Below are 57,671 nucleotides of genomic sequence, written 5' to 3' on the forward strand. Positions count from 1 at the left end.
TATTTTCATATCCCCGGCCGATTCGTCGGCACGCCCTTAAAGGGGAAATATTAAACAACACTTTTTTCTACTTTCAATAATTTACTCTGCAAAATGGCTCTCGCCCTGCTTAGCTGAGACTTGGAGGTACCTTCTGAAATACCCAGCAGCTCGCCAATTTCCTGATGATTATAGCCCTCAATGGCATACAGGTTAAAAACCATTTTGTAGCCATCGGGTAATTGGTCAATCAGCCGCATTAAATCTTCAGCCTCCAGGTTTGTGCTAAACGCCGACGCGCTGGGTTCTTCTATGGCATACTCAAGGTCAACCGAAATCATTTTTTTGCTACGCACATACATCAGCGCCTCGTTAATCATGATTCTTCTCACCCAGCCTTCAAAACTTCCCTGAAACGTAAATTGGTCTATCTTATCAAAAATCTTCATAAACCCTTCAATCATTACGTCTTCAGCCTCCATTTTATCTCCCACATACCGATTACAAACTGCCAGCATCTTAGAAGCAAATTTCTCGTATAGCCGAGTCTGTGCTTTCGGATCCTGCCGCTGTACCGCCTTTGCGAGGTCGTATTCGTTAGTGAATAAAGATAAAATTCTGGTCATAAAATCATACGTTCATAAGCAAGATGCAAAAAACTATTGAAAGGGTTGCGTGCAGAACAAAAAAATATTGCAAAGCCTAAAATATTTTTTTTTGCTGTGTATTTGCAAAACAACAGACTTGGCAAAAGCATTCCAAACTGATTTATGGACGAATGAACCGCCTGCTGATTAGTAATGAATGCAGCCGGTTTGATTAAATAAAGTTTTTTTTCAGATTTCTTTGGGAGTTTAGTTCAATGCTTGTACTTTTGCACTCCCAAAAGGTCCTGTGGCCGAGTGGCTAGGCAGAGCTCTGCAAAAGCTTCTACAGCGGTTCGAATCCGCTCGGGACCTCAAAAATTCAAAAAAGCACCTCAAAAGGGTGCTTTTTTTGTGGCATAAAAAAAAGTGTTGCCAAAATCAGGCAACACTTTCCGACATATTTAAACGTATTACTAACCTTTTTTTCTCTTCGCTGGTTTTGTTCTCTCTTTCTCCTCTGTCACTCCGTTAACGGTTACTGTATATTTCAGGTCGCAGGTGCCGTCTCCGTAATCAACGGTTTTAGTATCACCCGAGAACGGCTTAATTTCGATGGTTCCACTAACCGGGAATCCCTTGGCATTATTGCACGAATGTTTCACAACCAGTGCTTTGGTTATGGTAGACGTAAACTGGGTACCATCGCTGGCTTTGGCTGTGGTTGAACCCGTTGTCTGAAACTCGTCATCTTCTTTGCTGGCGGTTCCTTTGTTATCAACCACACGTTTTTTAGTGCTTGTATAAGTAATTACCTTGCTTGTATTGGTATTGGTGATAGACACATTGGCCATTTTCTCGTCGGCAGTGGCTTTTCCACTGGCCAATGTAGTAGTTATGGTATGTGTGCCATTCAATACCAGTGTATCACGTTTCAGGTTTTCATAAGTTACGGTTCTGGTTAGGGTACCCGTAAAGCCGGAGTCTGGTTTTACCGGCATGGTAATTGTTAACTTACCTCCTACCTCTTTATCTTTGCATACGCCACCGGCCACAGCTGTGTAGTCAAACACAATGGTAATTTTATTGTCGGCCACGGTTTTGGTTACTTCAGCGCAATTATCAAATTTGCCTTTCCAGGGTTTATCCCAGCCCATGCCCAATATCGGGAAATGCCCTCCACCCGGCTTAGGGCCGTCGGGGCCTCCGGCTTCACGCAAATTACGCCCGCCAAATGGTAGAAAAGTGATGTCGTCAATCAGGTCATAAGCATCTTCCGACTCGTCCTGAATTGTCTGATTATCGGCTATCACCGCCGACTGGGCATCCGGTGTAAGTGAATTGGTGTCAGACTCTTTGGTACAACTAACTACCATGCCCATTGCCAAAGCAATTGCGCCCAATTTTAAAGAGTAATTTTTCATCGGTTTTTTGTGAAAATTAAATAGTGAACAAATGCAGATAAGTGTACACTTTTTACCATAAACAGTGATTCAGCCAGGTTAAAGATTTCGTCTCTGAAGCAATGACGAACACCCCGATTAAAATGGTTGCACGAGCCATATTAAAATTCGTGAGTGCCTGACCATCAACCATTTCGGGACTGATTGCAAAAAATTGCACTTTATTACTGAATGATATTTAGAAACAAAGTTTAGTTTGCAAATGCCCGAAACGATACTTTACTTTTGTAGAATGGAACAACAATCTGAATCTGAAAGTATCTTCTCTTTTCAATACTGGCTTTTGTGTATCAGTTCACTGGTCTTCTTTGCGAGCTTCAATATGCTTATTCCCGAGCTGCCCGATTACCTCTCAAAACTGGGTGGTGCAGAGTACAAAGGTCTTATCATTAGTCTTTTTACCTTAACTGCCGGGTTTTCAAGGCCTTTCAGCGGCCGGCTTACCGACCGCATCGGCCGGGTACCTGTTATGGCCTTTGGCTCGCTGGTTTGTTTCGTATGCGGATTCTTTTATCCGTTAGTTACATCTGTTATGCCTTTTTTGTTTTTACGATTAGCGCACGGGTTCTCTACCGGCTTTAAGCCAACAGGCACTGCTGCCTATATTGCAGATATTGTACCGGCATCAAGAAGAGGAGAAGCAATGGGAATGCACGGGTTGATGAGTAGTTTCGGGATGGCCTTTGGCCCAGCACTTGGCAGCTGGATTGCCGATACCTTCTCTATGAATGTTTTGTTTTATGTATCGTCTATGTTTGCGCTTATATCCATTGCTATTTTATACAACATGAAAGAAACCCTGCCTGTAAACCAGCAGGAAAAACTCAGTTTAAAAACATTGAAGATTACGCAGAGCGATATTTTTGATGAGATGGTGCTTCCGGCGGCTGTTGTTATATTTCTGACTTCTTTCAGCTTCGGAGCCATTGCCACGCTATCGCCCGACCTCAGTAAAAGTATCGGGCTGCACAATAAAGGGCTGTATTTTCTGGTATATACCCTGGCCTCTTTATTTATACGTTTTATGGCCGGTAGAATATCTGATAAAAACGGCCGTGTGCCAGTGCTGCGCTGGGGCTGTTTTGCGCTCATAATTGCCATGGGGTTCACGGCATTTGCCCATAATATTTATCTGTTTGTAATTGCGGCTGTTTTCTTTGGTATGGCACAGGGGGTGCTGTCTCCTATTTTGCAGGCATGGACAATCGACTTGTGCGATGAACACAACCGCGGACGCGCCCTTGCTACCATGTATATATGTATGGAAGCCGGCATTGGTCTGGGCGCTTTTCTTTCTGCCGAGATTTACCAGAATCAGCTTTATCGTATGCCCTATGCTTTTCTTATCATGGGCGGGCTCGCCATTCTGGCTTTCGTATATTTGTTTACAGGCAAGGTACGCCGTATTAAGGAGGCATTTTAAAACCAGGCTTGTTCAAGCTTACCAACGTATTTATCGGCAAGTTTGCCTGCCAAATGCGCTTGAAGGCTGATGCTGACGTTAGGATACAGATGCAGGGTGTCCAGGTCTGCAATATCAACCCACCTGATGTCAATGGCCGAGGTATGCTCGGGGTTCAATGCTGGTGTGCCTGCAGTAATTTTTCCCTCAAAAATAAAATGGATACATTGCTTCTGTTGCTCTGAGAAATGCACCTCTCCTACCATTAGCAGCTCGCCTATCTGTGCTTTAATGCCCAGCTCTTCTTCCAGCTCGCGCTCAAGTGCGGCGGTGAGCATTTCGCCATACTCAAGGTTACCACCCGGTAAATTAAATACGTCCTGTCCTCCATACTGGTAATGCATGGTTAATAACTTATCATCTTCTAGAATGACAACAGCCGGTCTGATTTTCATAGCTATTCAACTCAAAGTGGATTTTTCTACAATAATGAATTAGTGAAGGGTGAATTAGCGAATAACAGGTAATCAATTCACCATTCTTAATATCATCATTACGAATCTAATAGGTTACTATTTATTTCAATGCAGTGTCGTAAAACTTGTCTGCGTCTTTTTTTAGTTTTATTAACGATTCTTTATGGATATACATCATGTGTCCGGCCTCAAAATACGTAAAATTTACATTTTTCTTTTGTTCGGGGCGTAGCATCATGTGGTTAGATGTTTATATATGAGCAAAAGGGTTAAAAGTAAAGCCCCAAAGGGTAGGGGCTGGTAAAAAAATCTTACACTTAAAATATTTTATCAAGTTGTTAAAATGGGTTGCTTATTTTTCGGTTTCTAAGATTAAACTGCCTTTTCCTTATCCCTCGGTACTGACACGATAGTATGCAATAGCTTTTTTTCTATCTTTTTGTGATATATTTTGTATTCGTTTATTTTTAATTAATATCCTAAAATATGGGCATTTCCCATCTATTGATAAGTCTTTGTCATCGTTTCCTTTTCTGAATTTAATTAGCTCAAATTGGTCAGGATTAAATTTATGTAAAAATGTAATAGGTACCCCTATATGCCCATCATAGTCCAATGGTATGACTTCTGTTTTATCAACGTTTATACCTTCATAGTTGTCATATTTTGGATATTTATCTTCATTTCCAAAGTATTTTTTTGTTAGTTGAATGTCTTCGTGTCGCTTAAAGTTGTCCAAGTTGGTTAGCCATAAGCAATTATTTGGTGATACTATTCTGTTTCCAAGATTATCTATTCTTGCTTCTGTGCCATAAAGTTCGTAGTGGTCAGGCACAATAAAGCCTGAAATACCTCTGCCAAGATTTATCCCTAACCAAGCTTTATTATCTTTGATAAGCTTAAAAATTTCTTTGTATGTAATTGCGTTTATATTGCCAATTATTAAAAATTTCTTATCATACTTTACCAATTGTGCTACATATTCTCTGAATAACGAGAATGGGGGGTTTGTAACAACAATATCTGATTGCTTTAATAGTTTAATGCTTTCAGGACTGCGGAAATCGCCATCACCTTTAAAGTGAACAATATCATTAGAATTTGGCTTGTCCGTTTCTCCCTCTTTACCAGTATATTCAAAGAAAAAACCATTTTCAGTTTCTTCTGTATTAAATAAATCATTCTTTTTTTCTTGATAGCAAGCAGCAATCAATTTTTTTAGTCCTAATTCTTTGAAATTGGATGAAAAATATTTAAAAAAGTTACTGATACGAGCATCATCACAATTACAAAAAACTACCTTGTCTTTAAAATGGTTTTTATAATATTTTAATTCACTTTCTATATCGGAAAGCTGTGTATAGAATTCATCGCTTTTCGATTTCTTAGCTTTTTGCAATAATTTATTATTTGCGTTTCTTGCCATAATTGCTCTTTATTTACTTTTAGTAATCTGATTGAACAAATCACTTCCTAACACTTTAAGGGAGGTTTTTGCAATTTCAAACATAATTTCAAACATTTCTGTTCTGTCCCACCTTTCTCCTTTCCCTTGTGTGTAGATAGACGCTGCTTGAAGCATAATCGTCTTGTCTTTATGCTGAACAAATTTATTTTCACACAAATTGGTGTTAATGGGCATTCCAAAATTTGCTGAGGTCAGTCTATCTAATCTATTTAACATCCCTGAGTTATATTCAAGCGTTACAATCCTACCATCATGTCCTATAATCGAAATTGTTTCTGTCAAAAAGTTTGAACCTTCTAAAAATAGTACATAAGGAAAATGGGATTCAGAAAGCATATAGTTAGCAATTTCTGATATGTTTTTATGTGACCTTTCTATCGCATTTCCCGCAGCCATTAAGTCTTGATTATTAGCCGTACCGACTAAAATTCCCTTTCTAATGTTTTCTATGTCTTTTCCTTGATGTTTAGCTTCTGTCACCAAAACTATTCTCCATTCATCGTTATCATCTTTTACTTTGATTATTCCGCCATCAGGAATAATTCTTGAATTTGGAACAAAAAGCGTTTGACCTAATTCTGGGTCAATTTTCTTTAACGCTGCATTTATTTCTTCTTTTCGTATGTATTTTTTATATTGAAACGTCAACTGAGGATAATCCATTTCAAGTTTTTCAATAACAAGTTTTGATATTTGTCCAACAGTTAAATCGTGTGACTTTGCCCCATCCCCGAAGATGCTTACAACGCCTTGCGATTTTTTATGCTGGGTTGTCAACCTTGTTGATTGGTTCTTTTCAGCCATAAAATTATTTTCTATTTGGTTAAGATCTTGAAATTTCAATTTTGAACCGTGTTTTAGCTTCTTGTTTCAGGGTTACGGTGTGTGATGTATGACCACTTGTAAAACTTTTTAGCCTGCTTAACAAGTACACACTGTAACCAATGCTATTATCGCCCCAGACCTCAATTTTGGGGTCTGTTGTGCTATGGCTGCAACTTAGTTAGTAATATAAAACTGCAAAATACGGCAATTTTTTAAGATTTGCATTGCCAATAGATAATATGGTATTCAACCTTTAAATTAAAGTATATTCAGCAGCAAAATAGGGCGTGGCCAGATCATAATACCCGGCGGCTACCCATACCTTCAGGTAAGGATTCTTGGCCATAGCCTGGCGTAGCGTTTCACTTACGTTCAGATATTTGTTCTGCACGTTGTTGTAGTTCCAGGGTTGAACACGGCCCGTCAGAATCAGGTAGGGCAAATCGTTTTCGTATTTCAGTTCCTGCCGTAAATACTGATTTATGGTACCCGAATAAGGGCCAGAAATTGTTGCATCAAGGCTGGGGTCAAACTCATATCTTTCTCCGGCGTTATCATAATCAATTCCGGTAAAGCGGCCGTCCAGTCGCCCGGCTGTTTTACCTTCGTCACGCAGCAACTCTTTTACAAAACGAAAGATTTCAATCCTGTTATTGGCATTTTTTATAAATTCTTTAGATAACCCCGTAAACCTGCTCAGTTTTTCAGTTACCATATTTTTTTCGGCATCACTGGCTAAATCGCCCTTCATTAATACAGTTGCGTAATCGTTAAGCACAAACTTCTCAACCTCGCGTAAGGTCTTCTGTAAGTCGGCCTGATACTCCGGTGCTATCTTCTTATGATACCATGCCATGGCGGTGTAAGTTGGTAAGAAAAGCTCGAACGGCAAATCGTTTCCCTTATCAAAAAGTGCAGTCTGAAAATTGAGGATGGACGATATCAAAGCTACGCCGTTAATATACATATTGTATTTGTCTTGCAGATACCCCGATAGACCGGCTGCACGAGTAGTGCCGTAGCTCTCGCCGGCCAGAAACTTGGGCGATACCCAGCGGCCATATTTAGTAGCATGCAGCCGGATAAACTCCCCTACCGATTCTATGTCTTCTACATAACCCAGAAACTGGCGTTCGCTTTCGCCCTGAGCGGCGCGGCTATAGCCTGTGTTTACAGGGTCAATAAACACCAGGTCTGTTTTATCTAACCAGCTGTACTCATTATTAACATACGAATATGGCGGAGCCAGAGACTCTCCTTTGTCGCTCATGGGTATTCTTTTAGGGCCAATGCAGCCCATGTGCAACCAAACCGAAGCTGAACCGGGGCCTCCGTTAAAAGTATAAGTAACCGGGCGTTTAGACAAGTCCGTTACCCCATCTTTAGTATAAGCAACAAAGAACACATTAGCTTTTGGCTTTCCGTTTTCATCTTTTACAACCATGTAGCCGGTGCGCGTAGTATAATTAATGGTTTGCCCGCCAATAACTACCTGGCCTTTGGTTTCAACCGGTGGTGGCACAACCTGAGCAGTAGCCGGCTTTTCATCAGCTTTTTTCTCCGGTGTCTGGCCCAGGGCGGCCAGGCCAAGCCCTACTAATAGAATAGTATATCTTAGTTTGTTCATGTATGTCAGGGTAATTGTCTGAAAGCAAAAATATAAAAATTACTAAATCAGGCTAAAAAGTAGATACAAAAAAGAAAACAATTGCCATCTGGTAACAAATCAAAGCCACTTAAAGCCTGAAACCTCTCAGAAAGTCTTCTACGTTCATTCTTTTTTTACCTTCCATTTGTAGTTCTTTAATACGCAACAGTTTATCGGCACATTTAAAAGCCAGAAAAGTCTTGTTATCGGTCTGCATACCTCCGGCCTCCAAATCAGGCGCGTCGGTATCTGTCATTTCAGAAAGATATACCTTGCAGGTTTTGCCCGCGAGGGTTGTCCATGCCCCCGGATACGGCGATAACCCACGAATAAAATTCTGTACTTTCTCTGCTGGCTGGCTCCAGTTAATCTCACAGGTTTCTTTAAATATTTTGGGTGCGGGGCGTAGTTCATCATCTGAATGCTGCGGCAATTGCGGATAATCTCCAATCTCAATTGCTTTAACTGTTTTTAAAACCAGGTCGGCGCCTCGTTCCATCAGCCTGTCATGAACTGTTCCGGCGTTATCGTGCGGATAAATCGGTTCCTTGTCTACAAAAATAATATTGCCCGTGTCAATTTCCTGTTTTATAAAGAAAGTGGTTACACCTGTTACGGTATCGCCGTTAATAACCGCCCAGTTAATAGGCGCAGCGCCTCTGTACTGCGGCAGTATAGAACCATGCAGATTAAAAGTACCCTTGGGTGGCATATTCCAAACCACTTCTGGCAGCATTCTGAAAGCCACCACCACCTGCAAATCTGCATTGAAACTTTTTAGCTGCTCCAGAAACTCAGGATTCTTGAGCTTTTCAGGTTGCAAAACAGGTATATTCTGAGACACCGCATATTTTTTCACAGGTGTTTCGTTCATTTGCAGGCCCCTGCCCGACGGCTTGTCGGGGGCTGTTACCACCGCTACTACTTCGCATCCGTTCTCTACCAGCTTCCTTAAACTCGCCACTGCAAAATCTGGCGTACCCATAAAAACTATTCTCATATTTTATCTGTTGTATAGTTACATGGTATCAAATATGTAGTATCAAAAATACATCAATTAAAAAAATCTTTGTACCTTTGTTATCTAAATTACACAAATGAACCAAAGTCGAGCAAATAAAGTATTTTTTCGAGTAAAATTCAGGTAGTTTCTTTGATAAAATTCAAAAATTTATCAGGAACGGTCGAATTTTCGCCGTTCTTTTTTTGTCCACCCCTCAGAACAAAGGGGTTTTTAAATTTATAAGCGATATGTCAAAATTCCAGTATTACACAGAAGAAGGGTACAATAACCTTAAAAATAAACTTCAGGAACTTAAAACCAAAGGCAGAGCGGATATTGCACGCCAGATTGCCGAGGCTCGTGATAAAGGCGACTTATCTGAAAATGCGGAGTATGATGCCGCAAAAGACGCTCAGGGCCTGATGGAGATGGAGATTTCGAAGCTGGAAGAATTGATGGCCAATGCACGTATCCTTGATGAGTCAACTATCGACACCTCTAAAGTTTCGTTGTTGTCTAAAGTAAAAATAAAAAATAAGAAAAATGGCGCTTTGATGACCTACACGCTGGTGTCGGAAGAAGAAGCAGATTTGAAACAAGGTAAGATTTCAGTAAACTCACCTTTCGGAAAAGGTTTGTTCGGTAAAAAAGTAGGTGAAATGGCGCAGATTCAGGCGCCTGCCGGATTGGTTGAGGTTGAAGTACTGGAAATCAGCAGACAATAGAACAAAAATCTTTACTTTATAGCTTACTAGTGAAAGGCCATTCTTATAGATGGCCTTCGCTATTTTAAGGCATCATCAAGAGTTTTTCTCAAGCTTCACTGCAAAAAGCCCTTTTGAGCGCGTAAGTAAAGTACCCACTACAACCAGCGTCATTACTCCTCCAAAAATAACAGTAGGCACTGCCCCGATAAGTTTGGTCAATAGCCCCGACTCAAAAGCCCCGAGTTCATTAGAACAACTGACAAATATACCACTTACCGAATTAACACGCCCACGCATGTGGTCTGGAGGTAAAACCTGCAGAATTGTCTGCCTTATAACCACACTAACGCTGTCAAAAGCACCTGTAAGAAATAACGCCCCTACCGATAACCAGAAACTGGTTGACACCGCAAATACCAATGTGGCAAGCCCGAAACCGGTTACAGCGATTAGCATATTGCGCCATGCTTTGCGCGTGGGCGGAAAATACGCCGTACCCAACATAGTAAGCACCGCACCTAAACCGGGAGCGGCACGCATAATGCCCAAACCCTGTGCACCAACGTGCAGAATATCCTTGGCAAATACTGGTAGAATAGCCACAACACCCCCAAACAGCACCGAAAACATATCCAACATAATGGCGTAAAAGAGTATCCTGTTCCGGGTTACAAAACTGATGCCTTCTTTCAGGCTTTTGAAAACATCAGCCTGCTTCTCTATATTCTGAATACCCTTTTTTGAGATGCGCGAAACAAAAATGAAAGCAGTCAGAAAAAGAAGAATTACCAGTACCAAAACATTAGTCAGCCCAAGCCAGCTATACAAAAACCCGGCAGAAGCCGGCCCCAGAATAGAGCCTGTCTGCCAGAACTGGCTGCTCCAAGAGGCCGAGTTTGAGTAGTGTTCGGCCGGAACCAGAAACGGCTTCAATGAAGACCACGCCGGGCCATAAAACCCTCGGGCTACACCCAGAAAGAAAACCGTAAGATAAATAAAGTTTTTTTGCTGTGCCAGGCTGAATCCGTGGTCGGTAGAAGGATGAGTTACCCATAGCAAAAGCAATGAGCACATCATAATAATGGTATAACAAACCTGAATGATGGTTCGCTTATCTTTGCGGTCGGCAAAGTAACCCCCAAACAAAGCCAGCGATATATACGGAATCGCCTCAAAAAGGCCAATCAACCCAAGCGAAAGGGGGTCGTGTGTTATTTCATACAGGTAATAACTTACAACCACCTCCTGCACCAGAATGGCAACTGTAAATATAAACTGAGCAGTAATAAAGTATCTGAACTCCGGGTACCGGAGGGCGGCATAAGGGTCCTTTGCTTGTTTCATGTTTATTTAAAATGAGGCATAACACCCATTGGTGTATCCGACCTTTTAAATTGCTGATTGTTTACGCTTATTTTATTACAATTTTTAGCCCGAAACAGTTTTGATATCAGCCAATACTTTTTTGATTTTAAGCCGAAAGGAGCTCAATTGTTGATTTTATGAACTCGTTTTATTCAAAGTAAATATTTTAGACTAACTTTGGCTAATCGAAATTTATGAATATGAAATTGTTAAAAACAACACTTCTCTCTATCAACTTACTATTATTTATTGCTGCCAAAGGGCAATTTCAGAAAAAAGAGTTCAGCCGTGAAGACACCCTCCGTGGAAGCATTACGCCTGAGCGCAGCTGGTGGGATTTAAAATACTATGAACTGCGAATCAGGGTGAACCCCGCCGAAAAATACTTGTCGGGCAGTACTACTGTTATGTATGAAGTACTAAAACCGCACAAGGTAATACAGATTGACCTGCAACCTCCGCTAAAGGTTGATAAAGTAACACAAGACGGCAAAGAGCTAACTTTTAAGGTAGATGGCCATAATGCCTACATGATTAACCTGACCAAAAAGCAGGTAAAAGGCAAAAATGAATCTATTGTAGTACATTATTCTGGCAAACCTATTGTAGCAAAACGCCCACCTTGGGATGGCGGCGTGCAATGGGTAAAAGACGCTGATGGCAACGATTACGTGGCTACGTCTTGCCAGGGTCTGGGTGCCAGTGCATGGTGGCCAAACAAAGACCACATGTATGACGAATGCGACAGCATGCTGATTGCCATAACCGTACCTGAAAAACTGAAAGATATCTCTAACGGCCGCCTGCGCAGGGTAGTTGACAATACCGATGGCACCAAAACGTTTGAGTGGTTTGTTAAAAACCCTATCAACAACTACGGTATCAACATGAATATCGGTAACTATACTCATTTTAATGATACATTTAAGGGTGAAAAGGGTGTACTGACCCTTGACTATTACGTATTGCCCGAAAACCTTGAGAAAGCAAAGGAACATTTTAAACAGGTGCCCATGATGCTGAAGGCATTTGAGCACTGGTTTGGGCCTTACCCTTTCTATGAAGACGGCTATAAACTGGTTGAAGTACCTTATCTGGGTATGGAGCACCAAAGCTCGGTTACGTATGGTAATAAATATAAAAACGGGTATCTGGGCAGAGACTTATCTGGCACAGGCTGGGGGTTAAAATGGGATTTTATTATAGTGCATGAGTCGGGCCATGAATGGTTTGCCAATAATATTACTTACAAAGACATTGCCGATATGTGGATTCATGAGAGTTTTACCAACTACTCAGAAAATCTGTTTACCGAATACTACTTTGGCAAAGAAGCCGGCGCGGCTTATGTGATTGGCTGCCGTAAAAACATCGAAAACAAATCGCCCATTATAGGCACTTATGGCGTAAATAATGGTGGCTCGGGTGATATGTACTACAAAGGCGGAAACATGCTGCATACTTTGCGCCAGATAGTAAACGATGATGAAAAATGGAGACAGGTGTTGCGTGGATTAAACAAGACGTTCTATCACCAGACCGTAACTACCAAACAGATTGAAGATTTTGTAAGCCAAAGCAGCGGTAAAAACTTCAGTAAAGTTTTTGACCAATACCTGCGAGACATCCGGGTTCCGGTGCTTGAATATAAAATTGAAAACGGCAGGTTATCTTACAGATGGGGGAATTGTATTGAAGGATTTGATATGCCCGTGAAAGTGTCTGTTGATAACGGGCCAATGGATTTTATTTATCCTGCCACCAGTTGGAAGACCTTAGATAAAAGCAATGTAAGCGACATTGCGCTGGACAATAACTTTTATGTTGCCATTAACAAGGTAAATTAACGCACCACGGCCAGTTTACCTACATAACTTTCAGAACCATCGGCAGCGATGCTGAAAACCATATATACACCGGATACAGTACGGCTGATTGACGAATCTGTCAGATTCCATGAGGCCGTACCTCCATTTGATTTCGTTTCGTAAATCAAACGACCAGCCGCATCAGTAATTTTCACCACGCTGTTTTCTTTAAGACCTGAAATGGTTAATACGCCTTGAAAATCAGGCCGGATAGGATTAGGGTAGATGCTCACAGAACTAAAATTTTCTTCAGGTTCTGTGGCATCAGTCTGATACGAAAGCAAACCCTTTGTGGTTAAAACAAAAATCTCTCCCGTTTTGGTGTCGATACTTAAACCGGTTATTTCGTAGTCCGGTAAAGGGCTGTTTTCTTCAGTAAAATGCTGAATCAACTCATCAACCGAGGGGTTAAATAAATTGAGCCCGTTATTAGTACCAATCCATTTTCTGTTGCCCCCATCCACTACTATTTTGTTTATGGTTTCCTGCAGTAAAATTCTTCTACCTGCACTATTAAAAGGAGTATAAGCATCTACCGGTCTTGAAAAAACATCTCTTGCTGTTATTACCGCTGCAACTCCGTCGTTCGTACCAATCCAGACCACACCATCCCTGTCAATAGCAAGCGTATTAACTCTGCTACTGGGCAGGTTCCCCGCGTTTCTACCCACTGTATATAAGCGTGTTTGTTGGGTGGCATTATCTGCTACCCTTACACCGTTTGACACGATGTACCACCTAAACCCGTAAGCATCTGTTATATCTTCGGTATAAGCCGGTAACTGATTCAGGGGCAGTGTAGTCCAGGTTTGGTTTTCAAATACATTTCCTATCGTGGCAGCAGAGGCAAATATCTTTGCGCCTGAATAAAAAACGCCCGTGAGTTGCCCGGTAATACCGTTGGGCGAATAACGCCTGAAATCACCCTCCCAATTACTCACCAGCCCGTTTTCAGCGTCAGCAATCCAGAGCTTGCCCTCTGCGTCTGTTTCCATTTCAACAGGATTAACAAGCAGAGGGTCAGCAGGGTAGTCCTTTGGCACAAACAGCTGTTTATTTGTTACGGGTCTCCAGTTACCATAAAATTGCAGATTCACATCGGCAGCATATCTGGCTCCCAGAATACCGTCAGAAGTAAGTACAAAAATGCTGTCGCGGGCAAACAATATTTGTTCCATGCCCAGTTCTTTTCCTCCGCTACCCAGGTTCTGGTAAGTTTCTTTTATTTCGGCCTTTCCGGCATCCAGAACCACCAGGCCAAAGTCAGTGGCCAGATACGCAAAGTCGCCCTTAAACTCAATTGCATTAATACGTTTGGCGGTCTGAATAGTACTGGTGTTTTTAATGAAGTTTACGTTTTCAATTTCAGCAGGTACGCCGTCGGCATCCATTTTTATTAAGTCAAGGTTGCCGTTTTCATACGCCACCAATAGCTTTTTAAGGGTAGGGCTATATCTTATCTGTGTAGGATTTGCTTCTGCCAGACCATCTGCTTTAGATAATTTAGTGGCCTTCCTGTTAAGTTTATCGTAATAAAAGAAGCCATTACCCGAAAAAGCAAACACCTTCTTTTCTACCACCTCTACCCCTTTCAGATTCACATAGTTATTGTGTGTCCGCCAGCTTTTGGTCGGAATCTGCGCCCAGGTCTGAAAGGCCCATAAACAAAACAAAAATCTAAGCATATTTAACTTTGCAAGTGTTATTAAACATAACCGAAGGTATAAAAAAATAATGACTACCTATAGCAATTTACAGGTAGTCATACACAAATATTCAGTAGCCCTATTCCGTACTTTCAGGCCATAGGTTTAATTCAAATTTCAGATGCCACATCGGCGCCCTTGAGCCTGAATCGCCTGATTGCCGAAAGAACAACCCCTGCAATAACCAGCAGGAAGCCAAACCACAACAAGTTGATATGAGGTTTCTCCAGGGCTTTCAAGACAATAAACTCACGCTGCCCCCTGCTTACCGAAAAGCTAAACTGCCCGGTTGCCGGGTCAATTTTGGTTAGTTGCATGCGCAAACCCATTTCGGTATTTACTTCAGGCTTGCTCCATATCTCACGGTTTCGGATAGCAAAAACCGGGCGCATAGTTATAGCAACGTTTCTGTCAAGCACTTTTACAATGGCTCTGGCGGCGGCATCGCCCTGGCTCAGTTTCATGCCGTCTACCTCATTTACACCCTCTACATTTTCAAGAATGGCCACGTAGTCATTCACAAAAAAAGTATCGCCCACTGCTACGGTAAACTCCTCAGGTACGCTCCACTCTCTGTCTTCGTCTAAAGTTACAAAGCGTACGTGCGTGTAGATATCTTTGTTCCAGAATTTTTTAATATCCGGAGACGCAACATTACCCATTTTTTCATTAATCTGAAAACGAGGATACAGGTTAAAGGTTTTGCCGTCTTTGTTTTTATATTCTACCTGATAATACGTATTCTCGGCTTCATATTCAAGTGTGTCTCCACGATGATAGAAAGTCTTGTCGCCATCTACCACGTCGGCACGGGCAATCCCTTTAAAATTACTGCCCGGCACAGGTAAGATATACTTCTTCTCAATATAACCAGGCACTTTTCTTACATCAACAAACTGGCCTTTATAGGTAAACGAGAAATCGCTAAACTCTGTAGGTCTATTCAGCCAAAGCAGAGCATTTTCTTTGTTTTCTTTATCGTTGCCCTGAAAAATCTCGGCACCTGAAAAGTTTAATGAAATAATTTTAGAATAGGCCGACGAAAACAGGATACCTATCAGCATCAGGGCAATACCTATGTGTGCTATGGCGCCACCGGCTACATTAAACTTGCCTTTCAGAATATCGGTAAGGATACTCATATTAGCTACCACACTAAAAAGTGCAGCCGTTAGCACAATGATATACTGCCAGTTATTAACCTTGGCAAAGGTAATAATCAGTGCCGACAGCAGCAGCGTAATAATAAGCGGGTTAAGCAGCTTTGACAGGCTATCTTTTTTCACACGTTTCCACCAGAAAAACTGCGCTATACCTGTAAGAATGGTTATTACCACAAAAAACCACATCTGGAAACGCGTGTAATGCTCTACCTGATTGGTTGGTAGCGCCATATTGAGCTTTACACCAAATGCCTCGCCGATTTTATTATAAACAGGGATAGAAGTTGTAACAATTACCTGAAACGCCGACAAGGCTATCATTAATACCCCCATGAAAATCCAGAATTCACGCGAGAACGTAGAAATCTCTTTTTCATCTTTCGGCAGGTGTTTCCAACGGATAGCCGATAAAACAACGGCCGCAATAATGAAAGTAAACAGATATAACAGTAATTGGCCAGATAAGCCCAGGTCAGTAAAAGAGTGTACGGATGCATTACCCAACACCCCGCTTCTGGCCAGAAACGTTGAATACAGTATCAAAACATATTGAGCTATAACCAGTATAATGGTGTATTTCAATGCAGAACTGTTGCGGCGGGCCAACATCATGGTATGAAAACTAGCCACTAATATCAGCCAGGGAACATAAACCGCATTTTCTACGGGGTCCCAGTTCCAGTAACCTTCAAAGTTAAGGGTTTCGTAGGCCCATATACCCCCCATCATTATACCAGTGCCAAGTACAACCGTAGCCACGAGTGTCCAGGGTAATGCAGGCTTGGCCCACTCTGTAAATTGCTTGCGCCACAAGCCTGCCATACAAAAAGCAAAAGGTACAAGTGCCAGCGCAAACCCCAGGAAAGTAGTGGGTGGGTGTATAACCATCCAGTAGTTTTGAAGAAGCGGATTCAAACCGCTACCGTCTTTCGGAACAAAATCCGGGTTGGTTTTCCAGATTGGAATATTAGGCATAGACTCTTTCAGTGTAAGAAAAGGAGAACTTCCTACCTTAAAATCACCAAAAATAACTACCCCAAGAATCATTGATGCCAGAAAAGCCTCTACCAGAGTAAAGATAGTCATGGTCGGGGCCTCCAGTCCTTTGCTTTTTCTAAGGGTTGTGTTAATAAGCACTACCCCTACCAGTACATTCCAGAACATCCACAACAGGAAACTTCCCTCCTGATCTTGCCAGAAACAAGAAATGGCGTAGTCAACAGGTAGGCTCAGCGAGGCGTTGTCCCAGGCGTAATGGTATTCAAAATAATGGTTCAGAATAATACCCAGCAAAGTGGCGCAAACCGTTATTACTGCCACCGTATGCACATAAAATGCCCTGCGGGCAAATTTCAGCCAGTCGTCAATAACAGTTTTAGTACCCCGGGTAGTCTGGCGGCTTGCCTGCCAATATGCATATGTAGAAACTAAGGCAGCAACAAACGCGACAATAATGGACAAATGCCCTATACTTCCTAAATATGATCTTAACATAAAATTGATAAACTAAATTTGAAAATTGATTTCCGGTAACCGCCGTAAACGGCATTATTACCTGAATCAATCAAACCATGCAAACCACGGAATTCTGCTTAGAATCAATACCAGTGCCAATCCGAAGAAAATCATGGTTTGTTTGAATTTTTTACCGTTACCCACGGCACGTTTTACACGGGCATTGCCTACTGTTACCAGAATAACCGCAATCAGGTTAATGGTAGGGTGCTCTACCGCATACAGGCGCAGGGTTTTATCTTTCATGGCTGCTTTCATATCAGCAAAAGCCGACTGAGCTATGGGCGACGTAAACAACAAAAGAATACCCAATAAAAACATGGTATGGGTTGCAATGAGAGCAAATTTATTTACTTTCAGGTGTTTTTCTTCAAATGCTTTCTCATTACTAACACCAGAAATACCATTAATGGTGGCATAGGCCAGCAAAATGAGAGTCAGATAGGCAAGGTATGAGTGAATCGGTTGGATGATCTGATACATATAGTTTTTAATTAAGCCGTTTAATAAATTTTTTTGTCAAAATTACGTCATAATCTTTTAATAACATAAATGTTCTGAAGCGAACTTTCGTCGAATAGTCTAATGTTACCATTTTAATGAAATTTATCAAACCCATACTTTTCTTTCTTTTAGTTGTTTTTGTACTCTTTATGGCGGTTTTTCCGCAGGTATTACGCTGTTCGGTTGTGGCTTATGATGATTTCCAATCATTGCAGCCCCGGGTGTATGTTTCAGGCAGCTCTACATTAAAACAGTGCGACGCTCTCCTAAAGTATATAGGCATTGCAAAAAAAAGAGTAAATGATTTCTGGGGTAACAGGCTGGGGCATGCAACCATTATCTTTTGTAATGACCCACAGCAGTATATGAAGTATTGCCGCACTGCCGAGGGTGCAGGCTGCACGATAGGCACACCGGTGGGCTCATGGATTGTATTGAATAAAGACGGGCTGAATGCCGATGTTATTGCGCATGAGATGTCGCACGATGAACTGATGACTCGCCTGGGCTGGTGGAAAACCAGAACCACCATACCTACCTGGTTTGACGAAGGTGTGGCGCTAATGCTCGACAACCGGTTTGTAAACACCACCGACAGCGCCCTGCGCTACAAAGCTTATAGGGCAGAACTCGGTTTTTTGTCGCCGGTACCTCTTGCACTCAACAACCTCAGTACAGAAAAAGAGTTTTTTGGCCAAGGCGAACTGCATACCAAACTGGCTTATCTGACAGCCGCCAGAGCGGTATCAGGCAAGATTGCTTACGGTGGCCGAATAGCCATCATGCACACCGTAGAAAAAGTAAAACAGCATAACCAATTTGAATTTTAGCGCTTCAAACCGTCAATTTTAATTTCCGTTTTTTTCTTTTCCGAAAAACTTCCGACCTTTGCCCCTTTGAAACTTATAATTTTAGATTAAATGAACATTTTGATTATTGGCTCTGGTGGTCGCGAGCATGCATTTGCCTGGAAGATTTCTCAATCTAAAAACTGTTCGCAACTATTTGTTGCACCAGGTAATGCAGGTACGGCACAAGTGGCTACCAACTTACCTCTGGCAGTGAGCGATTTTACCGGTATTGCTGCAGCAGTAAAAGAGCATAATATAGAAATGGTAATAGTTGGACCCGAAGAACCACTGGTTAAAGGCATTGTTGATTTCTTTAAGAAAGACAAAGCCCTTAAAAAAATAAAAATTGTTGGCCCCGATGCCACTGGCGCGCAGTTGGAAGGAAGTAAAGATTTCTCTAAAGCCTTTATGCAGAAATATGGCGTACCGGCGGCAGCTTCTAAAACTTTTACTAAAGACACCCTAGCAGAAGGTTTAGCATACCTTGAAACACAATCGTTACCAATTGTATTAAAGGCCGACGGCCTGGCAGCAGGCAAAGGAGTAATTATTGCCGAGAGCATGAAAGAAGCCAAACAGGCTTTGCATGAAATGCTGGCCGAGGCAAAGTTTGGCGATGCCAGCAGCAAAGTACTGGTAGAACAGTTTCTGAGTGGCATTGAGCTGTCGGTATTTGTGCTTACTGATGGCAAAAACTACAAAATACTACCCGAAGCCAAAGACTATAAACGCATTGGCGAAGGCGACAAAGGCTTGAATACCGGTGGCATGGGCGCTGTTTCGCCGGTGCCGTTTGCTGATAAAGCCTTTTTGCAAAAAGTAGAAGAAAAGGTAGTAAAACCTACCTTGATTGGCTTGCAGGCTGAGGGAATCAAATATGTAGGGTTTATTTTCGTTGGATTGATGAATGTAAACGGCGAACCTTATGTAATAGAATATAACGCCCGCATGGGCGACCCTGAAACGGAGGTAGTTTTACCAAGAATAAAAACCGATATGGTAAAACTGATGAAAGCTACTGCTGACGGTAAACTGGATAAAATAAAACTGACCATTAATCCGAAAGCGGCAATTGCTACCGTGGTTGTGGCCGGAGGATACCCGGAAGACTACCGCAAAGGTGATTTGATGCAGATACCGGAGGCCGAAAAAGACACCATTATTTTTCATGCAGGCACAAAACTGGCAGAGAACAACAGTGTTTTAACCAACGGTGGCCGGGTGATTGTTTCGGTTGGTATGGCACGTACTTTAAATTCTGCCCGCCAGAAATCGCAAAGATTAGCAAAAAACATTATATTTGACAGAAAATACTATAGAAAAGACATAGGCAAAGACCTTTTGGAGTATCTGAAAACAGATAATTAAGGTACTCCGAATCGTTTCAGACGCAAACAACATTTAAGATTAGTGGAATTTTATTCACCATAACTATACACTTATTGTTTATAAAACAGCGTAAACTGACCTCTGCCTATATCAAAACAATGGCTGCAGAAAATGAGTATGACTGAGCTTTATTTTAATCACTAATTAGCTCAATCACTAGTACACTCAATATACTTCAGCTATTGATTAATCAAATAATTCACTCATTTACAATAAAGAGGATATGGGCTGTGGACAATGTTCATCAGGTGGCTGCGGAGCAGTAAAGGCCTTAGACAGAACCGAAAAATCGAATCATAAAACCGTTGCAGGCTGCTCATCAGGCGGCTGCTCAACAGGTGGATGTAATAAAATGAATGCATACGACTGGCTTTCAAACATGGAAGTACCAACCAGTATGCGCTATAATGTTGTTGAGATAAAATTTAAAGGCGGCCGTAAGGAGTATTTCAGAAATACAAACAACCTTGAGTTATATACCGGCGACTTTGTGATTTGTGAAATGCCTACCGGCTACCACATTGGTAGCGTGTCGTTGCAAGGCGAGTTGGTACGCCTGCAAATGATAAAAAAGGGTATTCAGGACGACGAAAACATCAGAAAAATATTAAGAATTGCGCAGGATAAAGACATAGAAAAGCACCAGCAGGCCATTGCCCGCGACCTGCCCACTATGTACCGCGTACGCGAAATTGCCAAAGACCTGAAACTGGGCATGAAGGTGTCTGACGTTGAGTTTCAGTCAGACAACACCAAGGCGACGTTCTATTATTCTGCCGACGACCGTGTCGATTTCCGCGAGTTAATCAAATTACTGGCTGCCGAATTCAAAATCCGGGTTGAAATGAAGCAAATCAGCCTGCGTCAGGAGGCCGCCCGTGTCGGCGGAATTGGTTCCTGCGGTCGCGAATTGTGCTGTTCAACCTGGCTGACTGACTTCAGGGCTATTCCTACTTCAGCGGCACGTTATCAGAATCTTTCCTTGAATCCGGCCAAACTTAGCGGCCAGTGCGGGCGTTTGAAATGCTGCCTTAACTACGAGTTGGAGACTTATCTGGATGCGTTGAGCGACATACCTACTGTAGAAAAACCACTGAAAACCGAGAAAGGTATCGCTGTTCTTCAAAAGACGGATATCTTCCGCCGTATTATGTGGTTCAGTTATAATAACGATATCAACTGGCACTCGCTTCCTATCCATAAGGTAGTTGAAATCATGAAAATGAATGAACAAGGCCTGGTACCTTCGTCATTGGAAGATTTGAACCTGCTCGATACCACTGTATCTGACAGAAACGCACCGAGGAATTCAGATCTTGACCGTCTGGATAGAAAATATACCGATAAGGGTAAGAAGCCTCATCATTCTTCATCTAAAGAGCAAAAAAATGAGGTAAGGCCACAAGGTAATAACCAGAAAACCGGTAACCAGCCACCAGCACAAAAACAAGGCAACCAGCCGCAACAACCCAAACAAGGCGGGCAGCCGGGAAACCAGAATAAACCGCAGAATAATCAGGGGAATAAAGGGGCGCAGCAACCAAATCAGAAGGGTAATCAGCCAAACCAGGGTGGTAATCCCAATAAACAACAGCAGCCCGGCAATCAGGGCGCTAACCAGACCAAGCCTCAGAACAACCAGGGCAATCAGGTAGCTAACCAGCCTAAGCAACAAAACCAACCCAATAAACAGCAGCCGGCCACGCCAAACGCCGGTGGCAACCCGAGCAAACAGGGTGGCAACCCGCCAAAACAGCCGAACCAACCCAATAATCAGGGTGCAAATGCAAATAGCCCGGCTAAACAGCAGAACAACCAGGGCGGGAACAAAAATCAGCAGAGAAATCAGCCGAAAAACAATTCCCAGCCAAATGGCAATAAAAACAATAATAATCCGAATCAGCCCGGCTGAGAATTACGGAACTGAAAATCAATTGATCGGATGAAAAACCTTTTTTTAGGCTTTATACTATGTATGGCGGTGTTATCCTGCGACAGCAACGCCATCTATAAGTCTTTTACGGATTTTAAGGATATGAAGTGGTATATCAAAGATGTGCCGTCTTTTACCTTTGAGGTAACTGACGAAACCATCGATTATGATATCTTTCTTTTAATTAGAAATGCCTCTCAGTACCCATATAATAACCTGTACCTCACCCGCTACATTTACGGGCCGGATGCCAAGCTGATAAGCAACAGGCTAGAGCAGGTTATTTTGTTTGACCCTAAAACGGGCAAGCCGCTTGGTAAAGGCCTGGGTGATATTTTCGACAGCAAGATTATCTCCAGCCGGGGTTTCAGATTTCCAAAAAAAGGCAAATACACTATCAAGCTGAAACAATACATGCGCCAGGATCCCCTGCCTTATATTATGTCGGTTGGTGTGAGTATCGAAAAACCGCTGCCACCGAAACCATAACGGCAGGCATGGTGTTATCATTCAAAGCTGATGTTCCACAAATTAGGCTGCTATGAGTTTCTTACCGCTTTTTCCGCTAAATCTGGTAGTCTTTCCTCATGAAGATTTAAACCTGCATATTTTTGAGCCCCGTTATAAAGAACTGATTAACGAGTGCCTTGAGAATCAGGTAACGTTCGGAATACCCACATTTATTAACAATAAAGTTGCAGGTTATGGCACCGAAGTGCATATAACTCAGCTTTCGAAACGCTATGACGACGGCCAGTTGGATATTAAAACCAAAGGGCTGAGGGTTTTCAGAATTGTTGATTTCCAGAATCCGGTTGAAGGAAAACTCTATTCAGGTGGTGAAGTGGCGTTTGACCAAAATCAGGATTTAAGCGAAGAAATAAATCCGTTTTTATTGAGCCTTGTAGACCGGCTATATAAACTGCTGAAAATAAATATTGACTATTACAAGCCAGACTACCAGCCCTTCAGCTACCGCATTGCCCATAAGATAGGTCTTTCTGTTAATGAAGAATATCAGTTGCTAACGATTCCGACCGAGGCCGAAAGGCAGAAAATACTCATCTCTCACCTGGAACGGATTATACCCGTTGTAAAAGAAATAGAGCGGGCCAAAGAACGCATTGCCATGAATGGCCATTTCAAGGAACTGGACACCCTTAATTTTTAAGTATTCAAACAATACCAGATATACACATGCTTATTCATAGACCCAGAAGAAACCGTAAAAGTGCTGCTATCAGAGACCTGGTGCAGGAGACCACGCTTACTGTCAACGACTTTATATTTCCGATGTTTGTGATGGAAGGCGCAGACATCAGAAGCGAAATTAAATCCATGCCGGGTATCTATCGCTTTTCATTAGATACACTGCTGGAAGAATTGAAAGAAGTAACCGATTTGGGTATTAAATCTATCTGTCTTTTTCCCAATTACCCTGAGGCCAAGAAAGATAAATATGCTACCGAAAGTTATAACCCGGATACGCTCTACCTACGCGCATTGAGCGAGATAAAATCTCAATTCCCTGATTTGGCATTAATGACCGATATTGCGCTTGACCCTTATAGCAGCGACGGCCACGATGGTATTGTTGAAAACGGACGGATTCTGAACGATGAAACCCTTGATGTGCTGGGCAAAATGGCAGTGGCACAGGCGAGAGCGGGAGCCGATATACTGGGGCCATCAGACATGATGGATGGCCGCGTGGGTTATATCCGTGAGTTGCTGGAAGATGAAGGTTTTTCAGATGTCAGCATTATGTCATACTCCGCCAAATATGCCAGTGCCTTTTACGGACCATTCCGTGATGCGCTTGATTCTGCACCGAAATTCGGTGATAAAAAGACTTATCAGATGAACCCTGCTAATGTGCGTGAGGCTTTGATAGAAGGCCAATTGGACATGGAAGAGGGCGCGGACTTCCTGATGGTGAAACCGGCTTTCTCGTATCTGGATGTGATCAAAACCTTATCAGATAATTTCCCATTGCCGATAGCAGCCTACAACGTATCCGGCGAATATGCCATGATAAAAGCCACCTCACAAAACGGCTGGATAGACGGACAAAAAGCCATGTATGAAATGCTGTTGAGCATAAAACGTGCCGGGGCAAATATTATATTGAGCTACTTTGCAAAAGAATTTGCGCAGTTGAAAGCATAATAAGCAGGAAGCCCGGTTTTGCCGGGCTTTTTTGTTTTATTCAACTTTAAGGCATTAAATCTTTCCCTCTCTCTCTGCATTCTGCTTTATATGAATCAGAACTCTCTCATGAATTTTGTGAACTATGTATTCGCTCCAAATCTCCCAGTAAAACGCAGGTTTAATATTATGATAATACCATGTGGTACCTTCCAAAAGAGTATTTCCGTTAGGCAGAGCCGTCAATTTGAATTGCCCTTGTTTTGAAACAAAATAATCGTGAAGGTGTGGTGCATCAATGTCCCAGAAACTTATTTCTTTCATAGGTACGGGTTGTTCTGCCACATCAAACTTCAAAAGTCGCGGTTCATCCCACACTGTAATTGGCTCTACAAAACTACCAGTTGTGAAGTTACAATGTCTTATAGCCCCAACTCCAGTTCCTTTAATTTTTGCATTAATTGGATACGCAATTCCTGTCTTAAAGATAAATTCAGTAGGCTCTGCCAATTTAGGAAACTCTACAACGTTTCTCCAAACAGTTTTTGGGTCAGCTTTTATTTCAATTGAAGTAACGACATGGGTTAAATCCGGCTCCTGTTTGCTTTCTACAAACGCTGTAAGAGGAATAATTCCTATCAACAATATAATTGTTGCTGTTGCATGGCCTGAATTCTTTTTGGTCATAGTATAAGCAATCAGGCTACCAGCCATTGTCATTACAATTGCAATGGGAGCAACCATTATAATACAAACTACTCCCTCCATTGCAAAAATCAATAGACCGAGAACAAAAGCACTGAGCGTGTTGAGTCCGATACGAATAGCAGCACTTTTAGTGATTTCCTTATTAATGCCATACAAAAGAGATGAACAGAACCCAATAAACAGAGGGGTAAGAATAAATAAGGCTATTCCATACTGTTTCATACCGTAAATACCCCAGAGTGTCAACAACCCGGCAATGAGTACAGTAATAACTATTGCAATCCATTTACGTTTTCTGTTGTCTTCAGGCAAAAGTTTTTCTAACATATTCTCATCACAGTTAAGTTGTTAAAAGTATTACTTCCTCACCAATTCCACAATATCAAAATCATACTCATTCTTCTCATCTTTCTGATGCGCTACTCTTGAAACCTCCTGCCATTCATCAGCAGTCAATTCAGGGAAGAAAGTATCCCCCTCAATGTTAACCTTTACTTCGGTGAGATAAATTTTATCGGTAATACTTAGCGCCTGTTCATAGATATTTCCTCCTCCTACTATAAAAATTTCATCGGCCCCTTGCGCTTGTTTTGCCAGTTCAATGGCTTTATCAATAGAATCGGCTATCAGAACCGAAGCATCATCTGAAACCTTATCCGAACGGGTAATAACAATATTGGTGCGGTTGGGCAGCGGCTTACCGATTGACTCAAACGTTTTGCGGCCCATAATGATGGCATGGCCGCTTGTGAGCGTCTTGAAATGCTTCAAATCGGTTGAGAGTCGCCAAAGCAACTGGTTGTTTTTTCCTATGGCTCTGTTTTCAGCAATGGCTACTATTATCGAAATCATCTGTTCAATTTTTGTGCTTGCAATTTAGCGTTTTTAATAGGCTTTTACAGCATTTTTTGGCATATTTGCTGAAATTTTAGTCACTAAAACCGATTCAGATAGCCAGCCTGTTGTCTGAGTTTTTTTATTATCACTGAATGAAAAATATTGACGTTTGCCTCACGCCGGATTTACTACACCTGCATAATATCGACAACTCCATTGTAATTATAGCAGATATCTTTCGTGCTACTTCCTGCATGGTTACTGCATTTGCTTATGGCGTTAAGAGCATTATTCCGGTAGAAACCGTAGAGGAGTGCAAAAACCTGCAGGAGAAAGGTTATATTGCCGCTGCCGAGCGCAATGCCCGTAAAGTAGAAGGCTTTGAGCTTGACAATTCGCCGTTCAGCTACATGAACGAAAAACTGATTGGTGAAAAAATAGCCATGACCACCACCAACGGCACCTACTCTATCACCAAAGCCAAGGCATCGGCAGTAAAAGTGCTGGCCGGGTCTTTTCTGAACCTGAATGCCATAGTTACTTACCTGAAAACGCAGCCTTATGATGTACTGGTGCTATGTGCCGGTTGGAAAGGCCGTGTAAACATAGAAGATACGCTATTTGCCGGGGCATTAATCGCCGCGCTGGAAGACGAGTATTTTGTACCTGAAGACAGCGCCATTATGGCGCTTCGCTTGTACAATCAGGCCAAAGACGATTTAATCGGTTATCTGGCTAATTCATCACATATCCGTCGCCTGCAAAACCTGGGTATTCATAAAGACATTGCCTATTGCCTTCAAAAAGACCTGTACGACGTAGTACCTATCTTAAGAGGCAATGAGCTGGTAAATCTATAAATTTGATGAATGCGAACAATTAATCACTCATTCGCTCAATCACTAATTCGCTCAATGGTTCTCCCATGAAATTGAAATTCCATATTCTAAAGCTGCAAATGCGGCATACTTTTACCATTGCACATGGCTCGAGAGATGATATCGATGCGTTTATTGTTGAGCTGCAAGATGGCGAACACAGCGGCTATGGTGAAGCCACCCCTATACCCTACTATGGTGTAACCGCCGAGGGTATGAGAGATACGCTGGCCGAATACCAGTCGTTAATTGAGAACTACGATTTGCAGAATCCGGAAGATTTCTGGGCAACCATGTACCCTTACCTGAAAGATAATCCTTTTGCGCACTGTGCCTTAGACATGGCTGCGTGGGACTTGTTTGGTAAAAAACTGGGGCAGCCGCTATATAAACTCTGGGGATTATCGATAGATAAGGTTCCGTATTCAAACTATACAATCGGTATTGATACCATTGAAAAGATGGTATCAAAAATGCAGGAGTTCGATTTCCCGATTTACAAAATCAAGCTGGGTACTGACCACGACGTGGAGATTGTAAAAGAACTCCGCAAGCATACCGATGCTGTTTTCAGGGTAGATGCCAACTGCGCCTGGGGCGTGGAAGAAACCATCAAAAATTCTATTGAATTCAGCAAACTGAACGTAGAGTTCATTGAGCAGCCGATGGCAAAAGGTGAGTACGCATCTATGGAAGAAGTAATGAAGCACTCTGTTTTACCACTGATTGCCGACGAAAGCTGCATCGTGGAAGAAGATGTAAAAAAATGCTTCGGGCGTTTCCACGGCGTAAATGTAAAACTGGCTAAGTGCGGTGGTTTAACACCCGCAAGAAGAATGATAGCCGAAGCCCGTGAGTTAGGCATGAAAGTAATGTGCGGCTGCATGACCGAAACCAGCATTGGTATTTCGGCCATCGGGCAGTTATTGCCGTTATTAGACTACGTAGATATGGATGGCTCTATCCTGATTGCCAACGACCCTGCTACGGGTGTATATCTTGATAAAGGCAAGCCCATCTTCCCGAATGTGAATGGTACGGGGGCGTTGTTGTAAGAATTATTTTTTAAATGATAATGGGTTAAAAAGTCCCGTCAGGGACTACATATCAGTAGAAAATTAATACGTAAAACCCATTCGAAATCCCGTAGGTAGGATATGTTAATATATCATCCCTACGGGATTTCGAGCTTATTAAGAGACCTCTTTTCCTACAGATATACTATCACTACGTGATACTTTTCCTGCTAACTTTTCGCGTCAACTAGTCATAAATTATTATGCCAACAGTAGGTTAAAAAGTCCCGTTAGGGACGAAATATCAGTAGAAAATTAAGACGTAAAACCCATTCAAAGTCCCGTAGGGACGGTATATTAATAAATCGTCCCTACGGGACTACATAACTTTGTTAGAGGGCTTATAACTACAGATATATTATCACTACGTGATACTTTTATCGAACTTATAAATATTTACTAATGGAATTATCTGAAACAAGAAAGGGTGTCTCGAATAATCGTGACACCCTTTCCTGCTATTTAATCTATCTCTTACTTGCCAAAATCTGTTTCCAGTTTATTTAAGTCAGCATCAGACACCTCGCCAGATGTTACTACCACTCTGTAACGGAAGGTAGTAGATTGTTTCGGTGCCAAAGTCAGATTCAATGTCTCTTTACCGTTTGAGAATACTTTTTGTCCCAATGGATTCACCGAGAAAAGACCGTATCCGCGTGAATGCCAGTAAGCCGGGTACCCCGGATTTTTAGGGTGGTCAATAATGGCTACCGATATTTTCTCGTCACCAATCTGGCCTCTCAGGTTTACCCACTCCGAGCGTTTTGCCCAGGTCGCTTCTCCTTCGATACCTTCTTTGTTCCGATAGCTTCCTACAATACCCTTGTTGTCTAGCACAGGCACTTTAGTAGCCACACCACTGGCATCAGTAAATACTTCTGGCTTGTTTGATGGGTGTTCCAGTTCTCTGGCTACGCGAATCGCAAATAAGCCGTCTTTCACATCTTTAAACACCACCTCTTTATCAGCTGCTGTAAGTGTGGTAGCTCTGTCTATAATCCGTTGGTTACCTGTACCCTGAAAAGTATAAGTAGTTTCTTCTGTCAGCATTACTTTGCCCTCTTTATCCAGCCAGTTGGCAGTTACTACCAATATACCTTTTTTACCTGATTTTACTGATTTGATACCCGTATGCACAATAGTACCATAAGTACCCTTGGCGCTGGGTGGTGTGTTAGAGTTATTCCAGAAATCATGGCCGTTTACGTCTTCGTAGTTCAACCAGATACCTACATGGTGTGGATGGTCAACTCTTTCGCCCGGACGAGGGTCCAGCGGCCAGCCACGGGTAATCAATGTTCCTTTTGACGTATAAACCGGATACAAAACAGCCTTTTTGAGTACATCCGGACCCGGATAAAAGTAAGAAGTAAAAGGTTTACCGTCTATTAATACATTTACTTTCTTGCCCGTATCGTCTCTTACCAGCTTCACTTCTTTGGTTTGAGCAAAAAGCATTGCCGGACTCAACAGTAATAACAACAATAATTTTTTCATGAGTATATCGGATTGAAATAATGATAGAGCAAATTAAGCAAGCATTTGCTAATGTCTCTACCCATATATTAGCTTTTTATTATATTTTTTTGACTTTAAATAAGCCATTTGCTCAATGCGGTAGTTTTTCTCTGATTAAACCGTAAAACCAGGTTCCGGCCAGTGCGCTTAATAAAGTAACAATAAACACGGTAACTCCAGTACCTATCTGCGCATAAATAGGCCCCGGGCAAGCCCCTGTTAACGCCCAGCCAAAGCCAAAGAGCAAACCGCCATATATCTGCCCTTTGCTGAAAGGCTTCGGGTCTAGCTTAATGGTTTCGCCGTTAAGGCTTTTTATATTTAATCTTTTGATAATCTGTACTGATATGGCACCCACCACTACAGCTGTGCCTATTACGCCGTACATGTGAAAAGATTCAAGCCGGAACATCTCCTGAATGCGGAACCACGAAATAACCTCGGCCTTAACCAGCACAATACCAAAGCCCATACCAAACACAAGGTATTTCAGCAAACTGGCAGGGGTAATTTTCCTGGGAGCCTCTTCTGCCAGATTCTGTGTTTCAAAATCTAACTGGTCTATATCTTTAATATCTTTCATGTTGCTCATTTTAAATAGGGTATTACAAACCAGGTAACTATAAAACCACCTGCCATAAAACAGATAGTGGCTATAAGCGAGGGTAATTGCAGATTAGACAAACCCATAATAGAATGCCCCGAAGTACAACCACCTGCATAGCGGGTGCCAAAACCTACCAGAAAGCCCCCTACTACCATAAATATGAATCCGCGAATGGTCAGTAGGTTTTCCCAGCTGAACAAATCGGTGGGTACCAGAGCGCCGTACTCCTGAATACCAATAGATTGCAGATAAGCACGGGTGCTGTCGGCTATTTTTACAGGTTCAGGGTTAGTAAGCAGATGCGCCGCTATCCAGCCACCGATAACTACACCGGCTACAAAAACCAGATTCCAGCTTTCTTTCTTCCAGTCATAATTAAAGTAAGGAATTTTAGCGGGCAGAATAGCTGCACAGATATGCCGCATAGACGACGAGATTCCGAAAGCCTTATTGCCGGCTACTAAGAGCAAAGGGACAAAAAGACCTATAATGACACCGGCTACTGACCAATGCCAGGGCTGTTTGAGAAGTTCGAGCATATTACAATAGTTTTATGCACAAACCTACAAAATAATCTACTACAATTATAGACTACTTATTGATTAGTTTATGCTAATAAACTACCGGCATGATAATACAATGAGTTTAAAGCCTTAGGTTTTCTCTCTGATACCCAGAAAAGGAACCCAGTTCTCCTCTATGGAGCCTGCGAAATCGCGGAGGAACATAATAAATGAGGGCTTGTAGGGTCTTCGGGAGAGAGAGAGGTTTGCTTCTTCAGGGGAAAGGTCGCCTTTTCGGGAGTTGCAACGGCGACAGGCGGTTACCAGGTTATCCCAGTTTGTTTTTCCGCCTTTTGATTTAGGTGTCAGGTGGTCGAGGGTGAGGTCTTCGTGGCTTCCGCAGTACACACATTTGTTACCGTCCCGCCTGAATACATTCTGCCTGCTGAGCATCACACCTTTGAACGGTAAACTTACGTAACGGTGAAGCCTGATAACTGAGGGGAGCGGATAAGTGCTACTGACGGTCCGGAGGTAGCCCCGCTGGGAGTCTGATACCAGTTCAGCTTTGTTGAGGTACACTAACGAAAAAGCTTTGGGAACGGTACAGATACTTAATGCACTATAGTCGGCATTCAAAACTAAAACTTTCCTGCCCATATAACTATTAAGATTAAAAGTTCAATTCGCAAGGCAATATAGTTCATAAATTTTAAATTTACAATAGCAAGATTTTCAGGAAATTGTTTTTTCGTTAGTCTGAAAACCTCTATTTTGGAGAATGTTTTCAGAGCGGTTGCTAAAGCGGTGTTTTGCTAACCCGCCCGAATACAAAAATATTTTTTTACACATAAGCCAAGGAATATGCCGGTAGGTAAAGGGAAATTATTAATTGCTGAACCGTTTTTAGGTGACCCCAATTTTGAACGGAGCGTTGTGCTATTGTGTGAACATAACGCGCAGGGGTCTTTCGGGCTGGTACTGAACCAGACCACTAACCTGAAACTGGACGACGTATTGGAGAATATTTACGGAGACCTGCCTTTATTTCTGGGTGGCCCCGTTGAACAGAACACTTTGCACTTTATTCATCGCCTTGGTGATGAAATTGAAGGGGCTGTTTCGCTGGGTGGAGGTATCTACTGGTCAGGAGATTTTGAAAGCGTGAAAACACTGATTAACATCGGTAAAATTACAGAAAAAGACATTCGCCTTTTTGTAGGATATTCGGGGTGGTCGGCCGGGCAACTGGATGACGAAATGAAGCGCGATTCATGGATTGTTACAGAAACCAATGCCCATTTTATTTTTGATACCCCGGCAGACCAGTTCTGGCGTTCGGTGCTTAAAAACATGGGTGGCGAATACAAGGTGTTATCTAACTATCCAACCGACCCAAGGCTGAATTAATGGCAGATATACTTTTCTAAATATGATATCTGATTCAGTTAAAATCTATGTTAAGAAAATAACTCCGGAAAAAACATCCGGAGTTATCTCAACATTTAACCATCTAAACCTCGGTCAGTTAGGGAGCTTATCTTTCAAAAAACCATACACCCAGGTGCCTGCCACTGCACTGGCCAATGTAACAAGTACCACAACAAAGCCACTCCCGATCTGAGCAAAAAGCGGGCCCGGACAGGCGCCCGTTAGTGCCCAACCCAACCCGAAAATCAAACCGCCGTAAATCTGACCTTTCTGGAATTTCTTGGGGTGGAAAATCACCTCTTCTCCATTCATAGTTTTAATGTTGTATTTTTTTATCAGATAGACAGATACCATACCTACCAGAATGGCGCTTCCTATTACGCCATACATGTGGAAGCTCTGAAACCTGAACATCTCCTGAATACGAAACCAGGAAATGATTTCGGCCTTCACAAAAACAATACCGAAGGCTATGCCTACCACCAGATATTTCAGGTTTTCCAAAGGGCCTTCGGCTCTTTTCATATCGTTAGGGGCTTCACATATAAAGGGTTCCCCGCTTATTTCAATCTGCTCTTTAGTGGTTTTCATTGAAGTACAAAGTGGTTTTAATGCTTAAACAAGTTTTAAAATATGTGGAAGAACGAGGTGCGTCATAAAAATGCCCCCAGCCATAAAACAGCAGGTAGCCACCAGACTGGGCCATTGCAGATTAGACAACCCCATAATGGCATGGCCGGAAGTACAGCCGCCTGCATAGCGCGTACCAAAACCAACCATAAAACCACCCACCACAAAAAACACAAAGCCTTTTAGGGTAAACAACTCTGCTACTGCAAACAAATCGGCGGGCATTAAGCCGCCGAAATCTTTTATGCCGAGCGCTTTAAGGTCTGCTATGGTATTTTCAGACAACACAAAGGCATTCGGATTCTCAAGAAAATGGGTGGCTATCATTCCTCCAAAAAATACCCCCAATACAAAAACCAGATTCCATATTTCGTTTTTCCAGTTGTATTTAAAAAAAGGAATATCTGCCGGAAAACAAGCAGCGCATATATGCCGCAAAGAAGAAGAGATACCAAAAGATTTGTTGCCAATTAATAGCAGTGTGGGTACTGTAAGACCAATAAGCGGCCCGGCAACATACCAGGGCCAGGGTTGGGTAATCAGTTCGAGGATTTCTTTCATAAGGATTTTTTTTAGAATTGGTAATTTGTAATTAAGTTCAGGTGTGTCATATTCACTTTGTTGAATATAAATTTCATGTTCTGGTAGGTTTCACCCGTGGCGTCTTTCCTCACCAATAACAGGCGGGTGCTAAGGCCACGCAGGTATTGGCCGAACTTATGGGTAACTGAAAGATTCAACTGGGTGTACGATGGCATTCCGTATTTATTAAGGTTGTAGTTCTTTACATCAGGCAATTGATAATACCCTCCGCTTATTTCCAGACTCAAATCAGACCTTAACTGCAGGGCACTGTTAATTGAAATGGCAGATAAATCGCCGAAACCATCGTTTCTCTCGCGGGGCATAAAAGTATAGAAGGGTTCTTTGCCCCATTCTCTGGGCATCAGGTATCTGCCCTTGTCAGTAATTCTGGTTACGTTTACGAACCAGCTGAAATTTTTCGCCTGCCGGCCGAACCGACCTGAAAACACCTGCGCACCACCACTGGGCAAGGCATAAGTTTTGGCCGGGTCTGCATTACCGCCATCGGCCAGCGTATGCTGAAAAACAGCCTGCGCTCCTGCAAACCAGTTAAATCCTGCCTGGGGTACCGACCTCCATTCAACCTGAGCAAAGGCAGTATTCAGTACCTGGTCCAGATAAGTATCCCAAAGTTGTAATTGCCAGTTTTTTCTGGTAAATGTTAAACCCAGTACACCAATGCCGCGGGTTGTGATGTTATTTTTATAAGCAGAGACCGAGCCGTCAGGGTTTACACCCATCGAATAAACCCCCATACTTTTGCCTACTGAAAACCATTTAATAGTTGAACGAGGTGAAATTTTACCGATGTATTCGGCATGAATGGCCAGATTTTGGTTGGGCTTCCAGTCTGTCACCACAGCTTCTATCAGCGTAGGTTGCATTCTGCCATCCTGCACGTTTAAAAATGGGCTTGACGGGTACTGCCTGCCTGCCGTGATATTCAGTTTCCTGCCTGCTCTGAATCTAAAGTAAAGTTCTTCCAGGCGAGTCTGGTCCTTGCCGGAGTTCGGGTCTTCTAAATTAAAAAGCCCTACTTCATAGCGGTTTACCTGCCTGGTTGTGGGGTCTGGTTTCAGCATGTCTGATGCCCACAGGTTAAACTGCGTAAAACCGCTGATGCCCATACTGAAATGTTTGAAAAAAACGGGCGACTCATAACCGATACCTGCACCGGCTGCCCAGGCGAAATAATCGGTCAGCGCCCCCTGATTAACGGTGGCAGAAAAATAATTCCGCACTCTGCCATAAAGCCTGCCATTTTTAATCAGCTTGTAAGCTATTATTGAAGTATCCGTTTTAATCACAGCCTTCTGCTCCTGCCCTTTTAGCATTTGTACTGGTATAAAAAACAGGCACAGCAGGTAAACCACACTTATTTGCCTCATGTATCAGTAATTAGTATTACAAAACTACGTGGCCTGGTTGGGCTGTACCGTGACAAATGTTACATTCTGAAAGGAAAAGTAAATAAAAACAGTACCCCGGCTGCGAGATACTGTTCATTAATTATCCAATATATTAAAATTGTCTTGTTAGTGATGAGATGCCTTCCAGTCTTTAATAGGCTTGAAAGGCCCGTATTTATGCTGAACCTCTGAGAACGGGTCGGCATAAGGCCCAAAAGGATGGTCAAAAGGCTTTGCGGCAACTTTGGGCCAGTCATGACTTAAATCTTTGGTTGGTCTGGGCATAGTGTTCACAAAAGCGGCTACATCCCATGCTTCCTCGTCGGTTAGTTGCGGCTTATCAAAAGAAGCCCCCAAAGGCATATTTAACTTTACATAACCGGCAAAGTTTGATATCCGGAATAACCCAGCCCCAACATTATAACTATGTGGCCCCCACAACGGCGGAAAACTATACTCTCTACCGCTTTCGGCCAGCATACCCTCTCCGTTTTTCTGGTGGCAGCTGGCGCATTTTTGCTCATACACAGCCTTACCTTTAATGGGGTCTGCTGCGCGGTCAAGCAATTTAAGTTTAAAAATGCCTGTACCTTTGGGTGTGGTTTTATGCGGCACATCAGCGCCTAACCATTTAATATAAGCCAGAATTGCCTTCATCTCTTTACTGGTGGAATCAAGCGGATGTCCGTTCAGGCTGCGTTCAAAACAATCGTTAACCCGCTTTACCTGGTTCTCTTTAGTACCCGAACGTTCTCTGAATCTTGGATAATTGGCTTGTACTCCAAAATAATTATTTCCCCAGGGTTTGGTTCCGGCCTCCAGATGGCAGTTCTGGCAGTTCATCCCGTTTGATATAGCCGCCACGCTGCCCTTTGGCCCCAGATAGGCCGAAGTATGGGCTATCAGTTCACGGCCATACTTAATGCTTTCCTGTTCGTCAACGGCAAGGCGGCTTAATCGCCAGTCGGACGGCGCACTCCACACATTTATAAAATTAGAATCTGCCGCAACGTTGGCAAGCTGTTTTGTTTTTGTGAAAACTCTTTTTGAATGAGGAAAATAAAGCGTATAAATTAATGCGGCAATAGAAACAAAAACAAGCAGAACCGATAAGCGCAGAACCAGCGAAACCCTTCTGATTTGTTTTTGTAAAAGCCTGATATCCATGATGGGTGTTTTTTGCTGCAAAATAATGATATAAATCTGTACTTAATATGGCTTAGAAAACTTTTCTACAACCCCACAAACTTTACAATAAAAATAAACGTCTGCGGGGTTGGGTTCTGTTCACTCCCTTTAAAGATCCTGCCGTAGAAAACACCGAATTAAACCAGGTTAACAATAGTTTCTTCTATTGCCACTGTATTACCTGTTTTTACCCACTCGTTCATACCACCCGAGTAATTGCTAATGCGCTCAAATTCGTTTTTTTTCAGTATAGAATATCCAATGGCGGCTCTGTCGCCTCCCTGGCAGTAAATCACAACCTCTTTGTCTTTATTCAGCTTATCAAGATTTTGCGGAAGTGTGCCAATAAATACATTTTCGGCGCCAGGTATGTGTCCGGTTTTATATTCAGATGCACCTCTTAAATCAATGAGTTGAATGTCATCAGTGCTGGCCATATTCCTGAATTCATCAATAGTCAGCACATGGCTTACTTCAAGTTCAATACCCAGGTTATTTACATCATTAATATACCCCAGCACGTTATCAAGGCCTATGCGCATTAGTTTGCGGGTAAGGTCTTCAATCTGCTTATCTTCAGCCACCAGCATAAATGGCTCCTGATAATTCAAAAACCAGCCCATCCAGGTAGCAAAAGAGTTATTACCCTGAACATTCAGGCTCCCGGGTACGTACCCGGCTGCAAAATCAGCCTTATTGCGGGTATCAATCAGCTTTATTCCTGCAGCCAACCCTTCCAGCACCTGCTCGGCGGTTAACTTTGTCTGTTCGGGTACCGTTGTTAACAAGGGTCTGTCTGTCTTGTTAAGCATTTTCATCATGGCAAAGTACTTAGGAGGTTCAGGCTGGTCAGCCAACAGATTCTCCGAAAAACCTTCGGGGTCTTCCGGGTATTGAAAAGCCCAGTTTCTTATCTTCTCATAGCCTACTGTGGTGCTGGCTACAGCGCCCAAAGCCTTACCACAGGCCGAACCAGCCCCATGCCCTGGCCAAACCTGCACGTAATCAGGCAGTTGCTCAAACTTCTGCAAAGACTGATACATTTGTCTGGCACCTGCATCCATAGTACCTTTTAATCCAGCGGCTTTTTCCAGTAAGTCTGGTCTGCCAATATCGCCGACAAAAACAAAATCTCCGGTAAACAGCATAACGGGCGCACTGGAGGCTGGCGTATCTGTCAGAAGAAAACTGATGCTTTCTGGCGTGTGCCCCGGTGTATGCAGCACCTCAAATTTCAGATTTCCTACCTTAATAAGACTACCGTCTTTCAGCGCTATGTGGTCAAAAGCATATTGCCAGTCGGGGCCGCCTTCATCTGACAGGTACATACCGGCACCGGTAATGGCAGCCAGTTCTCTGGCACCTGAAAGGAAATCGGCATGAATATGCGTTTCAGCAATATGTGTAATTTGCATATTGTTCTGCCGGGCTATTTCAAGGTAGGTATCTACATCTCTTTTGGGGTCAATAACCATTGCCACACCGGCTTTCTGGCAGCCAATAAAATAACTTCCCTGCGCCAGCGATTTGTCGTATATATGTTGAAAAAACATCTTTAGATTAGTTTAATTTTGTTACAAATTTATTATTCATACCTTTTCATGTCTGTGACTTATATTACGCAAGGCTGTTATTTTAACACCAGCTCTTTTAATAGTATGTAGGTACCCATCAGAAGCACAAACCAGCCAAAGCCTTTCTTTAGTTTTTCGCCTGCAATAAACTTTGAAAGATACGTGCCTGCAAAAATGCCTACTACAGACAAGGCCGTAAATTCGAGCAGAAATGGCCAGTCTACATCCAGATTAGACAGGTCGCCCAGAAAACCAATCAATGATTTCGCCGCGATGATAAGCAATGAAGTACCTACCGCCGACTTCATGGGCAGGTGGGCAAACAATACCAGTGCCGGAATAATCAAAAAACCACCTCCGGCGCCCACCACACCTGTCAGGGTTCCTACTACTGCGCCTTCCAACGCAATCATAAAATAATTAAATCTGATTGCCCCGTCTTCCGCATCTGCCTGCTGTTTTTTATTTTTGATCATAGAATAAGCAGCCGCCAGCATAATAATGGCGAAAAACAGCATTACCCCTAAATTTTTTGAGAGTTCAAAACCACCAACTGCCAGAATAGGGTCTGGTATGGCAGGCACCAGATATTTGCGGGTAAGAAAAACAGTAATGAATGAAGGCACAGCAAAAACCAAAGCGGCCTGATAATTAACCAACTTTTGCTTCATGTAATTGGCCGACCCGACTAATGACGTAGTACCCACTACAAAAAGAGAATACGCCGTTGACAACACAGGGTTTACATGCAGCAGATAAACCAGAACCGGCAGGGTAAGAATGCTCCCGCCACCACCTATCAGGCCCAGGCTTATGCCAATTAACACTGAAGAAGCAAATCCTAAGATTTCTGTAATATTCATTTTGCAATACATTTTAATAACGATTGCAAAACTAGATTTTACCCGGCCGCCAATTGGTGATAATTGTTACATACCCCTGCATATCTGGTTAAATAATTGTTATATTGCCTTATGTGCCTGCAAAAGTCTGTGCAGGGCTATTGTAACCCCACAAATTACCTGCATACAGAAATATTTGTTTGCCCTGCCTTTTTTTGATTACTTTGGGGCCTGTTTCGACTCAAAACCTAAATTTTCTTATGAAAAGAAATATTGTTCTGCTTCTGCTAAGCATACTTACCTGTAATGCTTTTGCACAAAATATTATTCCTAAGCCTGTTGAAATTGAAAGTCTAGCCGGGGTATTTAAAATTAAAGCGGCCACAACCATAGGCGCCAGCGATGAAGAAAGCCGTAAAATTGCTGCCATGCTGGCTGCCAAACTAAAAAATGCGGCAGGTTTTGCGCCCGTCATAAAAAAGACCGGGGCCATTCAGTTTAGTATTAACACTACCCCAAATAACAAAATCGGTGACGAAGGCTATACACTACATGCCAGTAGCGCAGGTGTAAAAATTGCGGCCAACAAGCCTGCCGGTTTGTTTTACGGCCTGCAGTCTTTATTACAATTGCTACCTAAAGAGATTGAAAGTAAAACAGTGGTTAAAAACGTAAGCTGGACAGTACCGGGCGTAAAAATCACCGATTATCCGCGTTTCGGATGGCGCGGGTTAATGCTTGACGTAAGCCGTCACTTCTTTCCGAAAGAAGATGTAAAACGCTATATTGATGATATGGTTCGTTACAAATTCAATACCCTGCACTGGCACCTGACCGATGATAACGGCTGGAGAATTGAGATAAAATCTTTACCAAAACTAACTGAAGTAGGCGCATGGCGCGTGGAAAGAGCCGGAAGATTTGGCGACAGAAAAGACCCGCAAGACGGCGAACCTGCCACTTATGGGGGCTTTTATACACAGGATGACATCCGAGAGATTATTAAATATGCGGCAGACCGTGGCGTAACCATTTTGCCCGAGGTAGACGTACCCGGCCATAGCATGGCTGCATTAGCGGCTTATCCTGAGCTTTCGTGTTCTAAAGACCCTAAAACAAAGGTAAACCCGGGCACCAACTTTGCCGAATGGTATGGCGATGGCAAGTTCAGAATGTTTATAGACAACACATTGAACCCTTCAGACGAAAAAGTATATGATTTTCTGGATAAAGTGTTTACCGAAATGGCCGCCTTGTTTCCTAACAAATACATTCATGTAGGTGGCGACGAATGTTACAAGGGTTTCTGGGAAAAAGACCCCGGTTGCCAGGCGCTTATGAAAAAAATGGGTATGACCCACGTAGAAGAATTACAAGGCTACTTTATGAAACGGGTAGAAAAAATACTGAACGCCCGAGGCAAACAGCTATTGGGTTGGGATGAAATTCTGGAAGGTGGTATATCGCCAACGGCTACCGTTATGAGCTGGCGTGGTGTAAAAGGTGGTATTGAGGCCGCCAAAATGAAACATAATGTGGTTATGACCCCCACTACCTTTGCATACCTTGATTACATCCAGGGCGATGCCAGCATTGACCCTCCCATCTACGCTTCGTTACGCCTGAGCAAAACCTATAGTTTTGAGCCTGTGCCAGACGAAGTTGATGCCAAATACATTTTAGGCGGGCAAGGTAATTTATGGACAGAGCAGATTCCGACGATCCGTTATGCTGAATATATGACCTACCCGAGAGCCTGGGCGTTGTCTGATATCTACTGGTCGGCAAAAGGAAGTAAAGACTGGGCCAACTTTACAAAACGCATGGAAGCCCATTTTGACAGAGCGGATGTGGCAGAAATGGGGTATTCGAAAGCCGTTTATGATGCTATTATAAATACAAGCATTAAAGATGGCAAGTTAATGGTTGAGCTGGCCTCTGAAATGCCGGAAATTGATATCTATTACACTACTGACGACACCATGCCGGATAATTTCTCTAAAAAATACACTCAGCCGATTGAAATCGCTGATGCACAGGTAACCTTAAGAATTGTTACTTACAAGAATAAATCAGCAGTTGGACACCTGATTACATTAAAACGAGAAGATTTGTTGAAAAGAGCAGGGAAATAGTTTACAACTGAAATAAAAAAGCGAGGCTTACAATGGATGTATGTCTCGCTTTTTTATTTGCAAACAAATTTAAGGCAAGGTATACCGTAAAGTCTTCCAGCTTGTTTCTCCTGCCTGCTTGGTGGTATTGACAAAAAACTCTTTGTCAGACAACCACCCGAAATTAGCTACGTCAGATATCTGCCATGTTTTATGTGTGTTGAGGTTATATACCCATAAATCCGGATTATTGGCGGCATCACTCGCAAATAGCATGTATTCGTCTTTAGGCGAAAATATTACCCATTCAAGGTTATAAGCCCATTCAAAAATCTGTTTTGCTTGTATTTGCCCTTCCTTACTGACAGAAAGCTTCACTAATTCTTTCAATGCACCGCCTGAGTTCAGTTTGTTTCTTAACTGAATAATGCTACTTCCATCGTTAGACCACTTGAAAGAATAAAAACTATCTGCAGAAAACTGCTTGTTTTCTTTGGTAACCAGATTATAAATATACAATCCGGTTTTATCATAGTCGGTATATGCCAGCTGCGTGCCATCCGGCGAAAAGTCATAGTTCCAAATTCTTGCCCCAGTGGGTAAATTTATTTCTACAAACTTCTTTGCTGCTATATCATAGAAATCAAAAGCGCGCTCTTTATTTCGGGTGGTTTCCAGAAACAATTGAGTCCCCCGCCCATTAAAACCTTTTACCAGATAAATCTTGGCAGACGTATTCTTAAAAATCACCTGCTTCTGTTTATCTACCCAATTCTGTAAAACAGTCTCTCCTGTATTTATATCTGTATAGGCAAGATACGGGCTGGTGGCAGAACTATTCATATACAAACTTTTGGGCAACTCCAATATTGTATCCTTAGGCTTCAGTGTATTGGTGGTAAACATTATCTGCCTTGCAAAATCAGTTTTCACACCTTTTTTTATACCTTTTACTGAAACATAATAGGTCTGGTCTGGCTTTAAGTTTTCCAGTTTTAGTGTCTCCTCGCTGGTGGTTTTCAGCAATTGCATATTGCTAAGCCCCGAAGAGCCTTCTGAAAGCCAGACCTCGGCGGCATCAAAGCTAGTAGGTACCGGGCCACTCAGGCTTTTAAATGTATAAGCAGTTATGGTAAGTAAAACATCATCGTTTACGTTTCTGGCCAAAACTGCCATATTAGAAATCTTGTCGTCAGGCGAAGGTTCATTTTTCTCCCCGCAAGCGTTGGCAATAAAAGCCAGCAGAAATATTAAAGCTATGGTTACTTTTTGCATAAATAAATGGTATTTAAAAACCCTGACTTGCATTTCGGTAAAAGGTTGGAAAACAGTATTAATTAGTCTAAGATTTTTTTATTATGTACTTTTGCAGTTAATAATCAGGAGTTAAGCCTTAAATTTTGGCTTGATTGAACAGAAATACATGGAAAATTCTTTTGAAAAATTTGAGCTGAACCGTCAGTTGCTGAATGCCATTGAAGACAGCGGATATACCACGCCCACACCTATACAGGAAAAGGCCATACCGCTGATAATGAAAGGGCATGATGTACTGGGTATTGCTCAGACGGGCACCGGCAAAACAGCTGCTTATCTTTTGCCAGTGCTAATGAAAATAAAATACGCTCAGGGCCACATGCCCCGCTGCATTATTTTTGCACCCACCCGCGAACTGGTAATACAGATAGATAAGGCAGTGGCAGAACTGGCCAAATATACCGATTTACGCCACACCGCCATTTATGGTGGGCTAGGCCCCAAAACACAGATTGAGACCATCAAGAAAGGCATAGATATAATTGTAGCCACACCGGGCAGATTCATGGATTTGTACCTTCGCGAAGAAATAGGCGTAAAAGAAATAAAAGTAATGGTGCTTGACGAAGCCGATAAGATGATGGACATGGGATTTATGCCACAGATACGCAAAATTCTGGAGGTGATTCCGCGAAAAAGACAGAATCTTTTGTTTTCGGCCACTTTTGCTGATAAAGTTGAGAAACTTTCAGAAGAATTTCTTGAGTTTCCGCTACGGGTAGAGGTTACCCCGCAGGCCACTACAGCAGAAACAGTAAAACAGCGTATGTATGAGGTACCCAATGCACAAACCAAGCTGAATCTGCTTAAATATATCTTTGAAACAGAAGAAGTACAAAAAGCTATCATTTTTACGCGTTCAAAAGAAGTGGCCGACCACGTTTATAATTCAATGGTGCAAAAGATTGTGCCATTCAATAAAATACGTGTCATACATGCCAATAAGGGCCAAAACACCCGTATTAACTCTATGGATGCGTTCCGTGAGGGCAGTGTAAGTGTTTTGGTGGCCACAGACGTGGCAGCAAGAGGAATCGACATTCTGCAGGTATCACATGTTATTAATTTCGATGTACCCATTATTTATGAAGACTACGTACATCGTATCGGCAGAACCGGGCGTGCCAATCATGTTGGTGAAGCTATAACCTTCCTGACATCTCCGGAAGATTATCACATCAAAAAAATTGAGAAGATAATCCGCATGGAGATTCCGCGCATGCAGATACCTGAAGAGGTAGAAACTCCTGCCACGCCTTTTGATGAACGCCAGAATTATCTCAGAGAAATTGACGACCAACGCAAGAAAGAAGACCCGACGTTTCAGGGGGCTTTCCATGAAAAGAAAGTCAGATTCCCAGTCATGAAAAAAAGCAAACCGGCTACATCGGCAAGAAAAAAACACTCACCGGATAAAAGAAAAAGCACGACAAAAAAATCTGCAAAACGCAGATAATAAAATATTTATATTAACTTGAGTCGCAAAAGTACTGATATATTCAACCTCCTATCATGAATCATTACCTGAACCGACGCGATTTTTTCAAGCTTGGCGGACTGGCAACTGCTGCAACTTTATTACCGGGCCTTACTTACGGCAAAAATGATGAAATTATCATTGGCCATAATACCCATAAATACCGTATCCGGAAAGGTTGGGGTGTGCTGGATGCAGCGCAGAATCCGGTTAACGACTGCCACGAAATGGTGGAAGACGCCAAAGGGCGTCTTATACTTTTAACCAATGAAACCAGAAACAACGTATTGATTTACGACAAATCGGGTAAGTTGCTGGACACCTGGGGAAACTCCTATCCGGGTGGGCATGGGCTGACCATAGGCGGCCAAGGCACCGACCAGTTTTTGCTCATTTGCGATACTGACCGCCACCAGGTAATAAAAACCGACCTGAGCGGTAAAGTACTATTTAAAATAGATTATCCGAAAGAAACCGGCGTCTATGAATACCCCACACAGTTTAAACCAACTGAAACAGCGGTAAATCATGCCAACGGAGATATTTACGTTGTTGACGGCTACGGCCTCAATTACGTAATGCAATATGACGCCAAAGGGAAACTGATACGCCATTGGGGCGGTAAAGATGAGTTTAAATGTAACCACGGGGTGATTGTTGACACCCGCAACAAACAGAAACCCACCTTACTGGTAACATCACGGGTAGAAAACTGCTGGAAACGCTATACCCTTGATGGCAAATATATATCAACCATTGCCCTACCGGGCACATTCATTTGCCGGCCGGTGATTAAAGGAGATACCCTTTTCGGTGCTGCTTTCCGGTCAACCACAGAGGGCAACGTTAACTCCGGATACATAACAATTTTAGATAAAAACGACAAAGTGGTTTCAACGCCGGGTGGTAGTGAACCTATCTATACCAACGGTAAGCTGGAACCCCAGTTTAAACAAGACCCGTTTAATGTTTTTATGCACCCGCATGATGCTTACATGGACTCTGACGACAACATTTACGTACCGCAGTGGAGTTCTAAAAAAACGTATCCTGTTAAACTGGAGAGGGTGTAAGTTTACGACCATTGTATCTGAAAGCGGTTGTCTGGTGTATCAGACAGCCGCTTTTTGCTTTTCTTGGGGTCTTTTTGTCCGGATTACGGCCTGCAAACAGTAGATAACCCAAAACCGCATTTTTAGTGCTACCTTTGCTGCATGAATTATTTCAGAAAACTACTGGACTTACTCCGGATTGAGCGGGAAGAAGACCACAATCAATACATAAAACAAACCGAACAAAGCTCTGCTGCCGACCGTAGAGCTAAAGGGCTATGCTGGTATCCAATTGCTATCAGAGGCATGGAAATGAGCCGGGGAGATTACCTGACCGTTGAAGTTGAGCGAACCACCCATCAGGACATTGCCCACCAACTAAGAACCGGCATGCCGGCCGTGCTTTTCAGTAACTACGATGCCAAAAATGACAAGGTTGAAGGTACAATTGCTTTTCAGCACAATAACAGGCTTAAGATAACGCTCCGAACTGATGAACTGCCCGACTGGAGCCGGGATGGTAAGTTGGGCATTGATGTGCTGTTTGATGACAACAGTTATGACGAAATGCAGGAGGCACTGAAACAGGCATCTGCCATCAGCGAAAAACAAGAGGGCAAGCTGATAGATATACTGATTGGAGAAAAACCGCCTACTTTTCAGACTGAAAAACCTGTTTTTTTGGGTGGAAATCTGAATGAATCGCAACAATCGGCAGTTGAAAAAATATGGCAAGCCAACGAACTGGCCATTGTGCATGGTCCACCCGGCACAGGTAAAACTACTACCCTGGTGCAGGCCATTAAGGCCTTATGGCAAAAAGACCATAAGCCCATTCTGGTAGTAGCACCCAGCAACACTGCAGTAGATTTACTAAGCGAGAAACTGCACCTGGAAGGCCTGAATGTGCTGCGTGTGGGTAACCCGGCCCGGGTAACCGAGAGACTGATGGCCTTGACGCTCGACAGCAAAATGGCAGAACACAGCCTGATGAAAGAGGCAAAAAAGCTAAAAAAACAAGCGCAGGAATACAAAAACATGGCGCATAAGTATAAACGTAATTTCGGAAAAGCCGAGCGTGACCAGCGTAAACTACTGTTTGACGAAGCCCATAAGATAATGAAAGAAGTGGGTAATTCAGAGCAGTACATGATTGACGACATTGTTGCCAGGGCTCAGGTAATTACGGCCACCTTAGTAGGGGCAAACAATTACACGGTTAAAAATCTGAAGTACCATACCGTGGTGATTGACGAAGCCGGACAAGCCCTTGAACCTGCCTGCTGGATACCCATTCTTAAAGCACAAAAAGTAATTCTGGCCGGCGACCATCTTCAGCTTCCACCGACTATCAAATCAAATGAGGCAGCCAGAGGCGGGTTGGCCACTACCCTGCTCGAAAAACTCGTCAGCCTGCATCCGGAGGCTGTGGTGCTGCTGGAAGAACAATACCGTATGAATGAACAGATTATGGGTTTTTCGTCGAAAGTATTTTATGAAAACCGTCTGAAAGCCAATAGCACTGTGGCAAATCATTTATTGTTTAAAAATGATTTTCCAGTTGTTTTTATAGATACGGCGGGGTGTAGCTTTGATGAAAAACTGGAAGGCACGAGTACCACCAATCCCGACGAGGCCGTGTTTGTGTTCAAACACCTGCATGCACTTGTGGCAGAGTTAAAAAACCAAGGCTATACACCAGAGAAGTTCCCTTCTGTTGCAGTTATATCGCCCTATAAAGAGCAGATTAATCTATTGCAGGCACAGTTAGAAAGCAGCCCCGATTTACAGGATTACCGGGCTAAGATTTCGGTTAATACCATAGACAGTTTTCAGGGGCAGGAACGCGACATTGTGTACATCAGCATGACCCGAAGCAATGCTGAAGGCAGTATCGGGTTCTTATCAGACATCCGCCGGATGAACGTAGCCATGACACGCGCCCGAAAAAAACTGGTAATTGTAGGCGACAGCGCCACGCTGGCTTCGTTTCCGTTCTATGCCGATTTCATTGCCTATACCGAGCAACTGAACACCTACCAAAGCGCCTGGGAATTTATGGATTAAATTTCAACCACAAATTGGCCGTCCGGGTTTTCGGGCAATACCTTATTTACTGCCTCTTTTATTTCCTGTTGCAGTACTTCCAGCAACCGGGTTTTTATAAAGTGGCGGTAGGTAACCAGGCTAATCTCGCGCACAGGCACGGGCGACATAAACTCCCGTATCTGGCTTTTCTTTTTGTCGTCAAAATTGATGATGGCCAGTTCGGGTATTACCGTTATGCCTTTGTTGATTTCTACAATTTTCAACAAAGACTCAATACTGCCGGCCTCATATTCCAGATTCCCCAGGTCGGTATTCTTCTTGCGCAGCTCGCACAGGTTCATCATTTGTGAGCGTAAACAATGCCCCTCTTCCAGCAGCCAAAGGCGATTCACATCAATATCCTCAGGTATTATATACTTTTTGTTCAGCGTTTCTTCACTATCCGACACAAAAGCCACCAGTTTTTCATAAAACAACGGATATTCCTTTATACCCTCTGCATTAATGGGTGTGGCCAGAATCCCCACATCTATCTGGTCATTGCTTAGTTGTTCAATTATCTGCCCGGTGTTAAGCTCACTGATACGAACCTTTACCTGCGGATATTTTTTTAGGAGGTCGTATAAAAACAGCGGTAGCAGATAAGGCGCCAGGGTAGGAATTATACCAATTCTCAGTTGGCCCTGTACTTCTTTTTTTACTGCTCTGGCTACTTCTTTCAAGATTCCGGTTTCTCTTAATATTACCTGCGCCTGGGCTATAATCTTTTTGCCGGTATCGGTGGGTACCACGGGTTGCTTGCTGCGGTCGAATATAATTACCTCCAGTTCTTCTTCCAGTTTTTTCACCATCATGCTAAGGGTAGCCTGTGTTACAAAGCACGCCTCGGCCGCTTTCATAAAATGACGGTGCTTATCAACCGCCACTATGTATTCCAATTGTTGTATATTCAACGTAAATAGATTTTATCTATGCAAATATACAAAACATCAACCCTGTTTAACACCTTAACGCTTCTAAAAATGCAGCTGTAGTTGCGGCTGAAAGGCAGCAAAGCAGGTTTGTCCATATATGAACAAAGAACTGTCCGTTTTCGGACAGTTAACCACAGGCAAAAAAAACATAAAATACTATATATCAACCATTTATATTTATTGGTATAGGGTTTGCAGATGCTTTATTCAAAGACCTGTTCCTTAATACAAAATTATGATAAGAAATTACTTGAAAGTTGCCTGGCGCAATTTATGGAAAAACAAAACATTCAGCCTGCTCAACATTATGGGTCTGGCTTTAGGTATGACCTGCAGCCTGCTTATTATGCTATGGTTGCAGGATGAATTACAAAAAGACAAGTTCCATAAAAACGGTAGCAGGCTTTACCGGGTTATGGAAAACCAGTTTTACGCCGGAGAAGTAGTTACCTACCCTTCCACTCCGGGCATTTTGTCTCAGCATATTACCAAAGACATTCCTGAGATTGAAATGGCCAGCCAGATTCTCTGGGAAGAATCTCCACTTTTTACGGTAGGCGATATCTTTGAAAAAGAAAAAGGCCGGTATGTAAACGGCGATTTCCTGAATATGTTCAGTTTTGAACTGGCAACAGGAGATGCCCGCACAGCACTGAAACGCCCCGACGGGGTGGTTATTTCTAAAAGAATTGCAGATAAGTACTTCCCTAATCAGGACCCTATGGGCAAAATCATCCGGGTTGATAACCGTGATGACGTAATGGTAACAGGTGTACTTAAGCAAATTACAGAACAGTCTTCTCTCAAGTTCGACTTTCTGATGAGCTATGACCGTTGGCTTAAAACCAACGAATGGGCCAAAGAATGGAGTAATAACGGGCCAAGATGTTACGTAATGCTCAACAAAAACGCCGATATCAAAAAGGTTCAGGCCAAAATAAAGGGCTATATCAAAACCAAAAATAAAGACAGTAACGTTGAGTTGTTTCTGCAACCTTATGAAGACGTTTATCTGTACTCTAATTACAAAGCAGGTGTACAAGATGGCGGCCGTATAGACTACGTTAAGATGTTCAGCATTATAGCTGTTTTTATTCTGGTAATTGCCTGCATCAATTTCATGAACCTGGCCACGGCGCGTTCGGTAAAACGGGCTAAAGAGGTAGGCGTACGCAAAGTAGTAGGCGCATTAAGATACTCTCTGATAGGCCAGTTTCTGGGAGAATCGCTAATTATCGCATTTTTAAGCTTGATTTTCGCCATTTTACTGGTATTTCTGATACTGCCGGCGTTTAACACGCTTACCGACAAACACCTGAGCCTTAATTTTACCGACCCGCTTTTCCTGCTTATTCTGCTGGGCCTTACCATCATTACGGGTTTAGTAGCTGGTAGTTACCCGGCTTTGTTTATGTCATCGCTCAAACCTGTAGTGGTTCTGAAAGGCAGCCTGAAATTTAAACCCAGCGCTACGTTTTTCAGAAAAGGACTGGTTGTATTTCAGTTTTCACTTTCTATCATGCTTATTGTAGGCATGATGGTGGTGTACCGACAAATCCAGTTTATCCAAACCAAAAACCTGGGCTTCGACAAAGAAAATCTGATTTTTTCGCCTATTGAAGGAGACCTCCGTGCCAATTTTACGGCCTTCAAGCAGGAGTTACTCAATATGCAGGGCATTAAATCTGTTACCAGCTCGCAGGCGGACCCACTGCAGGTTGGAAGCTCAACGCAGGGGGTGACTTGGCCCGGTAAAGATACCACCAAGACAATCCTGTTCTCACAGAATCCGGTTTCTTTTGATTATCTGGCAACGATGGGCATAAAATTAAAAGACGGGCGCGATTTCTCACCGTCTTTCAGCACAGATACCTCCAATTATATTATTAATGAAGAGGCAGCAAAAAAAATGGACATGAAAGACCCGGTTGGTAAAGAAATGACCATGTGGGGCAAAAAAGGCACTATTATTGGTTTGGTAAAAAGTTTTCATATCAATTCGCTGCATGAGAGTATTCCACCACTGATTCTTAATTTTCAGAGAGGGAAAGAAAACTGGGGTCAGATAATTGTGCGGGCAGAGGCAGGAAAAACCCGCGAAGCCCTGGCAAGTATGGAAAAAGCCTACAAGAAATTTAATCCGCGCTTTCCGTTTCAGTATTATTTTACTGACCAGGAGTTTGCCGACCAGTATAAAGGCGAAAACGTGGTAAGCAAGCTGGCTAATTACTTTGCATTTCTGGCCATTTTTATCTCTTGTCTGGGTTTATTTGGTCTGGCCATGTTTACCGCCGAACAACGCACTAAAGAAATTGGCGTAAGAAAAGTACTGGGCGCAAGTGTATTTAGTATTACAGCTATGCTGTCTAAAGATTTTCTGAAATTAGTGTTTATTGCCGCTTTGATTGCGTTCCCGCTGGCGTGGTATCTGATGAAAAACTGGTTGCAAAAATACGCCTATCGTATTGAAATCCAGTGGTGGTTCTTTTTGGTGGCGGGTTTAGTAGCCGTGGCAATTGCTTTGCTGACTGTCAGCTATCAGTCAATCAAAGCAGCTTTGATGAATCCGATGAAATCTCTTAAATCTGAATAGAAACAAGCAAATGGCATGTAGCATGGGGCAAAGGGTTTTTCACCTTATGCCCTTTGCCTTTACCCCCCTGCTCCGTTGTCTTCTGCTCTAAACCAAATGAAACAATGGCACATATAGCTGTACCGATTCCGTCGCTTCCGGGTAAGCAGGATATCGAAATCGAAGTAACCATCAATGGTTTAAAACAAGAATTGCATTACAGAGTAGAGCTATTTTATTGGGACGAGTGCGAGTTTCCGATAATTGACCGCGCTGAGTGCATCAGAAACATGCTGGCTAGGTACGACCAGGACTGGACGCTCTATTACATTGGCGCCCCCACAGAAGCGTTTGTGCCTATTACTTTTGTAAAACGAACCGATTTACCATTACAACGAAAACTTGCCGGAGCCGAAATTTGATACAACTTTACCTACCCATCTATCAACCAGATTAAACATAACCCGGTATTGAATTGTGCTGGCAATGGCACCAATACCGGGTTTTATCTTTCTACACGCCATTTCTTTACATCATTATGGTCGGCATCGCCAATCAGAAATCCGTAAGGACGCAGGCTTTCTATAGAATCGAATATCACTTTTATGATGGCCGTTATAGGTAATGCCAGCACAAGGCCAGACAACCCCCATAAGTTGCCAAAAACAATAAGCGCTATAATAGCCGCCATTGAATTGACACTCACCTTTGAGCCCACCACATAAGGTGTAATAAAATTACCCTCAAGAAACTGCACTCCTCCAAACAAAGCCGCTACCCCTAATGCATACCAGGCCGAATCTTTGGTAATTAAAGCAAACACTATGGGCAGTAAAGAACCAATGGCCACGCCAATGTAGGGTATAAGCACTAGTATGGCTGCAAAAAAACCAAAGAAAAAGGCGTGCTCAATACCCATAATAAACAAACCCAGGGTGTTTAGTATGCCAATAATACCAATTACTATAATAAGACCTACCACGTAATTGACAATTACATCTTTCACCTTTTTCAAGACAACGTCTACCCGGTGGTTACTTACCGGCTTTAATGCTTTATAAAAAAACACACGGATGAAGTCGCGATAGAGCAACAATAAAAATATATAAAGCGGAATCAGGGTCAGGTTACCTAACAGCCCGGTGGTTGTTGATAACGTATTGGTAATGATAGAACTATTGTTTTTCAGCAGTTCAGTCAGGTATTTCTGTCCTTCTATCCGCTGTTTGGTTCGGCTGATATGAAAAGTATCACGAATCAACAACTGAAAACTGCGGTACCATTTCTCGGCTTTTTCAGTAAGTTGTGGCAGCACCTCTTCCAAATCTATTATCTGTACGTATATCATATAGCAAAACAGGCAGAAAAACGAAAGGGCAATCAGAATAGACATAAAAATAGCCAGCCAGCGCGGCACCCCGTATTTTTCAAGAAACTGCGATACCGGCAATAAAAGCAGCGCAAACAGCCCCGAAAACGTGAGCGGTATGAGCAAATCTTTCAGGATGTACATACCGTAAATGATAATTACCACCGAAATAAGCACATACGCTAGACGGGTATAAAATGGCTGCTGACGGACCTTCATACAGAGAGGTTAGAAATAAATTGGATACTATTAATTAGGAAACTTTCTGAAACAATCCAAAAATAGCTAACTTGTTTGCGATATTCAAACATTTACAATGAATTAAAAAAATCCGCATATCGATGTTGTTTAAATTTTATATGTTTTTGTTTTCAATGAAAGTGGCGCTTTGCAATTGCTATCCTGAAATTCATAAAAGTGGATTTAATAGAGCCAAAGCCCATTACAAAATATCAAAAACCGGAGAATTAAAGGGAGTAGTGAATGAGAGTTCGGGGCTTACACCTTCTGCAAAACCTGGGCTATACTGGACCCACAACGACAGCGGTGGAAAACCAGAATTATACCTTGTAGATACGAATGGAAATGTATCTGACACCCTGAAAATCAGCAATAGTAAAAATGTTGACTGGGAAGACCTTACCCACGATACCCACGGCTACATTTATATAGGCGATTTTGGCAATAACAGCCAGAAACGAAAAGACCTGGGCATTTACAGATTTAAAGATGGCCAGACAGATAAAATAACGTTTCGGTATGCAGACCAGACGGATTATCCGGCAAAGGAGACGGTGTTTGATTGCGAGGCTTTTTTCTGGTTTAACAACAACCTCTATTTGTTTTCTAAGGATAAATCAAAAAAACATGTATCGAAACTGTATGTAATGCCAGACAAACCCGGCGATTATACAGTAAGCCCCATAGACAGTATTTTTTTAAAAACGCAGGTTACCGCTGCTGATGTAAGCCCTGATGGTAAAGAATTTGCACTGCTTACCTATGGCAAAATCTTTACTTTTGAGATTACGAATGGAAAGATTGATTTCTCTAAACCCAAAGGATGTATTAAGTTTGACCGTAAACAGACCGAGGCTATTGCATATAGTAACAATACTGATTTTATTGTTACCAACGAGCAACGCAGTGTTTACACGCTAAGAAAAAAGAAGTAACCCGGCGGCAATTTGACTACCTTCTGGCAGATAAGCCATCATTCAAGACTCGCCGCCAGGTCATGTGCATTCAACGTACCGAACCTGCTTTTCTGCAAAAAACTTTATTTTTTCTCTGAATATTACTATCTTTGATCTAAAATTATTATGCAGGCATATTTAAATGGAAACCTACGGCAAAATTCTTAACATAGCCATGCCGGTCTTTCTGGCATTGGTTTTATTAGAAAAACTCTATGGATGGGCTATCAGGAAAGAGTCATTCAAAACCATGGATATGCTCTCAAGCATGAGCTCGGGCTTTACCAATATTATTAAAGATGTATTAGGACTAAGCGTTTCTATTATCACTTATGACTACATGGTAAAACACTGGGCTATTTATAAAGTTGAGTCTACTATCTGGGTTTATATCATTGCTTTTATTGCCTTAGACTTCTCTGGCTACTGGATACACCGCCTGAGCCACCAGATAAATTTCTTCTGGAACAAACACGCCATCCATCATAGCAGTGAAGAGTTCAACCTGGCATGTGCGTTACGGCAAAGTATTTCTTCGTTCGTTAATCTATTTACCGTTTTTCTGCTTCCTGCTGCATTGCTGGGGGTTGACAGCAAAGTAATTGCCATTGTGGCACCCTTGCATTTATTTGCGCAGTTCTGGTATCACACTGTCTATATTGGCAAACTGGGCTTTCTTGAAAAAATCATAGTTACCCCGTCGCACCACCGGGTGCATCATGCCATTAATCCGGAGTATCTGGATAAAAACCATGCGCAGATATTCATTATCTGGGACAAACTCTTTGGCACATTTCAGGAAGAGCTACCCAACATACCCCCGGTTTATGGTATTACAAGACCGGTAAGCACCTGGAACCCGATTAAGATTAATTTTCAGCATTTGTGGTTACTGATGCAGGATGCTTACCATACCGCTAGCTGGCGCGACAAACTGCGAATATGGTTTATGCCTACCGGCTGGAGACCCACCGACGTAACAGAAAAGTATCCGGTTTTTAAAATTGAAGACCCTTATCATTTTGAAAAATACGCGCCTAAGTCTTCATTGCTGATGCAAACCTGGATCTGGGTGCAGTTCATTTTCACATTTGCGCTCATCAGTTATTTCTTTGCTAACCTGTCTGCCATTGGTAGCCCGGGTATCTTTATTTATGGTGGCTTCGTTTTTCTGATTGTTTTCAGCTATTCAGAGCTGATGGACAGAAACCCTTATGCCTTGCTGTACGAAATCCTTAAAAACCTGGCTGGTCTGTTTATTATTTATTACACCGGCAACTGGTTTGGTATCAGTACGCAGATACCCTGGGCGGTTTATGCCATTTCTTCTTATTTTATATTATCTACATTGGTAACCGCATATTTTGTTTTTTACGACATCCGGAAAGATCTGACAGTTGCCAAAGTAACCTTGCAGGAAGTAGCACAATAGAAAGAGCGCTTTTCTGAACCTAAAAAGAGGGTCTGCAGAATTAAATCTGAGACCCTCTTTTTTGGTTAATTAACAGCTACTTCACACGTTCAAACAACTTTTTGTAGGCGTGTTCATATCCTTGTTTAATTACCTCTCTGATATCGTTTGAGTTGAAATCCGTCAATTCCAGATGAATCGGCTCGTCAGGCCTGATAATATTCAGATTTACTTTTCTGGCCAGTTTAAAAGAACCAATCGTCATATAATTTTCGGCATAGTTTTCGGCCCATTCAATATCACTGTTTTCAAACTGGTTCACAGTTATGTCTTTTACGCGTTCTATAAGGCTCAGAAAATTGCGGTAGTTAAAATGCTCAAGCGGGCGATGCTTGGGGTGCGTAGCTATGCAATAAATTTCAGTGGCGCCGTCTTCAATGGCTTTTTTTACGGGTACCACCTCTCTTAGGCCCCCGTCCATATATGCCTCGCGGTGGTCGCCGCCAATTTGTATCGCCGGCATAATAAACGGCAAAGAGCTACTGGCCCGCAGGTAGTCCAGAAAATGTTGTTCCATGGGGTCGGCGTATTTCATGGCTCCGGTATTAATATTTACAGCGCCTACTTTCAGATAAACCGGACTCTTACGCAACAGGTTGGCATCAAGGTATTTTTTGAGTTTATCATGCAACGGATTAGTATCAATCAGGCCATTGAAGCGGCTCATGATGGTATCAATGCCCAATGAGAATCTTGATTTCAGGATACCGATATCGCTTGGGCGGGTTATGTTTTCAAGCCAGAATTTAAGCAGTTTTTTATTGACCAGGTCCCAGTTTATTTCACCTGTTTCAACGTGCTGCCGCCCGGCTTCATTTACCATAAAACTGGCATTAAGTGCACCCGCCGAAATGCCATAAATCATTTCAGGCTTAAACCCGGTTTCTAAAATTGCCTGAATGGCCCCTACCTGCCATGCTCCTTTCAGCGAGCCTCCCCCCAAAACTAATGCCTTCATGAATAGTGGTTAAGTTAATTTAGATAAGCGAATTAGGAAATATTTACTAATTATTCAAATATACCGTACAAAATTAAATTTGGCTATCATTATTATCAGTTTTATATTTGAGCAAATTTTGAATACTATAACATACGCCAATTGTTGTAATCTGAAACCAGATTCAGAAATCTTATTAAAGTAAAACAATTACCATATTTATTTGCATTAAAGCACTAATTATAGTATTATTTACTTAGTTCTGCATTAAAAATCAGGTTTAGGTTGTAACATTGCACTCTAAGAGTAAGCTATCTACTTGCTCAGGTCTAAATGTCTTTAAGTATAAAGCAAATACAGGCTCCGATTGAACAGGAGTTAAAAATTTTCGAGAAGAAATTCCGTCAGTCCATGAAAACTGATGTAATGCTGCTCGACCAGATAATGAGTTATATCGTACACCGTAAAGGCAAGCAGGTACGCCCTATGTTTGTTTTTCTGACGGCCGGTACGTTAGGCCCTATCAGCGAATCTACACACCGTGGAGCAGCCATGATTGAATTGCTTCATACAGCCACCCTGGTACATGATGACGTAGTGGACGACTCAAACTACCGACGTGGATTCTTCTCTATCAATGCGCTCTGGAAAAACAAAATAGCAGTGCTTGTGGGCGACTACCTGCTGTCGCGGGGGTTGCTGCTCAGTGTTAAAAATCAGGATTTTCAGTTGCTTGAAATCATGTCTACGGCCGTAAAAGAAATGAGCGAGGGAGAGCTGTTGCAAATGGAAAAAGCCCGCAGGCTTGATATAACTGAAGACCTTTACTATGACGTTATCCGGCAAAAAACTGCTTCTCTCATAGCTTCCTGCTGTGCCGTTGGGGCTGCTTCTGTGGGTGCAGATGAAACCACAATTGCCCAGGCCAAACTATTGGGAGAAAAAATTGGCATGGCGTTTCAGATAAAAGACGATTTGTTTGACTACGGAGATGCCGAAATCGGTAAACCTACCGGTATAGATATCAAGGAGAAAAAGATGACACTTCCGCTCATTTATGCCCTGAACAATGCCGGTTGGTCTGAAAAACGTAGGATTATAAATCTTGTAAAAAACCATTCTGAAAACCCTAAGAAGGTTGACGAGGTTATTACGTTTGTGAAGCAGTCAGGTGGTATTCATTACACTACCGACGTCATGAAACGCTATGTGGCAGAAGCCAAAGAAATACTGTTTACTTTCCCTGAGTCTGTCTACCGCCAGTCATTACATGATCTGATACAGTTCACCATTGAACGCACCAAGTAAACTTTTCCAATCAAAAGGCATTAATCTTCAATAAAAACAAAATTGATTAAATTTACCGTAAAATTAATTTTTACAATTAATTCGATACATTCAATCAATATATTATTTTCAGAATATTTTTTATTTTCAAAATAAAATGAAAATACATTTATTATTCCCGCTTTTGTTCGTTTTTTCAGCCATTGCATACGGGCAACAATCCATGCAAAAGAGTATAGACGTAAATAAACTGAATGACTACCTGCGGCAGCTTCCGGCAACAATAAAAGTATCTATGGTAGTAGAGAGCGTTACAGGGCATAGGTATTTTGCTTTCAGACCTGAAGCAAAAGTACCGGCTGCGAGTGTGATTAAGATACCTGTTCTGATAGAACTGATGGAACAGGCAGGGAAGCAGGAAATAGAACTGACTAAAATTTATAAACTAACCGCGGCAGATAAAACCGGAGGCTCAGGCATTATAGCCGGTATGCCTGATGGCAAGGATTTTACGCTCAGAGAACTGGCTCAGGAGATGATACATTCTAGCGATAACACAGCTACCAATGTGCTGATACGAGAAGTAGGCATGAAAGCAATTAATGATAATTTAATAAGGCTGGGTAGTACGCATACCCGCCTGAACCGTATAATGATGGATACACTGGCCGCCAGACAAGGCCGGGAAAACTATGTAAATACGGTAGAAATTAACGATTTGCTTCGTAAAATTTACAACAACAAAGTAGCAACACCGGCTTTGTGTAAAGAAATGCTGGAAATACTGAAAAACTGTGCCGATACCACCACCATACCAAGATACCTGCCCAAGCAGGTGGCCATAGCCCATAAGACAGGAGAATTGAGCTATGTACGTGGAGATGCCGGTATTGTTTATACCGGCAACCCGTTTATATTATCTGTATTTGTTGAAGGTTTTAGCGAAATGAGCCAGGCAGAAAAAATTATAGGTGATTTAGCCCTGATATGCTGGGAAAGCCTGAAATAAAGAACTCAATCCCGTTTTTTGGGTTCATATTTGGGTGGAGCATACAAAAACCCGAATGCCTCGGCGCCCTCTTTGGTATGTACCCTGTGGTGCACATAATGCGCATTAATAATTCTTTTGAGATACTTGTTTTTGGCCACAAACTTTATTTTTACTCTTCTGTGCACGATGATGTCATGAAAAACAAAATAAGCTACGCCATAGCAGGTAACGCCTGCGCCTATCCAGGTAAGGTACCAGAAGTCAGGATTCAAATCGCCATAAATAATGGTTGAAGCAGCCACAATACTAAAAACAATGGCGTAGTAATCGTTTTTTTCAAAAAAACCCTTGTGGTGATTATGGTGGTCTCTGTGCCAGTTCCAGCCGAAGCCGTGCATAATATATTTGTGCGAGAACCAGGCCATAAATTCCATAAAGCAGAAAGTGCCTGCTACAATTGCCACTTTTATTAAAAACATTTTAGTGCGGTTATTTTAGGTTTAAATCTATAAAATTTTCGTTATCGTCTTCTTAACACAAAATTAGCGTCGAATGTTTGAAAAAGCATCCAGAAGATTTATAATTTTGAACCCTGTTCAATCCGTAACACCAATAATATTCTATAAATAAATTTTAATCAATGAAACGTCTTATCTATCTACTACTGTTGTTAAGCCTGCCTGTCTTAGCACAAAAACCACAGAAGGCAGCCACACCTGCCAAACCTAAACTGGTGCTGGGCATTATGGTTGACCAGATGCGCTATGACTACCTGGAGCGTTATTACAGTAAATATGGCAACGGAGGCTTTAAACGACTGATGAATCAGGGCTTTAACTGCCGCAATAACCATTATCATTATGCCAGCACCATAACAGGCCCAGGCCACGCTGCGGTATATACGGGTTCAGTACCGGCCGTGAATGGCATTATAGGCAATGACTGGTATGACCCTTTTCTTAATAAAGTAGTCTATGTGGCCGAAGACACAACGGTAACTGCCGTAGGAACCGACATAGCCGGCACAGAAGGCAAGCGGTCGCCGGTGAATATGAAAACCACAACCATTACCGACCAGTTGC

At 42.4% G+C, this 57,671-nt stretch carries 52 protein-coding genes and 1 tRNA gene (1 of these 53 cut by a window edge); 24 read left to right on the forward strand and 29 right to left on the reverse strand.

The window, feature by feature from the left end:
- Positions 1-50: 50 nt before the first annotated feature.
- The gene (locus tag MB380_RS17125) at positions 51-605 is read right to left on the reverse strand and encodes an RNA polymerase sigma factor (protein ID WP_253528761.1); all 555 of its coding nucleotides are present in this window, start codon (positions 603-605) and stop codon (positions 51-53) included.
- 262 nt (positions 606-867) lie between these two features.
- Here MB380_RS17125 and MB380_RS17130 point away from each other — a divergent pair.
- Positions 868-938 (forward strand) — tRNA-Cys (locus MB380_RS17130).
- 101 nt (positions 939-1,039) lie between these two features.
- Here MB380_RS17130 and MB380_RS17135 read toward each other — a convergent pair.
- Positions 1,040-1,987: a hypothetical protein gene (locus tag MB380_RS17135; RefSeq protein WP_253528763.1), complete on the reverse strand. Its 948-nt coding sequence runs from the start codon at positions 1,985-1,987 to the stop codon at positions 1,040-1,042.
- Between the two features lie 271 nt (positions 1,988-2,258).
- Between MB380_RS17135 and MB380_RS17140 the strand changes: the two genes are divergently transcribed.
- On the forward strand, positions 2,259-3,449 hold the full coding sequence (locus MB380_RS17140) for an MFS transporter (RefSeq protein WP_253528765.1): 1,191 nt from the start codon (positions 2,259-2,261) through the stop codon (positions 3,447-3,449).
- Here MB380_RS17140 and MB380_RS17145 read toward each other — a convergent pair.
- The 6 genes from MB380_RS17145 to fmt all read right to left on the reverse strand — a co-directional run bounded on the left by MB380_RS17145 (position 3,446) and on the right by fmt (position 8,845).
- A complete protein-coding gene (locus MB380_RS17145) occupies positions 3,446-3,883 on the reverse strand; it encodes an NUDIX domain-containing protein (RefSeq protein WP_253528767.1) in 438 nt (145 codons plus the stop codon). The genes MB380_RS17140 and MB380_RS17145 overlap by 4 nt on opposite strands.
- Before the next feature lie 121 nt (positions 3,884-4,004).
- On the reverse strand, positions 4,005-4,142 hold the full coding sequence (locus MB380_RS17150; RefSeq protein WP_253528770.1) for a hypothetical protein: 138 nt from the start codon (positions 4,140-4,142) through the stop codon (positions 4,005-4,007).
- Positions 4,143-4,292: 150 nt separating this feature from the next.
- Positions 4,293-5,330, reverse strand: a complete 1,038-nt coding sequence (locus MB380_RS17155) for an adenine-specific methyltransferase EcoRI family protein (protein WP_409014597.1) — start codon at positions 5,328-5,330, stop codon at positions 4,293-4,295.
- A 9-nt stretch (positions 5,331-5,339) separates the two neighbouring features.
- On the reverse strand, positions 5,340-6,215 hold the full coding sequence (locus tag MB380_RS17160) for an EcoRI family type II restriction endonuclease (protein WP_253528772.1): 876 nt from the start codon (positions 6,213-6,215) through the stop codon (positions 5,340-5,342).
- A 235-nt stretch (positions 6,216-6,450) separates the two neighbouring features.
- Positions 6,451-7,824 (reverse strand): S10 family peptidase, encoded by a 1,374-nt coding sequence (locus MB380_RS17165; RefSeq protein WP_253528774.1) that lies wholly within the window; start codon positions 7,822-7,824, stop codon positions 6,451-6,453.
- A gap of 109 nt (positions 7,825-7,933) precedes the next feature.
- Positions 7,934-8,845, reverse strand: a complete 912-nt coding sequence (fmt, locus tag MB380_RS17170) for a methionyl-tRNA formyltransferase (protein ID WP_253528776.1) — start codon at positions 8,843-8,845, stop codon at positions 7,934-7,936.
- Between the two features lie 251 nt (positions 8,846-9,096).
- On the opposite strand from fmt, the gene greA reads away from it, so the two are divergent.
- The gene (gene greA, locus MB380_RS17175) at positions 9,097-9,573 is read left to right on the forward strand and encodes a transcription elongation factor GreA (protein WP_253528783.1); all 477 of its coding nucleotides are present in this window, start codon (positions 9,097-9,099) and stop codon (positions 9,571-9,573) included.
- A gap of 75 nt (positions 9,574-9,648) precedes the next feature.
- Here greA and MB380_RS17180 read toward each other — a convergent pair whose 3' ends face one another.
- Complete coding sequence (locus MB380_RS17180) at positions 9,649-10,899, reverse strand: MFS transporter (RefSeq protein WP_253528785.1); 1,251 nt, start codon at positions 10,897-10,899, stop codon at positions 9,649-9,651.
- Between the two features lie 221 nt (positions 10,900-11,120).
- Here MB380_RS17180 and MB380_RS17185 point away from each other — a divergent pair, with 221 nt between their 5' ends.
- Complete coding sequence (locus MB380_RS17185) at positions 11,121-12,767, forward strand: M1 family metallopeptidase (RefSeq protein ID WP_253528798.1); 1,647 nt, start codon at positions 11,121-11,123, stop codon at positions 12,765-12,767.
- Here the strand turns inward: MB380_RS17185 and MB380_RS17190 are convergent.
- The 3 genes from MB380_RS17190 to MB380_RS17200 all read right to left on the reverse strand — a co-directional run bounded on the left by MB380_RS17190 (position 12,764) and on the right by MB380_RS17200 (position 17,655).
- The gene (locus MB380_RS17190) at positions 12,764-14,473 is read right to left on the reverse strand and encodes a two-component regulator propeller domain-containing protein (RefSeq protein ID WP_253528800.1); all 1,710 of its coding nucleotides are present in this window, start codon (positions 14,471-14,473) and stop codon (positions 12,764-12,766) included. The two genes, MB380_RS17185 and MB380_RS17190, sit on opposite strands and share 4 nt — an antisense overlap.
- A 131-nt stretch (positions 14,474-14,604) precedes the next feature.
- The gene (ccsA, locus tag MB380_RS17195) at positions 14,605-17,151 is read right to left on the reverse strand and encodes a cytochrome c biogenesis protein CcsA (RefSeq protein ID WP_253528811.1); all 2,547 of its coding nucleotides are present in this window, start codon (positions 17,149-17,151) and stop codon (positions 14,605-14,607) included.
- 66 nt (positions 17,152-17,217) lie between these two features.
- Positions 17,218-17,655, reverse strand: a complete 438-nt coding sequence (locus tag MB380_RS17200; RefSeq protein WP_253528814.1) for a hypothetical protein — start codon at positions 17,653-17,655, stop codon at positions 17,218-17,220.
- 116 nt (positions 17,656-17,771) lie between these two features.
- On the opposite strand from MB380_RS17200, the gene MB380_RS17205 reads away from it, so the two are divergent.
- The 6 genes from MB380_RS17205 to hemB all read left to right on the forward strand — a co-directional run bounded on the left by MB380_RS17205 (position 17,772) and on the right by hemB (position 24,018).
- Positions 17,772-18,506, forward strand: coding sequence for a hypothetical protein (locus tag MB380_RS17205; protein ID WP_253528817.1), 735 nt, complete (start codon positions 17,772-17,774; stop codon positions 18,504-18,506).
- Between the two features lie 90 nt (positions 18,507-18,596).
- Positions 18,597-19,895 carry a phosphoribosylamine--glycine ligase gene (gene purD / locus MB380_RS17210; RefSeq protein ID WP_253528820.1) on the forward strand — a complete coding sequence of 433 codons (1,299 nt, stop codon included), beginning with the start codon at positions 18,597-18,599 and terminating at the stop codon, positions 19,893-19,895.
- Positions 19,896-20,139: 244 nt separating this feature from the next.
- Positions 20,140-21,828: a regulatory iron-sulfur-containing complex subunit RicT gene (gene ricT, locus MB380_RS17215; protein ID WP_253528822.1), complete on the forward strand. Its 1,689-nt coding sequence runs from the start codon at positions 20,140-20,142 to the stop codon at positions 21,826-21,828.
- A 30-nt stretch (positions 21,829-21,858) separates the two neighbouring features.
- Complete coding sequence (locus tag MB380_RS17220) at positions 21,859-22,338, forward strand: gliding motility lipoprotein GldH (protein ID WP_253528824.1); 480 nt, start codon at positions 21,859-21,861, stop codon at positions 22,336-22,338.
- Positions 22,339-22,390: 52 nt separating this feature from the next.
- Entirely contained in the window at positions 22,391-23,020 is a 630-nt protein-coding gene (locus tag MB380_RS17225; protein WP_253528827.1) for an LON peptidase substrate-binding domain-containing protein, read from the forward strand.
- A gap of 26 nt (positions 23,021-23,046) precedes the next feature.
- A complete protein-coding gene (gene hemB / locus MB380_RS17230; RefSeq protein WP_253528830.1) occupies positions 23,047-24,018 on the forward strand; it encodes a porphobilinogen synthase in 972 nt (323 codons plus the stop codon).
- Between the two features lie 54 nt (positions 24,019-24,072).
- Here hemB and MB380_RS17235 read toward each other — a convergent pair whose 3' ends face one another.
- Positions 24,073-25,032 carry an SRPBCC family protein gene (locus MB380_RS17235; RefSeq protein ID WP_253528833.1) on the reverse strand — a complete coding sequence of 320 codons (960 nt, stop codon included), beginning with the start codon at positions 25,030-25,032 and terminating at the stop codon, positions 24,073-24,075.
- A gap of 30 nt (positions 25,033-25,062) precedes the next feature.
- Positions 25,063-25,557 (reverse strand): dihydrofolate reductase, encoded by a 495-nt coding sequence (locus tag MB380_RS17240; RefSeq protein ID WP_253528836.1) that lies wholly within the window; start codon positions 25,555-25,557, stop codon positions 25,063-25,065.
- Positions 25,558-25,694: 137 nt separating this feature from the next.
- On the opposite strand from MB380_RS17240, the gene MB380_RS17245 reads away from it, so the two are divergent.
- Together MB380_RS17245 and MB380_RS17250 are read left to right on the forward strand one after the other, a co-directional pair.
- Positions 25,695-26,402 (forward strand): 2-phosphosulfolactate phosphatase, encoded by a 708-nt coding sequence (locus tag MB380_RS17245; RefSeq protein ID WP_253528839.1) that lies wholly within the window; start codon positions 25,695-25,697, stop codon positions 26,400-26,402.
- A gap of 65 nt (positions 26,403-26,467) precedes the next feature.
- Entirely contained in the window at positions 26,468-27,475 is a 1,008-nt protein-coding gene (locus MB380_RS17250) for a dipeptide epimerase (protein ID WP_253528842.1), read from the forward strand.
- Positions 27,476-27,970: 495 nt separating this feature from the next.
- Here MB380_RS17250 and MB380_RS17255 read toward each other — a convergent pair whose 3' ends face one another.
- From MB380_RS17255 to MB380_RS17270, 4 genes are all read right to left on the reverse strand, one after another.
- Positions 27,971-28,993 (reverse strand): PmoA family protein, encoded by a 1,023-nt coding sequence (locus MB380_RS17255; protein WP_253528845.1) that lies wholly within the window; start codon positions 28,991-28,993, stop codon positions 27,971-27,973.
- 112 nt (positions 28,994-29,105) lie between these two features.
- On the reverse strand, positions 29,106-29,597 hold the full coding sequence (locus MB380_RS17260; protein ID WP_409014598.1) for a DUF6691 family protein: 492 nt from the start codon (positions 29,595-29,597) through the stop codon (positions 29,106-29,108).
- 5 nt (positions 29,598-29,602) lie between these two features.
- Entirely contained in the window at positions 29,603-30,160 is a 558-nt protein-coding gene (locus tag MB380_RS17265) for a YeeE/YedE family protein (protein WP_253528847.1), read from the reverse strand.
- A gap of 114 nt (positions 30,161-30,274) precedes the next feature.
- Positions 30,275-30,784: an HNH endonuclease gene (locus tag MB380_RS17270; RefSeq protein ID WP_101728402.1), complete on the reverse strand. Its 510-nt coding sequence runs from the start codon at positions 30,782-30,784 to the stop codon at positions 30,275-30,277.
- Positions 30,785-30,988: 204 nt separating this feature from the next.
- On the opposite strand from MB380_RS17270, the gene MB380_RS17275 reads away from it, so the two are divergent.
- Complete coding sequence (locus MB380_RS17275; protein ID WP_253528849.1) at positions 30,989-31,534, forward strand: YqgE/AlgH family protein; 546 nt, start codon at positions 30,989-30,991, stop codon at positions 31,532-31,534.
- 114 nt (positions 31,535-31,648) lie between these two features.
- On the opposite strand, the gene MB380_RS17280 is transcribed toward MB380_RS17275, so the two are convergent.
- From MB380_RS17280 to MB380_RS17305, 6 genes are all read right to left on the reverse strand, one after another.
- Complete coding sequence (locus MB380_RS17280) at positions 31,649-32,146, reverse strand: DUF6691 family protein (RefSeq protein WP_253528851.1); 498 nt, start codon at positions 32,144-32,146, stop codon at positions 31,649-31,651.
- Between the two features lie 24 nt (positions 32,147-32,170).
- Positions 32,171-32,746, reverse strand: coding sequence for a YeeE/YedE family protein (locus MB380_RS17285; RefSeq protein ID WP_253528852.1), 576 nt, complete (start codon positions 32,744-32,746; stop codon positions 32,171-32,173).
- Between the two features lie 11 nt (positions 32,747-32,757).
- Positions 32,758-34,158 carry a hypothetical protein gene (locus MB380_RS17290; protein ID WP_253528854.1) on the reverse strand — a complete coding sequence of 467 codons (1,401 nt, stop codon included), beginning with the start codon at positions 34,156-34,158 and terminating at the stop codon, positions 32,758-32,760.
- A gap of 147 nt (positions 34,159-34,305) precedes the next feature.
- The gene (locus MB380_RS17295) at positions 34,306-35,346 is read right to left on the reverse strand and encodes a c-type cytochrome (RefSeq protein WP_253528857.1); all 1,041 of its coding nucleotides are present in this window, start codon (positions 35,344-35,346) and stop codon (positions 34,306-34,308) included.
- Between the two features lie 158 nt (positions 35,347-35,504).
- Complete coding sequence (locus tag MB380_RS17300) at positions 35,505-36,920, reverse strand: rhodanese-like domain-containing protein (RefSeq protein ID WP_253528860.1); 1,416 nt, start codon at positions 36,918-36,920, stop codon at positions 35,505-35,507.
- Between the two features lie 77 nt (positions 36,921-36,997).
- A complete protein-coding gene (locus MB380_RS17305; RefSeq protein ID WP_253528863.1) occupies positions 36,998-37,804 on the reverse strand; it encodes a sulfite exporter TauE/SafE family protein in 807 nt (268 codons plus the stop codon).
- Between the two features lie 239 nt (positions 37,805-38,043).
- Between MB380_RS17305 and MB380_RS17310 the strand changes: the two genes are divergently transcribed.
- Positions 38,044-39,918, forward strand: a complete 1,875-nt coding sequence (locus tag MB380_RS17310) for a beta-N-acetylhexosaminidase (RefSeq protein ID WP_253528866.1) — start codon at positions 38,044-38,046, stop codon at positions 39,916-39,918.
- Positions 39,919-39,987: 69 nt separating this feature from the next.
- On the opposite strand, the gene MB380_RS17315 is transcribed toward MB380_RS17310, so the two are convergent.
- Positions 39,988-41,172 carry a hypothetical protein gene (locus MB380_RS17315; protein ID WP_253528884.1) on the reverse strand — a complete coding sequence of 395 codons (1,185 nt, stop codon included), beginning with the start codon at positions 41,170-41,172 and terminating at the stop codon, positions 39,988-39,990.
- 148 nt (positions 41,173-41,320) lie between these two features.
- Here MB380_RS17315 and MB380_RS17320 point away from each other — a divergent pair, with 148 nt between their 5' ends.
- The 3 genes from MB380_RS17320 to MB380_RS17330 all read left to right on the forward strand — a co-directional run bounded on the left by MB380_RS17320 (position 41,321) and on the right by MB380_RS17330 (position 45,810).
- Entirely contained in the window at positions 41,321-42,670 is a 1,350-nt protein-coding gene (locus MB380_RS17320; RefSeq protein ID WP_253528885.1) for a DEAD/DEAH box helicase, read from the forward strand.
- A 56-nt stretch (positions 42,671-42,726) separates the two neighbouring features.
- Complete coding sequence (locus MB380_RS17325) at positions 42,727-43,764, forward strand: twin-arginine translocation signal domain-containing protein (RefSeq protein ID WP_253528895.1); 1,038 nt, start codon at positions 42,727-42,729, stop codon at positions 43,762-43,764.
- 141 nt (positions 43,765-43,905) lie between these two features.
- Entirely contained in the window at positions 43,906-45,810 is a 1,905-nt protein-coding gene (locus MB380_RS17330) for an AAA domain-containing protein (RefSeq protein ID WP_253528898.1), read from the forward strand.
- On the opposite strand, the gene MB380_RS17335 is transcribed toward MB380_RS17330, so the two are convergent.
- On the reverse strand, positions 45,807-46,745 hold the full coding sequence (locus MB380_RS17335) for a LysR substrate-binding domain-containing protein (RefSeq protein WP_253528901.1): 939 nt from the start codon (positions 46,743-46,745) through the stop codon (positions 45,807-45,809). The two genes, MB380_RS17330 and MB380_RS17335, sit on opposite strands and share 4 nt — an antisense overlap.
- 256 nt (positions 46,746-47,001) lie before the next feature.
- Between MB380_RS17335 and MB380_RS17340 the strand changes: the two genes are divergently transcribed.
- Together MB380_RS17340 and MB380_RS17345 are read left to right on the forward strand one after the other, a co-directional pair.
- Positions 47,002-49,359 carry an ABC transporter permease gene (locus tag MB380_RS17340; RefSeq protein ID WP_253528904.1) on the forward strand — a complete coding sequence of 786 codons (2,358 nt, stop codon included), beginning with the start codon at positions 47,002-47,004 and terminating at the stop codon, positions 49,357-49,359.
- 104 nt (positions 49,360-49,463) lie between these two features.
- On the forward strand, positions 49,464-49,760 hold the full coding sequence (locus MB380_RS17345; protein ID WP_253528906.1) for a hypothetical protein: 297 nt from the start codon (positions 49,464-49,466) through the stop codon (positions 49,758-49,760).
- 83 nt (positions 49,761-49,843) lie between these two features.
- Here MB380_RS17345 and MB380_RS17350 read toward each other — a convergent pair whose 3' ends face one another.
- Entirely contained in the window at positions 49,844-50,926 is a 1,083-nt protein-coding gene (locus MB380_RS17350) for an AI-2E family transporter (protein WP_253528908.1), read from the reverse strand.
- Between the two features lie 140 nt (positions 50,927-51,066).
- Here MB380_RS17350 and MB380_RS17355 point away from each other — a divergent pair, with 140 nt between their 5' ends.
- Both MB380_RS17355 and MB380_RS17360 read left to right on the forward strand, forming a co-directional pair.
- On the forward strand, positions 51,067-51,882 hold the full coding sequence (locus MB380_RS17355) for a hypothetical protein (RefSeq protein ID WP_253528918.1): 816 nt from the start codon (positions 51,067-51,069) through the stop codon (positions 51,880-51,882).
- A gap of 163 nt (positions 51,883-52,045) precedes the next feature.
- Positions 52,046-53,335 (forward strand): sterol desaturase family protein, encoded by a 1,290-nt coding sequence (locus tag MB380_RS17360; RefSeq protein WP_253528921.1) that lies wholly within the window; start codon positions 52,046-52,048, stop codon positions 53,333-53,335.
- A gap of 76 nt (positions 53,336-53,411) precedes the next feature.
- On the opposite strand, the gene MB380_RS17365 is transcribed toward MB380_RS17360, so the two are convergent.
- Positions 53,412-54,332, reverse strand: coding sequence for a patatin-like phospholipase family protein (locus tag MB380_RS17365; protein ID WP_253528924.1), 921 nt, complete (start codon positions 54,330-54,332; stop codon positions 53,412-53,414).
- A gap of 312 nt (positions 54,333-54,644) precedes the next feature.
- Here MB380_RS17365 and MB380_RS17370 point away from each other — a divergent pair, with 312 nt between their 5' ends.
- Positions 54,645-55,619 (forward strand): polyprenyl synthetase family protein, encoded by a 975-nt coding sequence (locus MB380_RS17370; RefSeq protein WP_253528927.1) that lies wholly within the window; start codon positions 54,645-54,647, stop codon positions 55,617-55,619.
- Between the two features lie 136 nt (positions 55,620-55,755).
- Complete coding sequence (locus tag MB380_RS17375; protein ID WP_253528929.1) at positions 55,756-56,607, forward strand: serine hydrolase; 852 nt, start codon at positions 55,756-55,758, stop codon at positions 56,605-56,607.
- Between the two features lie 5 nt (positions 56,608-56,612).
- Here MB380_RS17375 and MB380_RS17380 read toward each other — a convergent pair whose 3' ends face one another.
- Positions 56,613-57,068, reverse strand: a complete 456-nt coding sequence (locus MB380_RS17380) for a beta-carotene hydroxylase (RefSeq protein WP_253528935.1) — start codon at positions 57,066-57,068, stop codon at positions 56,613-56,615.
- Positions 57,069-57,229: 161 nt separating this feature from the next.
- On the opposite strand from MB380_RS17380, the gene pafA reads away from it, so the two are divergent.
- A protein-coding gene (gene pafA, locus MB380_RS17385) for an alkaline phosphatase PafA (protein WP_253528936.1) crosses the window boundary here: on the forward strand, positions 57,230-57,671 show its beginning. 1,190 nt of this gene lie beyond the right edge of the window; the window shows 442 of its 1,632 coding nt (coding positions 1-442); its start codon is at positions 57,230-57,232; its stop codon lies off the right edge, out of view.

The sequence above is a fragment of the Emticicia sp. 21SJ11W-3 genome, assembly GCF_024138715.1.
In the GTDB taxonomy this organism is placed as follows: domain Bacteria; phylum Bacteroidota; class Bacteroidia; order Cytophagales; family Spirosomataceae; genus Emticicia; species Emticicia fluvialis.

What these genes read in the sequence shown, in the direction of transcription:
- MB380_RS17330 (WP_253528898.1), top strand. Translation starts at nt 43,906, where the DNA reads ATGAATTATTTCAGAAAACTACTGGACTTACTCCGGATTGAGCGGGAA.
- MB380_RS17150 (WP_253528770.1), bottom strand. Translation starts at nt 4,142, where the DNA reads ATGATGCTACGCCCCGAACAAAAGAAAAATGTAAATTTTACGTATTTT.
- MB380_RS17375 (WP_253528929.1), top strand. Translation starts at nt 55,756, where the DNA reads ATGAAAATACATTTATTATTCCCGCTTTTGTTCGTTTTTTCAGCCATT.
- MB380_RS17295 (WP_253528857.1), bottom strand. Translation starts at nt 35,346, where the DNA reads ATGGATATCAGGCTTTTACAAAAACAAATCAGAAGGGTTTCGCTGGTT.
- MB380_RS17370 (WP_253528927.1), top strand. Translation starts at nt 54,645, where the DNA reads ATGTCTTTAAGTATAAAGCAAATACAGGCTCCGATTGAACAGGAGTTA.
- MB380_RS17310 (WP_253528866.1), top strand. Translation starts at nt 38,044, where the DNA reads ATGAAAAGAAATATTGTTCTGCTTCTGCTAAGCATACTTACCTGTAAT.
- MB380_RS17360 (WP_253528921.1), top strand. Translation starts at nt 52,046, where the DNA reads ATGGAAACCTACGGCAAAATTCTTAACATAGCCATGCCGGTCTTTCTG.
- ricT (WP_253528822.1), top strand. Translation starts at nt 20,140, where the DNA reads ATGGGCTGTGGACAATGTTCATCAGGTGGCTGCGGAGCAGTAAAGGCC.
- MB380_RS17350 (WP_253528908.1), bottom strand. Translation starts at nt 50,926, where the DNA reads ATGAAGGTCCGTCAGCAGCCATTTTATACCCGTCTAGCGTATGTGCTT.
- MB380_RS17315 (WP_253528884.1), bottom strand. Translation starts at nt 41,172, where the DNA reads ATGCAAAAAGTAACCATAGCTTTAATATTTCTGCTGGCTTTTATTGCC.
- MB380_RS17260 (WP_409014598.1), bottom strand. Translation starts at nt 29,597, where the DNA reads ATGAAAGATATTAAAGATATAGACCAGTTAGATTTTGAAACACAGAAT.
- MB380_RS17140 (WP_253528765.1), top strand. Translation starts at nt 2,259, where the DNA reads ATGGAACAACAATCTGAATCTGAAAGTATCTTCTCTTTTCAATACTGG.
- MB380_RS17135 (WP_253528763.1), bottom strand. Translation starts at nt 1,987, where the DNA reads ATGAAAAATTACTCTTTAAAATTGGGCGCAATTGCTTTGGCAATGGGC.
- MB380_RS17180 (WP_253528785.1), bottom strand. Translation starts at nt 10,899, where the DNA reads ATGAAACAAGCAAAGGACCCTTATGCCGCCCTCCGGTACCCGGAGTTC.
- MB380_RS17235 (WP_253528833.1), bottom strand. Translation starts at nt 25,032, where the DNA reads ATGTTAGAAAAACTTTTGCCTGAAGACAACAGAAAACGTAAATGGATT.
- MB380_RS17185 (WP_253528798.1), top strand. Translation starts at nt 11,121, where the DNA reads ATGAAATTGTTAAAAACAACACTTCTCTCTATCAACTTACTATTATTT.
- MB380_RS17200 (WP_253528814.1), bottom strand. Translation starts at nt 17,655, where the DNA reads ATGTATCAGATCATCCAACCGATTCACTCATACCTTGCCTATCTGACT.
- MB380_RS17240 (WP_253528836.1), bottom strand. Translation starts at nt 25,557, where the DNA reads ATGATTTCGATAATAGTAGCCATTGCTGAAAACAGAGCCATAGGAAAA.
- MB380_RS17165 (WP_253528774.1), bottom strand. Translation starts at nt 7,824, where the DNA reads ATGAACAAACTAAGATATACTATTCTATTAGTAGGGCTTGGCCTGGCC.
- MB380_RS17125 (WP_253528761.1), bottom strand. Translation starts at nt 605, where the DNA reads ATGACCAGAATTTTATCTTTATTCACTAACGAATACGACCTCGCAAAG.
- MB380_RS17325 (WP_253528895.1), top strand. Translation starts at nt 42,727, where the DNA reads ATGAATCATTACCTGAACCGACGCGATTTTTTCAAGCTTGGCGGACTG.
- MB380_RS17305 (WP_253528863.1), bottom strand. Translation starts at nt 37,804, where the DNA reads ATGAATATTACAGAAATCTTAGGATTTGCTTCTTCAGTGTTAATTGGC.
- MB380_RS17320 (WP_253528885.1), top strand. Translation starts at nt 41,321, where the DNA reads ATGGAAAATTCTTTTGAAAAATTTGAGCTGAACCGTCAGTTGCTGAAT.
- MB380_RS17255 (WP_253528845.1), bottom strand. Translation starts at nt 28,993, where the DNA reads ATGAAAAAATTATTGTTGTTATTACTGTTGAGTCCGGCAATGCTTTTT.
- MB380_RS17290 (WP_253528854.1), bottom strand. Translation starts at nt 34,158, where the DNA reads ATGAGGCAAATAAGTGTGGTTTACCTGCTGTGCCTGTTTTTTATACCA.
- MB380_RS17190 (WP_253528800.1), bottom strand. Translation starts at nt 14,473, where the DNA reads ATGCTTAGATTTTTGTTTTGTTTATGGGCCTTTCAGACCTGGGCGCAG.
- MB380_RS17380 (WP_253528935.1), bottom strand. Translation starts at nt 57,068, where the DNA reads ATGTTTTTAATAAAAGTGGCAATTGTAGCAGGCACTTTCTGCTTTATG.
- MB380_RS17355 (WP_253528918.1), top strand. Translation starts at nt 51,067, where the DNA reads ATGTTTTTGTTTTCAATGAAAGTGGCGCTTTGCAATTGCTATCCTGAA.
- MB380_RS17245 (WP_253528839.1), top strand. Translation starts at nt 25,695, where the DNA reads ATGAAAAATATTGACGTTTGCCTCACGCCGGATTTACTACACCTGCAT.
- MB380_RS17250 (WP_253528842.1), top strand. Translation starts at nt 26,468, where the DNA reads ATGAAATTGAAATTCCATATTCTAAAGCTGCAAATGCGGCATACTTTT.
- MB380_RS17365 (WP_253528924.1), bottom strand. Translation starts at nt 54,332, where the DNA reads ATGAAGGCATTAGTTTTGGGGGGAGGCTCGCTGAAAGGAGCATGGCAG.
- MB380_RS17265 (WP_253528847.1), bottom strand. Translation starts at nt 30,160, where the DNA reads ATGCTCGAACTTCTCAAACAGCCCTGGCATTGGTCAGTAGCCGGTGTC.
- MB380_RS17275 (WP_253528849.1), top strand. Translation starts at nt 30,989, where the DNA reads ATGCCGGTAGGTAAAGGGAAATTATTAATTGCTGAACCGTTTTTAGGT.
- MB380_RS17280 (WP_253528851.1), bottom strand. Translation starts at nt 32,146, where the DNA reads ATGAAAACCACTAAAGAGCAGATTGAAATAAGCGGGGAACCCTTTATA.
- MB380_RS17345 (WP_253528906.1), top strand. Translation starts at nt 49,464, where the DNA reads ATGGCACATATAGCTGTACCGATTCCGTCGCTTCCGGGTAAGCAGGAT.
- MB380_RS17225 (WP_253528827.1), top strand. Translation starts at nt 22,391, where the DNA reads ATGAGTTTCTTACCGCTTTTTCCGCTAAATCTGGTAGTCTTTCCTCAT.
- greA (WP_253528783.1), top strand. Translation starts at nt 9,097, where the DNA reads ATGTCAAAATTCCAGTATTACACAGAAGAAGGGTACAATAACCTTAAA.
- MB380_RS17155 (WP_409014597.1), bottom strand. Translation starts at nt 5,330, where the DNA reads ATGGCAAGAAACGCAAATAATAAATTATTGCAAAAAGCTAAGAAATCG.
- MB380_RS17270 (WP_101728402.1), bottom strand. Translation starts at nt 30,784, where the DNA reads ATGGGCAGGAAAGTTTTAGTTTTGAATGCCGACTATAGTGCATTAAGT.
- purD (WP_253528820.1), top strand. Translation starts at nt 18,597, where the DNA reads ATGAACATTTTGATTATTGGCTCTGGTGGTCGCGAGCATGCATTTGCC.
- MB380_RS17220 (WP_253528824.1), top strand. Translation starts at nt 21,859, where the DNA reads ATGAAAAACCTTTTTTTAGGCTTTATACTATGTATGGCGGTGTTATCC.
- ccsA (WP_253528811.1), bottom strand. Translation starts at nt 17,151, where the DNA reads ATGTTAAGATCATATTTAGGAAGTATAGGGCATTTGTCCATTATTGTC.
- MB380_RS17300 (WP_253528860.1), bottom strand. Translation starts at nt 36,920, where the DNA reads ATGTTTTTTCAACATATATACGACAAATCGCTGGCGCAGGGAAGTTAT.
- MB380_RS17285 (WP_253528852.1), bottom strand. Translation starts at nt 32,746, where the DNA reads ATGAAAGAAATCCTCGAACTGATTACCCAACCCTGGCCCTGGTATGTT.
- MB380_RS17340 (WP_253528904.1), top strand. Translation starts at nt 47,002, where the DNA reads ATGATAAGAAATTACTTGAAAGTTGCCTGGCGCAATTTATGGAAAAAC.
- hemB (WP_253528830.1), top strand. Translation starts at nt 23,047, where the DNA reads ATGCTTATTCATAGACCCAGAAGAAACCGTAAAAGTGCTGCTATCAGA.
- MB380_RS17205 (WP_253528817.1), top strand. Translation starts at nt 17,772, where the DNA reads ATGAAATTTATCAAACCCATACTTTTCTTTCTTTTAGTTGTTTTTGTA.
- fmt (WP_253528776.1), bottom strand. Translation starts at nt 8,845, where the DNA reads ATGAGAATAGTTTTTATGGGTACGCCAGATTTTGCAGTGGCGAGTTTA.
- MB380_RS17145 (WP_253528767.1), bottom strand. Translation starts at nt 3,883, where the DNA reads ATGAAAATCAGACCGGCTGTTGTCATTCTAGAAGATGATAAGTTATTA.